General features: G+C 67.9%; 54 protein-coding genes (1 of these 54 cut by a window edge). 30 read left to right on the top strand and 24 right to left on the bottom strand.

All coding sequences use genetic code 11. The features are described from left to right. The 14 genes from nifV to GGD82_RS00205 form a co-directional block, all read left to right on the top strand. Positions 1–965, top strand: the 3' portion of a protein-coding gene (gene nifV / locus GGD82_RS00270; RefSeq protein WP_375782110.1) for a homocitrate synthase. 256 nt of this gene lie to the left of the window's left edge; 965 of the gene's 1,221 nt are visible here — the last part of the coding sequence; its start codon lies off the left edge, out of view; it ends in the stop codon at positions 963–965. Further along, the gene (gene nifW / locus GGD82_RS00265) at positions 962–1,297 is read left to right on the top strand and encodes a nitrogenase-stabilizing/protective protein NifW (protein ID WP_150060749.1); all 336 of its coding nucleotides are present in this window, start codon (positions 962–964) and stop codon (positions 1,295–1,297) included. The genes nifV and nifW overlap by 4 nt, the downstream gene beginning before the upstream one ends. Before the next feature lie 4 nt (positions 1,298–1,301). Next, positions 1,302–2,162, top strand: coding sequence for an electron transfer flavoprotein subunit beta/FixA family protein (locus GGD82_RS00260; protein ID WP_425468498.1), 861 nt, complete (start codon positions 1,302–1,304; stop codon positions 2,160–2,162). A 26-nt stretch (positions 2,163–2,188) separates the two neighbouring features. Continuing rightward, complete coding sequence (locus GGD82_RS00255; protein WP_150060750.1) at positions 2,189–3,277, top strand: electron transfer flavoprotein subunit alpha/FixB family protein; 1,089 nt, start codon at positions 2,189–2,191, stop codon at positions 3,275–3,277. 25 nt (positions 3,278–3,302) lie between these two features. Further along, positions 3,303–4,610, top strand: coding sequence for an FAD-dependent monooxygenase (locus GGD82_RS00250; protein ID WP_150060751.1), 1,308 nt, complete (start codon positions 3,303–3,305; stop codon positions 4,608–4,610). Positions 4,611–4,945: 335 nt separating this feature from the next. Continuing rightward, a complete protein-coding gene (gene nifE / locus GGD82_RS00245; protein ID WP_150060752.1) occupies positions 4,946–6,337 on the top strand; it encodes a nitrogenase iron-molybdenum cofactor biosynthesis protein NifE in 1,392 nt (463 codons plus the stop codon). Beyond that, entirely contained in the window at positions 6,334–7,737 is a 1,404-nt protein-coding gene (gene nifN / locus GGD82_RS00240) for a nitrogenase iron-molybdenum cofactor biosynthesis protein NifN (RefSeq protein WP_150060753.1), read from the top strand. The genes nifE and nifN overlap by 4 nt, the downstream gene beginning before the upstream one ends. Before the next feature lie 61 nt (positions 7,738–7,798). After that, positions 7,799–8,233: a nitrogen fixation protein NifX gene (nifX, locus tag GGD82_RS00235; protein WP_246163678.1), complete on the top strand. Its 435-nt coding sequence runs from the start codon at positions 7,799–7,801 to the stop codon at positions 8,231–8,233. A 3-nt stretch (positions 8,234–8,236) separates the two neighbouring features. After that, positions 8,237–8,791, top strand: a complete 555-nt coding sequence (locus tag GGD82_RS00230; protein ID WP_246163679.1) for a NifX-associated nitrogen fixation protein — start codon at positions 8,237–8,239, stop codon at positions 8,789–8,791. Between the two features lie 58 nt (positions 8,792–8,849). Continuing rightward, positions 8,850–9,152 (top strand): ferredoxin III, nif-specific, encoded by a 303-nt coding sequence (fdxB, locus tag GGD82_RS00225; RefSeq protein ID WP_150060755.1) that lies wholly within the window; start codon positions 8,850–8,852, stop codon positions 9,150–9,152. A 70-nt stretch (positions 9,153–9,222) separates the two neighbouring features. Next, entirely contained in the window at positions 9,223–9,774 is a 552-nt protein-coding gene (locus GGD82_RS00220; protein WP_150060756.1) for a nitrogen fixation protein NifQ, read from the top strand. Positions 9,775–9,886: 112 nt separating this feature from the next. Next, entirely contained in the window at positions 9,887–10,933 is a 1,047-nt protein-coding gene (argC, locus tag GGD82_RS00215) for an N-acetyl-gamma-glutamyl-phosphate reductase (protein WP_150060757.1), read from the top strand. Between the two features lie 119 nt (positions 10,934–11,052). Then, entirely contained in the window at positions 11,053–11,592 is a 540-nt protein-coding gene (locus GGD82_RS00210) for a gamma carbonic anhydrase family protein (RefSeq protein ID WP_150060758.1), read from the top strand. Between the two features lie 11 nt (positions 11,593–11,603). Continuing rightward, a complete protein-coding gene (locus GGD82_RS00205; RefSeq protein WP_150060759.1) occupies positions 11,604–12,383 on the top strand; it encodes a hypothetical protein in 780 nt (259 codons plus the stop codon). Between the two features lie 54 nt (positions 12,384–12,437). On the opposite strand, the gene GGD82_RS00200 is transcribed toward GGD82_RS00205, so the two are convergent. From GGD82_RS00200 to GGD82_RS00165, 8 genes are all read right to left on the bottom strand, one after another. Further along, positions 12,438–14,204 (bottom strand): methyl-accepting chemotaxis protein, encoded by a 1,767-nt coding sequence (locus GGD82_RS00200; protein WP_170284125.1) that lies wholly within the window; start codon positions 14,202–14,204, stop codon positions 12,438–12,440. Positions 14,205–14,688: 484 nt separating this feature from the next. Further along, entirely contained in the window at positions 14,689–15,357 is a 669-nt protein-coding gene (gene elbB, locus GGD82_RS00195) for an isoprenoid biosynthesis glyoxalase ElbB (RefSeq protein ID WP_150060761.1), read from the bottom strand. Between the two features lie 133 nt (positions 15,358–15,490). Continuing rightward, a complete protein-coding gene (locus tag GGD82_RS00190; RefSeq protein ID WP_150060762.1) occupies positions 15,491–16,408 on the bottom strand; it encodes a LysR family transcriptional regulator in 918 nt (305 codons plus the stop codon). 7 nt (positions 16,409–16,415) lie between these two features. Further along, entirely contained in the window at positions 16,416–17,672 is a 1,257-nt protein-coding gene (locus tag GGD82_RS00185; RefSeq protein WP_150060763.1) for a vWA domain-containing protein, read from the bottom strand. Beyond that, entirely contained in the window at positions 17,656–18,591 is a 936-nt protein-coding gene (locus GGD82_RS00180) for an AAA family ATPase (protein WP_150060764.1), read from the bottom strand. Before GGD82_RS00180 ends, GGD82_RS00185 begins: the two co-directional genes overlap by 17 nt. Positions 18,592–18,759: 168 nt before the next feature. Continuing rightward, positions 18,760–19,077, bottom strand: coding sequence for an FtsB family cell division protein (locus GGD82_RS00175; protein ID WP_150060765.1), 318 nt, complete (start codon positions 19,075–19,077; stop codon positions 18,760–18,762). Positions 19,078–19,197: 120 nt separating this feature from the next. Beyond that, positions 19,198–19,995, bottom strand: a complete 798-nt coding sequence (locus tag GGD82_RS00170) for a transglycosylase SLT domain-containing protein (protein ID WP_246163680.1) — start codon at positions 19,993–19,995, stop codon at positions 19,198–19,200. 174 nt (positions 19,996–20,169) lie between these two features. Further along, positions 20,170–21,057 (bottom strand): N-formylglutamate amidohydrolase, encoded by an 888-nt coding sequence (locus GGD82_RS00165; RefSeq protein WP_150060767.1) that lies wholly within the window; start codon positions 21,055–21,057, stop codon positions 20,170–20,172. 413 nt (positions 21,058–21,470) lie between these two features. On the opposite strand from GGD82_RS00165, the gene GGD82_RS00160 reads away from it, so the two are divergent. Further along, on the top strand, positions 21,471–23,996 hold the full coding sequence (locus GGD82_RS00160) for an AsmA family protein (protein ID WP_150060768.1): 2,526 nt from the start codon (positions 21,471–21,473) through the stop codon (positions 23,994–23,996). 142 nt (positions 23,997–24,138) lie between these two features. Then, entirely contained in the window at positions 24,139–24,927 is a 789-nt protein-coding gene (locus GGD82_RS00155) for an ATP12 family chaperone protein (protein ID WP_150060769.1), read from the top strand. A gap of 23 nt (positions 24,928–24,950) precedes the next feature. Here GGD82_RS00155 and GGD82_RS00150 read toward each other — a convergent pair whose 3' ends face one another. After that, the gene (locus tag GGD82_RS00150; protein WP_150060770.1) at positions 24,951–25,898 is read right to left on the bottom strand and encodes an ROK family protein; all 948 of its coding nucleotides are present in this window, start codon (positions 25,896–25,898) and stop codon (positions 24,951–24,953) included. A gap of 159 nt (positions 25,899–26,057) precedes the next feature. Between GGD82_RS00150 and GGD82_RS00145 the strand changes: the two genes are divergently transcribed. The 5 genes from GGD82_RS00145 (at position 26,058) to GGD82_RS00125 (ending at position 32,310) form a co-directional block, all read left to right on the top strand. After that, a complete protein-coding gene (locus GGD82_RS00145) occupies positions 26,058–27,044 on the top strand; it encodes an MBL fold metallo-hydrolase (RefSeq protein ID WP_150060771.1) in 987 nt (328 codons plus the stop codon). A gap of 76 nt (positions 27,045–27,120) precedes the next feature. Then, complete coding sequence (locus GGD82_RS00140) at positions 27,121–28,116, top strand: MerR family transcriptional regulator (protein ID WP_246163682.1); 996 nt, start codon at positions 27,121–27,123, stop codon at positions 28,114–28,116. Positions 28,117–28,192: 76 nt separating this feature from the next. After that, positions 28,193–29,482, top strand: coding sequence for an adenylosuccinate synthase (locus GGD82_RS00135; RefSeq protein ID WP_150060772.1), 1,290 nt, complete (start codon positions 28,193–28,195; stop codon positions 29,480–29,482). A 132-nt stretch (positions 29,483–29,614) separates the two neighbouring features. After that, complete coding sequence (locus GGD82_RS00130) at positions 29,615–31,693, top strand: protein kinase family protein (RefSeq protein WP_150060773.1); 2,079 nt, start codon at positions 29,615–29,617, stop codon at positions 31,691–31,693. A gap of 173 nt (positions 31,694–31,866) precedes the next feature. Beyond that, entirely contained in the window at positions 31,867–32,310 is a 444-nt protein-coding gene (locus tag GGD82_RS00125; protein ID WP_150060774.1) for a hypothetical protein, read from the top strand. Positions 32,311–32,347: 37 nt separating this feature from the next. Here GGD82_RS00125 and GGD82_RS00120 read toward each other — a convergent pair whose 3' ends face one another. The 9 genes from GGD82_RS00120 to GGD82_RS00080 form a co-directional block, all read right to left on the bottom strand. Continuing rightward, a complete protein-coding gene (locus GGD82_RS00120; RefSeq protein WP_150060775.1) occupies positions 32,348–33,037 on the bottom strand; it encodes an HAD-IA family hydrolase in 690 nt (229 codons plus the stop codon). Further along, positions 33,034–33,480 (bottom strand): DUF2059 domain-containing protein, encoded by a 447-nt coding sequence (locus tag GGD82_RS00115; protein WP_150060776.1) that lies wholly within the window; start codon positions 33,478–33,480, stop codon positions 33,034–33,036. The genes GGD82_RS00120 and GGD82_RS00115 overlap by 4 nt, the downstream gene beginning before the upstream one ends. Next, positions 33,477–34,466, bottom strand: a complete 990-nt coding sequence (locus GGD82_RS00110) for an RluA family pseudouridine synthase (protein WP_150060777.1) — start codon at positions 34,464–34,466, stop codon at positions 33,477–33,479. The genes GGD82_RS00115 and GGD82_RS00110 overlap by 4 nt, the downstream gene beginning before the upstream one ends. A gap of 15 nt (positions 34,467–34,481) precedes the next feature. After that, entirely contained in the window at positions 34,482–34,865 is a 384-nt protein-coding gene (gene crcB, locus GGD82_RS00105; RefSeq protein ID WP_150060778.1) for a fluoride efflux transporter CrcB, read from the bottom strand. A 156-nt stretch (positions 34,866–35,021) separates the two neighbouring features. Then, entirely contained in the window at positions 35,022–35,726 is a 705-nt protein-coding gene (locus GGD82_RS00100; protein ID WP_150060779.1) for an ABC transporter ATP-binding protein, read from the bottom strand. Further along, positions 35,719–36,966: a lipoprotein-releasing ABC transporter permease subunit gene (locus GGD82_RS00095; RefSeq protein WP_150060780.1), complete on the bottom strand. Its 1,248-nt coding sequence runs from the start codon at positions 36,964–36,966 to the stop codon at positions 35,719–35,721. The genes GGD82_RS00100 and GGD82_RS00095 overlap by 8 nt, the downstream gene beginning before the upstream one ends. Before the next feature lie 118 nt (positions 36,967–37,084). Further along, positions 37,085–38,389 (bottom strand): proline--tRNA ligase, encoded by a 1,305-nt coding sequence (gene proS, locus GGD82_RS00090; RefSeq protein WP_150060781.1) that lies wholly within the window; start codon positions 38,387–38,389, stop codon positions 37,085–37,087. 96 nt (positions 38,390–38,485) lie between these two features. After that, positions 38,486–38,992: a hypothetical protein gene (locus tag GGD82_RS00085; RefSeq protein WP_150060782.1), complete on the bottom strand. Its 507-nt coding sequence runs from the start codon at positions 38,990–38,992 to the stop codon at positions 38,486–38,488. Positions 38,993–40,031: 1,039 nt separating this feature from the next. Then, positions 40,032–40,517, bottom strand: a complete 486-nt coding sequence (locus GGD82_RS00080; RefSeq protein WP_170284126.1) for a gamma-glutamylcyclotransferase family protein — start codon at positions 40,515–40,517, stop codon at positions 40,032–40,034. Positions 40,518–40,596: 79 nt separating this feature from the next. On the opposite strand from GGD82_RS00080, the gene GGD82_RS00075 reads away from it, so the two are divergent. Next, on the top strand, positions 40,597–41,133 hold the full coding sequence (locus GGD82_RS00075) for a DUF192 domain-containing protein (RefSeq protein WP_211364677.1): 537 nt from the start codon (positions 40,597–40,599) through the stop codon (positions 41,131–41,133). On the opposite strand, the gene GGD82_RS00070 is transcribed toward GGD82_RS00075, so the two are convergent. From GGD82_RS00070 to GGD82_RS00060, 3 genes are all read right to left on the bottom strand, one after another. Then, complete coding sequence (locus GGD82_RS00070) at positions 41,126–41,443, bottom strand: P-II family nitrogen regulator (RefSeq protein ID WP_150060785.1); 318 nt, start codon at positions 41,441–41,443, stop codon at positions 41,126–41,128. The two genes, GGD82_RS00075 and GGD82_RS00070, sit on opposite strands and share 8 nt — an antisense overlap. Before the next feature lie 120 nt (positions 41,444–41,563). Next, on the bottom strand, positions 41,564–42,529 hold the full coding sequence (gene lhpI, locus GGD82_RS00065; RefSeq protein WP_150060786.1) for a bifunctional Delta(1)-pyrroline-2-carboxylate/Delta(1)-piperideine-2-carboxylate reductase: 966 nt from the start codon (positions 42,527–42,529) through the stop codon (positions 41,564–41,566). Positions 42,530–42,545: 16 nt separating this feature from the next. Next, positions 42,546–42,890, bottom strand: coding sequence for an accessory factor UbiK family protein (locus GGD82_RS00060; protein WP_150060787.1), 345 nt, complete (start codon positions 42,888–42,890; stop codon positions 42,546–42,548). A 179-nt stretch (positions 42,891–43,069) separates the two neighbouring features. Here GGD82_RS00060 and rfaD point away from each other — a divergent pair, with 179 nt between their 5' ends. Next, positions 43,070–44,059 (top strand): ADP-glyceromanno-heptose 6-epimerase, encoded by a 990-nt coding sequence (gene rfaD, locus GGD82_RS00055; protein WP_150060788.1) that lies wholly within the window; start codon positions 43,070–43,072, stop codon positions 44,057–44,059. Between the two features lie 37 nt (positions 44,060–44,096). On the opposite strand, the gene fghA is transcribed toward rfaD, so the two are convergent. Further along, on the bottom strand, positions 44,097–44,939 hold the full coding sequence (gene fghA / locus GGD82_RS00050; protein ID WP_150060789.1) for an S-formylglutathione hydrolase: 843 nt from the start codon (positions 44,937–44,939) through the stop codon (positions 44,097–44,099). 376 nt (positions 44,940–45,315) lie between these two features. On the opposite strand from fghA, the gene GGD82_RS00045 reads away from it, so the two are divergent. The 3 genes from GGD82_RS00045 (at position 45,316) to gshB (ending at position 48,518) form a co-directional block, all read left to right on the top strand. Beyond that, on the top strand, positions 45,316–46,851 hold the full coding sequence (locus tag GGD82_RS00045) for a DegQ family serine endoprotease (RefSeq protein ID WP_246163683.1): 1,536 nt from the start codon (positions 45,316–45,318) through the stop codon (positions 46,849–46,851). Positions 46,852–46,982: 131 nt separating this feature from the next. Continuing rightward, complete coding sequence (locus GGD82_RS00040; RefSeq protein WP_150060790.1) at positions 46,983–47,483, top strand: DNA polymerase III subunit chi; 501 nt, start codon at positions 46,983–46,985, stop codon at positions 47,481–47,483. A gap of 54 nt (positions 47,484–47,537) precedes the next feature. Beyond that, the gene (gshB, locus tag GGD82_RS00035; protein WP_150060791.1) at positions 47,538–48,518 is read left to right on the top strand and encodes a glutathione synthase; all 981 of its coding nucleotides are present in this window, start codon (positions 47,538–47,540) and stop codon (positions 48,516–48,518) included. On the opposite strand, the gene GGD82_RS00030 is transcribed toward gshB, so the two are convergent. Continuing rightward, positions 48,487–49,062: a hypothetical protein gene (locus GGD82_RS00030; protein WP_150060792.1), complete on the bottom strand. Its 576-nt coding sequence runs from the start codon at positions 49,060–49,062 to the stop codon at positions 48,487–48,489. The two genes, gshB and GGD82_RS00030, sit on opposite strands and share 32 nt — an antisense overlap. Positions 49,063–49,471: 409 nt before the next feature. On the opposite strand from GGD82_RS00030, the gene GGD82_RS00025 reads away from it, so the two are divergent. Genes GGD82_RS00025 through aguB form a run of 3 tightly spaced genes read left to right on the top strand, consistent with a single transcriptional unit; the run spans position 49,472 to position 51,838 of the window. Then, entirely contained in the window at positions 49,472–50,434 is a 963-nt protein-coding gene (locus GGD82_RS00025) for a homoserine kinase (RefSeq protein ID WP_150060840.1), read from the top strand. 4 nt (positions 50,435–50,438) lie between these two features. Then, a complete protein-coding gene (gene rnhA / locus GGD82_RS00020) occupies positions 50,439–50,927 on the top strand; it encodes a ribonuclease HI (protein ID WP_150060793.1) in 489 nt (162 codons plus the stop codon). Positions 50,928–50,956: 29 nt separating this feature from the next. Next, entirely contained in the window at positions 50,957–51,838 is an 882-nt protein-coding gene (gene aguB, locus GGD82_RS00015) for an N-carbamoylputrescine amidase (RefSeq protein ID WP_150060794.1), read from the top strand. A 9-nt stretch (positions 51,839–51,847) separates the two neighbouring features. Here aguB and GGD82_RS00010 read toward each other — a convergent pair whose 3' ends face one another. Next, positions 51,848–52,888, bottom strand: coding sequence for an NAD-dependent epimerase (locus GGD82_RS00010; protein ID WP_150060795.1), 1,041 nt, complete (start codon positions 52,886–52,888; stop codon positions 51,848–51,850). A 173-nt stretch (positions 52,889–53,061) separates the two neighbouring features. Between GGD82_RS00010 and GGD82_RS00005 the strand changes: the two genes are divergently transcribed. Then, entirely contained in the window at positions 53,062–55,137 is a 2,076-nt protein-coding gene (locus GGD82_RS00005) for a hypothetical protein (RefSeq protein WP_150060796.1), read from the top strand. Positions 55,138–55,990: the final 853 nt, after the last annotated feature.

The following is a 55,990-nucleotide window of genomic DNA, read 5'->3' as shown; positions in this document are numbered from 1 at the left end:
GGCTGGCCTGTGGCGTGTCGATGCTCCATGTCTCGACGCCGGTGTCGGACCTTCAGATCAAGGGCAAGCTGGGCCGCTCCCGCGCCTGGGTGCTAAAGACCCTGGACCGGCTCGTACGCAAGGCCCGCGATGCCGGGGTCACGGTCAGTGTGGGCGGCGAGGACTCCTCCCGCGCCGATCCCGCCTTCATCGCCCAGGTGGTCGAGACTGTCGAACGCGCCGGCGCCCGCCGGTTCCGGTTCGCCGACACGCTGGGCCTTCTCGATCCCTTCGCCGCGCGACAGGCGTTTGCCAATCTGCGCGCGACCACGGACCTGGAACTGGAGATTCATGCCCACGACGACCTCGGCCTCGCTGTCGCCAACTCGCTGGCCGCCGTACTCGGCGGGGCGACCCACGTCAGCACGACCGTCGCCGGCCTGGGCGAGCGCGCCGGCAACGCCGCGCTTGAGGATGTCGCCGTGGCCCTGAACTCCCTGTACGGGCGGCCGACGGGCGTGGTCGCGTCACGCCTGTCCGCCCTGGCCGAACTCGTGGCGGAGGCGGCCGAACGGCCCCTGCCCGTCGGCAAGAGTGTGGTCGGCGCTGGCGTGTTCCGTCATGAAAGCGGAATCCATGTGCAGGGTTTGCTGCGCGATCCGGTCACCTATACGGGACTCGACCCGGCCCAGTTGGGGCGCAGCCACCAGTTCGTCGTCGGCAAGCATTCCGGCGCGGCCAGTCTGACCCATGCCTGCAAGGCCCTCGGCCTGACACTGGCGTCCGGACAGGCCACCCGAATGGTGGCCCTGCTGCGGGCACACTACCGTCACACCAAGCGCGCACCGGACAGCACCGACCTGCATACCTGGTATGCGGTGACCCGTGCGAGTGATTCCGCTATGGTAACGAGCGATATCCTACCCCTCGCGCCCGCGCCGTGCCGGCCGGTCCACGCACCCCTGGCCACGGAGATGCTGTCATGAGCACGATTCTTGCGGGGCTGACCCAGCTTTCAGCAGCAGAAGAGTTCTTCGAGGCTCTTGACGTGCCATATGATTCCTCCGTATTGGCTTCCAGCAGATTGCACATCCTCAAACGCTTTGGGGAGTACGCGGCCGCCGACCCATCGTTGGCGGACGATTCCGAGTTCCTGCGCGCCTGTCTGGCGCGCGCCCATACCGACTTCATTGAGTCGGATGCCCGCCGTGAAAAAGTCTTCGCGGTCTTTCGTCAGCAGCACGCCGACGGGGCCGGCCGGACCTTCATTCCGCTGGAGGCCCTGACCCCGTCCCCGTCCACCGCCAGGGGAGGTTGAGCCCATGAGCCAGGGCCTGAATATGGTCGTCTGCATCAAGCAGGTGCCCGATAGCGCGCAGATCCGGGTCCACCCGGTGACCAACACGATCATGCGCCAGGGTGTGCCGACCATCATCAATCCGTACGACCTCCACGCGCTCGAAGCCGCCATGGCGCTGCGGGACCGGCTCGGAGGCACCGTCACCGTGCTGACCATGGGGCCGCCCATGGCCGCCACCGCCCTGCGCAAAGCGCTGGGTCACGGCGCCGATCGGGGCATCCTCCTGTCCGACCGCTTTTTCGCGGGCGCCGACACGCTGGCGACCTCGTACGCGCTGACCTCGGCGATCCAGAAGATCGGTGAGAGCCGGCCGGTGGACATCGTCTTCACGGGCAAGCAAACCATTGACGGCGACACCGCCCAGGTCGGCCCGGGCATCGCGCGGCGCATGGGGCTGAACCAGCTCACCTACGTCTCGGCGATTCCGACCATCGACCAGGAAGCGGGCGAGATCACCGTGCACCGCCGCGCCGAGGGTGGCGTGCAGGTGCTGAAGACCAAGCTGCCGTGCCTGATTACCATGCTGGAAGCGACCAACGTGCTGCGACGCGGCTCGCTGCCGGACATGCTCCGCGCCGAGCGGGCCGAGGTCGAGACCTGGAACGCCGAAGCGGCCGGGGTCGAGGACATCGGCAAGTGCGGCATGAAGGGCTCGCCGACCAAGGTCAGCAAGGTGTTCGCCCCATCGCCGCGCGCCGAGAAGGCGAAGATGGTCGAGGGCGACACCGCCGAGGCCAAGGCCCGCGTCGCCATCGACGCCCTCGCCGAAACGGATCCGCAATTGCTGTCCGTCATTGCCCGTCAGCCGGCGTTGGCGTCGTAAATCGGCCCTGAAAGGAGATTTCCACCATGGCACAAGCCCCCAACACTCCCGCCGCGGGCCGTGGCAAGTCCAAGGAACTGCCCGAGCATCTGAAGGCGTACAAGAACGTCTGGGTGTTCGTCGAGCTGGAGCACGGCCGCGTCCACCCGGTGTCCTGGGAACTGCTGACCGAGGGCCGCAAGCTGGCCGCCGCGCTGAACGTCGATCTGGCGGGCGTGGTGCTCGGCCCGTCCGGTGAAGGCACCGATTCCGCCGTCGCCGAGGCGTTCCATTACGGCGCCGACCGGGTCTACCTCGTCGAGGACCCGCTGCTCGAGAACTACCGCACCGATCCGTTCACCAAGGCGATGACCGATCTGGTCAACACCCACAAGCCGGAAGTGCTGCTGCTGGGCGCGAGCACGCTCGGCCGTGACCTCGCCGGCGCCGTCGCCACCACCTTGGCGACCGGCCTGACGGCGGACTGCACCGAGCTGGCGATCGATCCGAACCGCAATATGGCCGCGACCCGTCCGACGTTCGGCGGCTCCCTGCTCTGCACCATCATGACGCAGCAGGCCCGGCCGCAGATGGCCACGGTCCGGCCGCGCGTGATGGCCATGGGTGAGCCCGACCGCTCCCGCAGCGGCGAGGTGGTGCGCGAGCGCCTCGACATGGTCGAGGAAGACATCGTCACCAAGGTCCTGGACTTCATCCCGGATGCCGACAGCAACCAGGCGCAGTTGGCGTTCGCCGACATCGTCGTGGCCGGTGGCCTGGGCCTCCAGAAGCCGGAAAACATCAAGCTCGTCAAGGATCTGGCCGCCGTTCTGGGCGCCGAGTACGGCTGCTCCCGCCCGCTGATCCAGAAGGGCTGGATGACCGCCGACCGCCAGATCGGCCAGACCGGCAAGACCATCCGTCCGCGTCTGTATATCGCCGCCGGCATTTCCGGCGCGATTCAGCACCGCGTGGGCTCGGAGGGGGCCGACCAGATCCTGGCCATCAACATCGACCCGAACGCGCCGATCTTCGACTTTGCCCACCACGGCATTGTCGGCGACGCACTCGAAATCCTGCCGGCTCTGACCGAGGCGTTCCGCCAGCGCCTCGCCGTCGACCGGCTGGCCGGCTGACCGGCGTCCAGGAGGTTTTCCGAACATGACACAGCGTGAACACTTCGACGCCATCGTCGTCGGTGCCGGACCGGCCGGCAACAGCGCCGCCCTAGTGATGGCCCGGGGCGGCCTCAACGTCCTCCAGATCGAGCGCGGCGAGTATCCGGGCGCCAAGAACGTCCAGGGGGCCATCCTGTACGCCGACGCGATCGAGCGGCTGATTCCGGATTTCCGGGACAGCGCACCGCTGGAGCGCCACGTCATCGAACAGCGCATGTGGATGCTGGATGATGAGGCGTTCGTCGGGACCAGCTACCGCTCCGACCGCTTCAACGAACAGCGCCCGAACCGCTACACCATCATTCGCGCGCAGTTCGACAAGTGGTTCAGCAGCAAGGTCAAGGAAGCCGGCGCCCTCGTCGTGTGCGAGACCACCGTCACCGGCCTGCTGAAGGACAAGCGTGGCCGCGTGATCGGGGTCTCCACCGACCGCGACCAGGGTGAGGTGACGGCCGACGTTGTCGTTCTCGCTGACGGCGTGAACGCCCTCATCGGCTCCCGCGCCGGCCTGCGCAAGGAGCTGACGCCGAACGACGTCGCCCTGGGTGTGAAGGAAACGATCTTCATGCCGCGCGAGGTCATCGACGCCCGCTTCAACCTGAAGGGCAACGAGGGCGTGGTGATCGAGGCCGCCGGGTCCATCACCGCCGGCATGGCGGGGACCGCGTTCCTGTACACCAACGGGGACAGCGTCTCGATCGGAATCGGCTGCCTCATCAGCGACTTCAAGACCTCCGGTGTGCGGCCGTACTACCTGCTTGAGAAGTTCAAGCAGCACCCGTCCATCGCGCCCCTGATCGAGGGGGGCGAGGTGAAGGAATACGCGGCGCACATGCTGCCGGAAGGCGGATACAACGCCATACCGCAGCTCTACGGCGACGGCTGGGTGGTCGCGGGTGACGCGGCACAGATGCTGAACGCGGTCCACCGCGAGGGCTCCAACCTGGCGATGACCTCGGGCCGACTGGCCGCCGAGACCATCGTGGCCGCAAAGGCCAAGGGCAAGGCCATGACGGCCTCGACCCTGAAGGCGTACAAGCGGGCCCTGGACGACAGCTTCGTCATCAAGGACCTGAAGAAGTACCGCCGCCTGCCCAACGTGCTGCACAACAACAAGCATTTCTTCACCGACTATCCGCGCCTGCTGACCAACGCCGCCGAAACCATGCTCCGCGTGGATGGCGTGTCCAAGAAAGAGAAGGAGAAGTCGGTCATGGGGTCGTTCCGGGCCGAGCGCGGTCTGCGCGGTCTCGCCATCGATATCCTGAAGATGAACCGCGCGTGGCGATAAGCCCCGCGCGCTGATCCCGGGACACCGGGGCATCGGTATACGAACGGTCCGGGCGGGAGAGCCACTCCCGCCCGGCGCTGTCTCCGGGACAGGCCACCGCCCACCCTGACGAGCGAAACACGACACACGACCCGACACCACACGAGACCCGACGCAACACAAGCCCTGTCGGATCTCCGACACAACTGACACGGGGCTGTGCGACAGACGTCCGACACACGACAGGGCCTATTTCTTTAATCCATTGATAATTCAATATATTTTGTCCTGGCATTGAATCTGCATAAGGCCTTCGGACCCTGCTCCACCCGAGCGCACTGAGGGGGAGGTCCTGTATGCTCACCGATCGCCTGGCACCCGTCTTCGATGAACCGGGCTGCGCCACCAACCGCGCGAAGACCGACGCCCAGCGCAAGGCCGGCTGCAAGCCCAAGGGGCCAGCCCCGGGCGCGGCCGCCGGCGGCTGCGCCTTCGACGGCGCCAAAATCTCGCTCCAGCCCATCGTCGACGCCGCCCATATCGTCCACGGCCCCATCGCCTGCGAGGGCAACAACTGGGACAACCGGCACTCGGCCTCGTCCGGCTCCGACCTGTACCGGCGCGGCCTGACCACGGACTTGACCGAACTGGACGTGATCCAGGGCAGCGAAAAGAAGCTGTGGAAGGCGATCCGTCAGGCCATCGAAAAGTTCGATCCGCCGGCCGTGTTCGTCTACCAGACCTGCGTGCCCGCTCTGACCGGCGACGACATCCGCGCCGTCTGCGCCGCCGCGACGGAGCGCCACGGCCGCCCCGTCATCCCGGTCGAGGCCCCGGGCTTCGTCGGCACCAAGAACCTCGGCAACCGCCTCGCGGGCGAAACCCTGCTGGAGCACGTCATCGGCACCCGCGAGCCGGAAACGACCACCCCCACCGACATCTGTCTGATCGCCGAATTCAACATCGTCGGCGATCTGTGGCAGATCACACCGCTGTTCGAGGCGCTGGGCATCCGCCTGCTGTCCTGCATCAGCGGTGACGCGCGCTACAACGAGGTCACGTACGCGCACCGGGCGCGCGCCTCCATGGTGGTGTGCTCCCAGGCCATGGTGAACGTCGGTCGCAAGCTTCAGGAGCGCTGGGGCATCCCCTACTTCGAGGGCTCGTTCAACGGCGTGCGCGCCACCTCCGAAGCCCTGCGCACCTTCGCCCGCCTGCTGGTGGAGCAGGGCGCGCCGGCCGATCTGATCGACCGCACCGAGGCGTTGATCGCGGAGAAAGAGGCCGAGGTGCGCCGCCGGTTCGAACCGTTCCGCGAAACGCTCGCCGGCAAGAAGGTGCTGCTCTACACCGGCGGCAACAAGAGCTGGGCGGTGGTCTCCACCCTCCAGGACATGGGCATGGAGGTCATCGGGACCTCGGTGCGGAAGTCGACCAACCACGGCAAGGACCGGGCGCGCGACCTGCTCGGCGAGGAGCAGAAGCTGCTCGGCGCCGTGCCCAACGCCGAGATGTATCGCATCCTGCGCGAGGGCGAGGCCGACATCATGCTGTCCGGCGGCCGCAGCCAGTTCGTGGCCCTGAACGCCCGCCGGCCCTGGCTGGACACCAACCAGGAGCGCCACCACCCCTACGCCGGTTACGAGGGCTTCCTGGTCCTGGCCGAGCGACTCGCCCTGACCCTCGACGCGCCGGTGTGGGACCTGGTCAACGGCCACGCCCCCTGGGAGGAGGGATACACCCCATGATTCCGACCGACAGCCGCCGGGTCGAGACACCCCGCAAAGCCCTCACCATCGACCCGTTGAAGGTCTCGCCGCCGCTGGGCGCCGCCCTGGCGCTGCTGGGTGTGGAACGCGGCATGCCGCTGTTTCACGGCTCGCAGGGCTGCACCGCCTTCGCCCTCGTCTTGCTGGTGCGGCACTTCCGCGAGGCCATCCCCCTGCAAACCACGGCCCTTGGCGAGATCGAGACCATCCTGGGCGGCACCGACAATCTGGAAGCCGCGATCCGCACCCTGGCCACGAAGTCCAAGCCGGCGGTGCTCGGCATCTGCCCCACGGCGCTGACCGACACCCGCAGCGAGGATATGACCGCCGACCTGCGCCAGATCACCCAGCGTCTGGGCGACGACCTGGGCGAGACGCTTCTGGTTCATGCCCCCGCCCCGGACTACGTCGGCGGGCTTCAGGAAGGCTGGGCCGCCGCCGTGCGGGGCATCGTGGATGCCGCCGCCCGCCCCCGCCCGCGCCGCGCGGACCATGTAACCGTCTTGGCCGGCGCCCATCTGACCGTGGGCGACCTGGACCTGCTGCGCGACACCATTGAGGCGTTCGGGCTGACCTGCACCCTGCTGCCGGACCTGTCGGGCTCGCTCGACGGGCATGTGCCGGAGACCTGGAGCCCGGTGAGCCTGGGCGGCACACCACGCGCGGCGCTCGACGACCTGTGCGCGGCCAGCGCCGTGCTGGCCATCGGGGAGCACATGCGCCCGGCCGCGACCCTGCTGGGCGAGCGCTCCGGTCTGCCGGTGACGGTCCTGGAGACGATCAGCGGGGTGAAGGGCGCCGACCGGCTGGTCGCCGAGCTGTCCAAAATCGCCAAACGCCCGGTTCCCGCCACGCTCCGTCGCGACCGCTCCCGCCTGCTCGATTCCTTGATCGACAGCCATTTCGCCGCCATCGGCCAGCGCGTCGCCATCGCGGCGGAGCCCGACATGCTGCGCGCCCTGGTCACCCTGGCCACCGATCTCGGCTGCCGCGTACCCGTCGCGGTCACCACGACGAAGGTCCCGGGCCTGGACGCACTGCCGGCCGACCGCCTGCTCGTTGGCGACCTCGACGACCTGCAGACCGCCACCGAAGAGGCCGGCGGCTGCGATCTGGTCATCGCCCCGTCACCGGCCATCCGCGCCGCCAACGCCCTGCACGCCCCGTTGCTCCGCGTCGGCTTCCCCCAGGTGGACCGCGTCGGCAGCCAGCACGACACGTTCGCCGGCTACCAGGGATCCCGCCGCGTGGCGCTCACCATCGCCAACGCCATCACCGAAAGCCACGCGGCCCATCACCTGCGTCCGCCCGCCCATCATCACCACCACGCCCAGACGGAGGCTCACCATGACAGCGCCACGCCGGTTGCGCCTTATTGACGCGGACGGCGATTCGCCGACTGCGCCCCCTGCCCCGTCCAGCCGCCAGGAGAGTCCGTCCGTGAAGGTCGCATTGGCCACGCAAGACATGACCGCCGTCAACGCCCACTTCGCGGGGGCCCGTACGCTGGCGATTTATGAGGTTTCGACCGAGGGCTGGACCCTGGTCGAAGCGGTGCAATTCGACGACGTCACCGCCCAGGACGGCAGCGGCCACGGCCATGAGGACGATCGCGTCGGCCCGCGCCTCGCCGCGCTGGACGGCTGCACGCTGCTGTTCGTACGCGCCATCGGCGGCCCGGCCGCCGCGCGCGTGGTCAACGCCCGCATTCACCCCGTCAAGATCGCCGCCGACGAATCGCTCGACAGCGTGCTGGAGCGCGTGCGGGTCATGCTCGACGGCACGCCCCCGCCCTGGCTGCGAAAGGCCATGATGGCCCGCAATGCATCCGACACCCCGCGCACCGACTTCATGGACGACGACGAAGAGGCCTGAGCCATGACCGCTGCCGTTGTTGACACGCCGCCGGACACGTCCGGCCCGAAAAAGCTCACCAAGCTCCAGAGAATGCGCGCGGAAAAAGCGGCAACGTCCCCGCTTCCCGAGCATCCGTGGCCGGAAAATCCTGTCTTCCTGCCGCAGTTGGCCGAGCTGATCCGGGCCGGCGACTGCTGCGGCCTGTGGGACGGCAAGAGCGACGCCCGCATTCTGGGCGGTTACGTGGTCACCAAGGAGCAGCGCCGCACCATCCCGATCATCGGCGAACCCGACGCCCGCGTCCTGCGCCGCCTCGACATGTTCTACAAGGCCGTCAGCACCGCGATCGGCCGCCGCACGGACGTGATCGCCACGCCGCTGACCGAGCTGTCCGACGAGGGGTTCGGGCGGGTCGTGCTGATCGCCGGCCGACTGGTGGCAGTCTCCCGCGCCCTTCGCGATGTGCATCGGTTCGGCTTCGACAGCCTCCAGGCGGTCGACGAGGCCGGCGCCGCCCTGGTTGAAGAGGGCGTGCGCATGATCGAAGCCCATCCCGACGTCGTGAACGCCGCCTGACCCGTGCGGGTCGGACCCCTCTCGCTCCGTCAACGAACTCCAAAAAAGGACACGAACCATGGCCGCGCTTACCTTTACCACACGGGACGGCAGCCCCTGGACGCCCTCGTACCTCGACACGATCGATCCCGAAACCTGTATCGGCTGCGGACGGTGCGTGAAGGTCTGCGCCCGCGACGTGATCGAATTGAAGGGCATCAACGAGGACGACGAGATGTGCGACCCGTTCGACGATGATGAAGAGATTGTCCGGAAGATCTCGACCGTGGCCAACGGGGGCGACTGCGTGGGCTGTGGCGCTTGCGCGACCGTCTGCGGCACCAGCGCGCAGTCGCACGTCACCGTGGAGGCGGCCGCCTGACGGACGCACGGAACGGACCCGATCCCGGCCGCGCTCTGCGACGGCCTGGACGGGCTGGGGAGGCAAGACAATGGCCGAGAACCTCTACGACCGGCTGATGGCCGGCGACACGGGCGATCCATTTGATCGCCACGTCCTGGCATGCGTGATCGTTTCGGGGTTCGCGCCGCCCGAACAACTGCTGACAGACACGATGGGCTTGTCCTTGTCCGATCTCTCCCGGCTGATGGACTCTCAGTTTCCGCACGCCGCCGCGCTTCTCGACGTTCTTCCGTTGTGGGAGGGTCCGAAGGCCGATGCGCCCGAGGAACCCGACCTGCGCGCCCTGCTGTACGACAACCGCACACCCGACGGCGACCCCGCCGTGGCCCGCTGGTTCGCCCGCATCATCGCCCGCCGGTCCCTTGGCGAATCCCACCTGTGGGAAGACCTCGGCCTGCGCGACCGCGACGAACTCAGCCAGCTCATGGCGCGCCATTTCGCGCCCCTGGCCGCAAAGAACCCGGGCATGCGCTGGAAGAAATTCTTTTACCGGACCATGTGCGAGCAGGAGGGCGTTCTCCTGTGCAAGGCACCCAACTGCCAGATTTGCGAGGACTATCACCTCTGCTTCGCGGCCTGATCCTCCCGCCTCCCCCCCAGATCCCGCGCCCGGGTTGGGGGCCACCTTGAGACGGACGCGGGGATGAGGCATTGTGGCGCTTCCTCGATGCCAATCAGGAGGCGCGCAACTCATGTCAGACCCGATCCGGATCGCCATTCTCGGAGCCAGCGGCTATACCGGAGCCGAACTGATCCGCCTGCTCGGCACGCACAGCCGGGCGCAGCTTGCGATCCTGACGGCGGACCGACGCGCCGGGCAGACCCTCGGCGCCGTATTCCCGCATCTGGCCCATGTGCCCGCGCCGCCACTGGTCGCCATCGACGACGTCACCGACTGGTCCGGCGTGGACGTGGTGTTCTGCTGCCTGCCCCACGCCACGACACAAAGCGTCATCGCGGCCTTGCCGGACCACCTGAAGATCGTCGATCTGTCCGCCGACTTCCGGCTCGCCGACGTCGACGTCTACGCCCAGTGGTACGGCGGCCCGCACAAGGCACCGGAGCTTCAGAAAAGCGCCGTTTACGGCCTGACCGAACTGGCGCGGCCGGAGGTCGCCGCCGCCCGTCTGGTCGCCAACCCCGGCTGCTACCCCACCGGCCCGCATCTGGCCCTGGTGCCGCTGATCGAGTCCGGCCTGATCGATCCGGACGGCATCATCATCGACGCCAAATCCGGTGTGTCCGGCGCCGGCCGGAGCGCCAAGGAAGGCCTGCTGCATGGCGAGGTGTCCGAGGGCATCCACGCCTATGGGGTCGCCAGCCACCGCCACAGTCCGGAGATCGAACAGGCCCTGTCCCGCGCCGCCGGACGGTCCGTGATGGCCAGCTTCACGCCGCACCTGATGCCCATGAACCGGGGCATCCTGTGCACCATGTACGTCCAGGCGCACGAGAACGCCGACGCCGCCACCCTGCTGGCGAAACTGGCCGTGCGCTACAAGGGCGAGCCGTTCGTGAAGATCCTGCCGGAGGGCACCACCCCGCACACCCGCCATGTGCGCGGCTCCAACCTCTGTCTGATCGGCGCGGTGAACGACCGCGTGCCCGGCCGCGTGATCCTGGTCTCGGCCATCGACAATCTCGTGAAGGGCGCGGCCGGTCAGGCGGTGCAGAACATGAACGTCATGATGGGCCTGCCCGAGACCGACGGCCTCTCCCAGTACCCCATGTTCCCTTAAACAGGGCGCACGACCGCCCCCACCCCCGAACGGGGGTTGGGGTCCGGCGATCCGGACCCAACATGGAAGACAACCGGCGCGCCACGCCGGACGGTTCTACAAGCCTTGGAGATCCCGCCATGAGCCCGATTCTTATGCCGTACCGGGGGGTCTGGCCGACCATCGCGCCGGACGCCTTCGTCGCGCCGGGCGCCTCAGTCATCGGCGATGTCGTCATCGGCCCGGGATCGAGCGTCTGGTTCGGCTGCGCCATCCGGGGCGACGTGCACGAAATCCGCATTGGCGCCGACACCAACATTCAGGACGGCACGGTCATTCACGTCACCAAGGGTCGGTTCGGCACCTACATCGGCGACGGCATCACGATCGGCCACAAGGCGCTGATCCACGCTTGCACGTTGGAAGACGGCTGCTTCATCGGCATGGGCGCCGTGGTCATGGACGGCTGCGTGATCGAGAGCGGTGCCATGGTCGCCGCCGGCGCGCTCGTCACCCCGGGCAAGCGGGTCAAGGCCGGCGAGTTGTGGGCCGGCAGCCCAGCCAAGCTCAAACGCCCCCTGACCGACGAGGATACGGCGGGCTGGCCGGCGCAGGCGGAGCATTATGCCGCCCTGGGGCGCGAGTACCGCGAAGACCTGACCCGGCGCGCGGCCGAATAGACCGCCCTACCATGACAACACGCCTGCTTGTGGTGCAGTCGCACGGTCCGGTTGTGCGGCCCTGGGTGCCACGGTGTATCGACTCAGTGCGCGCATGGGCCGAAGAACGGGGCCACATATGGCGCTTTGAAGGCGACACCCTGTTCGACCGACTCCCATCGGGCGTCCTGCCCCGCACCGAAGGCCGGGGTGCCGTGCGGGCGGACCTCGCCCGTCTGCTGTGGATCCGCGACGAACTCGCCACGGGCGCTTGGGACCGGGTGGCGTGGCTGGACGCGGACGTCGTCGTGATCGACCCGGGCGCCCTTGATCTGGCTGTGACCACCACACACGCGCTGGGACGTGAGGTCTGGGTGGAGCCGCATCCCTCCGGGCAGGGCCATCGGCTGCGGCGCCATGTGCACAACGCCGTCTGCGTGTTCGGTCCCGATGATCCGGTATTGCCGTTCCTGATCCACGTCTCGCGCCAGCTTCTGGAGCGCGCCGCCCCTGATCGCACCCCCCCGCAGTTCATCGGACCAAAGCTGCTCACCCACCTGCACGGCGTGGCCAACTTCCCGCTGATCGAGACGGTGGGCATGGCCAGTCCCGCGGTGCTGCACGATCTGGCGGCGGGGGGAGGCCCGGCGTGGAACGCCTTGCGGAACGCGCACGCGACGCCCCTAGCGGCCCTCAATCTATGTGCATCCCTCGTCGGACGCACGGTGGACGCGGTCCCCGTGACGGACGCGCTGATCTCGGCCGCGCTGGATCGGTTGGAGACCATGCGCGGCACCCGGGCCGACACCTGATGGGCCGCGGCCGCGGCCGCGGCCAGCGCCCCGCCCCAACGGCTCAAGCGTCGGTCAAATGGACCGAATGGTGGTCAGGAAGCGGTCGGTTTCGGTGTGCATCGTGCCGGCCTCTTCCTTGAGGTCGTCCGCCGCCGACGACAGATCGACCGCCAGATCCCATGTGGCCTCGGTATCGTCGCGGACGGCCGACATGCTCTCCGTCACCACGTCGTTGGCCCCCGCGACCTCCCGCACATTGCGAGCGATCTCCTGGGTTGCCGCGTTCTGCTGCTCAACGGCGGCCGCAATAGAGCCGACCACTTCGCTCAGTTGCTCGATTTCCTTGGTCGATTGCCCAATGCTCTCGGCGACCGTGCGCGTGATACCCTGGATGCCTTCGACCTGCGCCTGGATGTCCCCCGTGGCGCGACCGGTCTGGCTGGCGAGATCCTTCACCTCGCCGGCGACCACCGCGAACCCCCGGCCGGCCTCGCCCGCGCGCGCCGCCTCGATGGTCGCGTTCAGGGCCAGCAGGTTGGTCTGCGCGGCGATGGCCTGAATCAGGGCCACCACCGTCCCGATATTGTCCGCCGTGTCCTGAAGGCGATCAACGGTCTGGCGGGCCGCGCCGATGGCGTCCACCGCCCTGCGGGACAGGCCCGATGAGTCCTGCACCCGCGCGCTGATTTCACCGGTTGTGGCCGACAGTTCGTCCGTGGCCGACGCAACGGTCTGAATGTTGGTTGCGGCCTCGGTCGCCGCGCTCGCCACCGCGGATCCACGCTCCCCGGATCGGGTCGCCGCAGCTTCCAGCTTCTGGGCGGCCCCATGGACCCGCTCCACCGTCGTCTGAACGCGCGCCATGAGGGCGCTGGCCTGGGTGTCGTACTGAGCGACGGTCTCATCGCGGCGGCGCGCGCGTTCGACATCGGCCTTTGCGGTATCCAGCGCGCTTTGCTGGAGCCGCTCCGCCTCGATCAGGCCGGCCTTAAACGTTTCCACCGCCTGGGCCATGTGGCCGAGTTCATTGCGCAGGTCCGTGAAGGGGACCGCCACATCACGCCGGCCCGCGCTCAATTGAACCATGACCTGCGTTATCGCCCGGATGGGGCCTATGGTCGCGCGGGCAATGACGAACGCGACCACGGCGGCCACGGCCAGCCCGATCAGCGCCAGCACGGCCACCGCCAGCTTCACCCGCGACCCCAGCGCCTCCCGCAACGCGCCCTGCTCCCGGGCCTTCGCGGCGCCGTACTCGCCGATCCGCCCGATGGACGGCGCGAACGCATCATACGTTTCATTGAGTCGTGCGTCCGCCTCAACCACCTCCAAGCGCGCCTGGACCATGGCACGCAGCGCCACAATATAGGTTTCCATGACATCCCGGATGCGGCCCTGCGGCGCGCCAGGATCCGCGGCAAGAGTGTCCAGGAAGGTCTGGTACTCGGTTTCGGCCCGCTCCAGATACTTCGGGTCCCCGCGCAGCAGGAAATCCTTTTCATGCCGCCGCAGCATCAGCATGGACACCACGAGGTCCCGACTGGCGTCGGTTTCCTCCAGCACATCCTCCGCCTCATGAACGGCGGCGCGGAGTGTCCCTTGCGCGCCCGCGTTCTCATCGAGGCCCGCCTCGGTCATCAGCGTCGTCAGGCGGTCGAACACCCCCGCGTACTCGGTCAATCCGACTTCAACGGCATCCACATCGTCGCGGATAGCCGCGGCTTGTGGGTGGGCCGTCAGGGTTTGCACCTCCTCGCGCGCCGCCGTCACAGCAGACCGCACCGCCTCAGCGTAAAGGGGATCCCGTCGCAGCAGGAAATCCGCCTCGGCGCGACGCATCTCTAAGGTTGTATCCGTCAGAGCCTGAGAATGCGCATTGAGCTGTCGATACTCGTCAAGTGTCTGATCCGCTGACTGAAGGGCCTGCAACGTCCAGAAGAAAAGACCACATAAAATAAGGGAAAGCCCAATTCCGACGCCCGCGAGCAGGAGAATCCTCGCCTGGATACCAAGGTTTCTCATAACCGTCTCCCTGCCCCACGCCGCGACCGATGACACACAGGGGTACAATTCTACGAGAGAAGGCCTTAATCAAGGTTAAAGATCCATCGCTTGATTCCACCGGCCCGCCCCAACCACACGCATTGCAGGTCTCGAAAACCTCCAGGACCGCATTCTCGAACCGCGGATCGGCGGCGTCCGCCCCGGTGGGCTGAATACGGGAAGGCGCCGGCTCGATTCCTATGCGGGACCGGGCCGGCGCACGATGCGGAGCACATGCAAAAGACGTGCGCCCTTTGGTGAAGGCGTTGGCCGACCGGCTCTAGCCTTTGGTGATCATGCCCATCAGGGCGCGCACCGCATTGTCGGCCCCGTCGGCGATTTGCGAGACCGTAGCGTCCAGCATGTAGCACGGACTGGTGACCAGCTTGTGCGCCTCGTCCACCACGATTTCGGTGTGCGTCGTGGTCTTGTGGGTGGCGCCCATGGCCCCGATCGCCTCGGCCACGCCGGCGTTCGACCCGATGGTCAGGGTCACATCCCCCAGCACCCGCGCGATCAGGGCCGGCGAGATGCACAGCGCCCCGATAGGCAGGCCCTTGGCGTGGGCGGATTTGATGACGGCTTCGATGTTTTCATCGACCGTGCACTCCGGCCCGTCCACCGCAAAGGTGCAGAAATTCTTCGCGGCCCCGAATCCCCCCGGCAGGATCAGCGCATCGAAGTCCGATGGGTCGAACACGGCCACATCGTCGATCTCGCCGCGCGCGATGCGGGCCGCTTCCGTCAGGGCATTGCGGGTCTCGCCCGCGACGGGATCGCCTGTCTTGTGGTCGATGACGTGCATCTGCGGGATGTCGGGGGCGAAGCACCGATAGCGGCCGCCCTGGCGGTCGATCGCCAGCAGGGTCAGCACACTTTCATGGATTTCGGCGCCGTCGTAGACGCCGCATCCGGACAACAGCACGGCGAAGCGGGGCTTCTCGCTCATGGTGGGGGCCTCCCTGGTGTGGTGAAGCGTTCGCGCGACGGAATGATCGCCCGGTCCGCGATGGCCCCGAAGCCTAAAGGGTCCCGCACAAAGCCCGCAAGTGATCGATCGGCGCCGGAACGCAACCGCGCGTTTATGCGCGGGACAGACCCCGCGCCCCTGCAGGACCCACCACGGAGCTGACCGTAGCAGCCAACGCCTGAACCAGCGACGCCGGTGGGTCGCGATCCGCATAGACCAGCCCGACCGCATGCCGAACGTCCGGTTCGACCAGGGGCACGGCCAGCAGCGCGGGGTCATCCCGCATCGCCTCCGGCAGGCGCGACGGGGCGATGCTCGCCCACGGGCCGTGACGGACCAGGGCGTAAAGATTGATGAGAGAGTTCGTTTCCACCGCCGGCGCCACCGTCACCCCGGCGGTCCGGAACGCCGCCTCCGTGATGCGCCGGTTCTGCATGTCCGGGGTCAGCAGACACAGCGGATGGGCAGCGGCATCCGCCCAGGTGATGCGACCCGGCCCGTCGGGCAGCACGGCGGTGTCGCGGCGGCACAGGAACAAAGGCGTTTCCACATACAGGGTCGCGCGACGCACATCGGGCAGCGGTTCGTTGTCCAGATACGTGAGGCCGGCATCCAGGTCGTAGGTGTTCAGGCCGCGTTCGATCTCGCGCGAGCTCATCGAGTGCACCACGAACCGGACCGCCGGATGCCGCGCCGCGAACGGCGCCAGCACATCGGGCACCGCCGGCAGCGCCGTGGGGATCACCCCCAGTCGCGCCGTGCCGCTCAGCCCGCCGCTGCGATCCCGCAGAGTCTGGGTCAGGGCCTCCTGCTCGGCAAGCATGCGCCGAGCGTGGGTCAGCACGGTCTCGCCGTCGGGCGTAAACCCGCGAAAGGCCGGCCCGCGCTCCACAATGGGTACGCCCAGCGCGGCCTCAAGCTGGCGCATGGCGTTCGACAGGGTGGGCTGGGAGACATGACACGCCGCCGCCGCGCGCCCGAAGTGCTTTTCACGGGCCAAGGCCACGAGATAGGCGTATTTCCTCAACATGCGGCCCTCACCACGCCAAGGCCTCTCGCCAGACCCGCGCGGCCTCCAACCGGCGCGGGCGGTGACCCGCTGCATGGTCGGACAGCACCGTGATGAGCTGATCGAGACTGTCGAGGGAATGCACCGGCCGGAAGTCATCCACATGGGGCAGGATCGCCCGCACCCCGGCGGCCTTGGGCTGGAACCCGTCCCAGCGCAGCAAAGGGTTCAGCCAGATCAGGCGCCGACACGACTTGTGCAGCCGTTCCATGGGCCGCGCCAGCCCCTCGGCGTCGGCCTGATCCAGCCCGTCCGTCATCAAGAGCACAAGGGCCCCCTGCCCCAGCACGCGGCGCGACCAGAGCCGGTTGAAGTCGGCCAGACAATCGCCGATCCGCGTACCGCCCGCCCAGTCCGGCATGGCGGCGGACGCGGCGGCCATGGCGATGTCCGGGTCGCGGTCGCGCAAGGGCCGGGTGATGTTGGTTAGGCGGGTGCCGAACACGAAACCGTGAAAGCGCGGCTCCCGGTTGGCAAGGCCATGCATCAGCCGCAGGAAGACGCGGGCGTAGCGGTCCATCGACCCGCTGATGTCGCACAGGGCGACGATGGTCGGCGGCCGGGGCTCCGGCGCGGTGCGCCGGAGGGGCATAATGTCGCCGCCGCTGCGCAACCCGGCCCGCAGAGACGCCCTCAGGTCCACGCGCGGCCCGTGCGGATCCGGCGCGTGGCGCCGGCTGCGCACCCGCAGGTCGGGCAGCCGCAGGGCGTCGATCAGGCGCTGAACCCGGCGGAACTCCTCCGCGCCCATCTTGTCGAAATCCATCGCGCCCAGGCGCTCCTGGTCCGACCAGTCGAGGTCGACGGTGATGCGCTGTTCCTCGGTTTTCGGCTCCGCCTCCGGCGCGGGCGGCGGTGGAGGTGACCCGAGCGCGTCGCGCAACCGCTTGGAGCCGCCGTCGTCCTCCCCCGGCGTGCGCAGCCGGGGCAGCAGCAGGCCCATCAGCCGCCCCAGAATATCCGGGTCGGACCAGAAGATGTGAAACGCCTCGTCGAACAGCGCGCGGTCCTGGCGCCGCTTGACCAGCACGGCCGCGAGGGCGGCCCGGAAGTCCTCACGGTTGCCGAGCCCAACGGCCTCAACGGCCCGCAACGCCGCCAGCGTATCCCCCGGCCCGACCCGCATCCCGGCCGCGCGCAGGGTCCGCACGAAGTGCAGAACGTTGTCCGGCAGCCGGCCCCCGGCGCCCGGCGCGTGCCCCTCGGTGTCAGGCCGCCGTGCCATGGCCCAGCTCGGCCTTGACCTGGGACAGGATGCGCGCAGCCTCCGACCCGCGCATGCGCAGGATGTCATCCTGGTACTTCAGCAGCACGCCCAGGGTGTCGTCGATCACCGCCGGATCCAGCTCCACGACGTCGAGCTGCATCAGGGCGTTGGCCCAGTCCAGCGTCTCCGCCACCCCGGGCAGCTTGAACAGGTCCTGGTCGCGCAGGCCCTGCACGAAGGCCACCACCTGCGCCGCCAGCCGCTCCCCGACGCCGGGCGCCTTGGCTTGGAGGATGGCGCGTTCCCGCGCTGCGTCCGGATAATCGACCCAGTGATACAGACAGCGCCGCTTGAGCGCGTCATGAATCTCGCGGGTCCGGTTGGAGGTCACCACCACGATGGGCGCCGCCCCGCCGCCGCGCACACCGAGTTCCGGAATGGTGATCGTGAAGTCGGACAGCACCTCCAGCAGAAAGGCCTCGAATGGCTCATCGGCGCGGTCGAGTTCATCGACCAGCAGCACCGGCACCTGCCCGTCCACGCCCTCCACCGCGCGCAGAAGCGGCCGGCGGATCAGGAAGGCGTCGGTGAAGATGTCGCGGCCCAGCCGCTCCCGGTCGGCGGCGCCGGCGGCCTCCGCCAACCGGATCTCGATCATTTGGCGGGCGTAGTTCCATTCATAGGCCGCGCTCGCCAGATCCAGGCCCTCGTAGCATTGCAACCGCTCCAGCGGCCGGCCGAGCGCCCGCGCCAGGACCTTGGCGATCTCGGTCTTGCCGACCCCGGCCTCGCCTTCCAGGAACAGCGGCCGACCGAGCCGGAGGGCCAGAAACACGCAGGTCGACAGGGCGCGATCGGCCACATAGTCGTGCGCGGACAGCAGGTCGAGCACAGTATCAACACTGTCGGGGATGGGTTGTGCGGACGACGACGCCAAGACTCACCTCCTCCGGAAACACACCAAGACCGCAATGGGCGACGGACCGCGCCGCACCGCTCGAGTGTGCGATCCGAACGCAACCGAACCATTGTTGTCATGACAGGGGGGAGCACGCCAAGGGTCCAGCGCCCACCGCGCCTCCTCATCCGGCGCGTTTTCGTCGGGCTACTTGTCCGGCGTGAGGATCAGAACTTCGTCCGGCCCGATCAGATTGAGCATCTCGCGCGCCCGCTCGTCGAGCATGTCCGGGTGCGGATGGCCCGGCTTCAGCAGGGCAACGCGGCGTTCGAGAATGGCCCGTTCCGCCGCTACGGCGGCCCGCTCGGACTCAGCCACACGGATATCCTGTCGAAGCTGCCACCAGGCAATCAGACCGCGCTCCCCATGGATCGCGTGATACCCAAAATAACTGAGGACCGCGACACCCAGCAGGGGGACGACGATGGGACGAAGGCGGCGGCGGGGGAGCGAATCGACGGACATACGGGCAGTGAGTCAGGCCCGAGTCGCGAAGTCAAGCGCCCGAGGCCGGACGCGCCGGTTCGTTCCGATGTGTGGCAGGAAGAACGCGCCGGGATACGGCGTCCGCGCGATCACACGCCGCTAAGATCGGTTGCCGTCCTCGCCTCCGGGGACCGCACTCTCCGCTCGGGCCTCGCGACGAGCCAGCCATGCCTTCAGCTTCTCGGCCCGCCACGCATCGGCAACCCGACGGGCTTCTTCTTGGTCCTGGGCGCGCTGGGCTTCCATCTGTTGCCGCTCCAGCTCGCGCGTCGCCTCCATCAACCTGGCCTCGCCCACGATGTCGCGCACCGGGGGCAGGCCCGCCACCTGGGCGTACTCCTGCGCCTCCCGCCACGCGATGCGGAACTTGCCGATGTAGCGCTCGGCGTGGACCGGCGTCGCCGAATGGTACCGCTGCACCGCGCGGGTCCACGACCCGGTCTCTTTGTAAAGCGCGGTCAGGAACTTCGCCGCGTAGGCCACGTTCGCCTTCGGTTCGAACGCCTTGTCCAGCGAGCTGAACTCATCGCCGTGATAATGCAGATTGATCTGCATGCAGCCGACGTCGATGTTCCACTCCCCTCGGGCCTGGAGCATCTTCACGTGGGCAATGGCCTCGGCCTTGGTGCGGAAGAACTTGCCGGACCCGCCGTTCGTGACCGTCCACGGCCAGGCAATTCTTGCCTGACGCTCGCCATCCCAGCGACCGGATTCCACCATCGAAATGGCGGTCAGGACATGCGCCGGGATGCCGGACACCTGCTCTTGCAGAGCGGTCTGGTTGCGACAGAGTTCGTCCGCGTAATTGTAGTAATCTGCCCGGGCCGGGGTGGCGAAGGCCGCCAACATCAGCCCCATCAGAAGCATGGCCGCCAGGGCAGAACGCGCGCGAAGCATGCGCCCGGGGACGGCTTGCGAACGACGGCTGAGCACAGCTGTGGAACGAGGAAACGGCATGGCGGACGATCCGGCGACAAGCCCCGCCGAGAGTGGGGGACCCGAACATCTAGATCTTAAGCAACCACCATGCCAGCGGGGCGCCATGCCAGCGGGGCTGATACCCCGGACAGGCTACTCCGCCGCCAGGGGCATTCCCGACAGGGTGCCGAGCACCGCGACCAGCGCCGGCACGACCGCGCGCAACCGGTCCGCACCAGGGGTCAGATCCCGGGTGCGCTCGTTAATATAGAGGGCGCGGTTGATCTCAAGCTGGAGCACATGGACCCCCAGGCCGGGCCGTCCGTAGTGGCTTGTGGTGAAGCCACCGGCATAGGGCTGATTGCGCCGCACCCGGAACCCGGCGTCCGTCAGCACCGCCTCGGCCGAGTCCGTCACGGTGCTGTCGCAGGATCCGCCATGGCGATCCCCGAGAACCATATCCGGCGCCCCCCCGCGCCCCCCCATGCCGTCCACCGCCGAACTCGGCATGGAATGGCAATCCAACACCACACAGTAGCCGAACCGCGCCCGAGTCTCGCCGATGAGGCCAGCCAACGCGGCGTGGTACGGATCGTAGCACTGGCGCAACCGGGACTCCGCGTCCGCAAACGCCAGCTTGCGGCGGTAGATGTGGTTGCCTTCCCCGGCCACCCGCGAGAGCGTGCCCAGCCCCGCCCGCACCCGCGGTGTCTCGGTCCGCGCGTTCGCCGGCAGAGGGTCGAAGAACATGGACGGGTCGAGTTCCAGCCGTTCCCGGTTCACATCGACATAGACACGGGGGAACAGCGCGCACAGCAACGGCACACCCAGATCCGGCCCCGCCTCGAAAAGCGTGTCGACATGAGTGTCCTCGCTGGCCCGCAGGTCCACGAGAGGCAGGCGGGACAGGGCCAGAAACGACTCTGGGTACCGCCGACCGGAATGCGGCGAAGCCAGGACGAGGGGGCGCGTCTGGCGGAGCGGCCGGACGAGCCGGATGGGACCGCCCAGGGGTGCGTCGGTTTCCGCTCTCCGGGTCATGCGAACCTGTCCATCGGAGTGGCGCGACGAGCCGGCCATCGCGACTCGCAGATGCCGGATCAGGATCGATCCGATTCGATCCGCATCATCGAAGCAGTCTACGCCGACGGACGCGCTTTGGGAAAAGGTTCATTCCTAAAGGTTCATTCCCTCCGTAAAATCCTTAGCCTGTCGAACGAGACCGGCCGGTCCGATGGGAGCAGCCGTCCGGCCTGTGCGTCGCCCGCTTGGCCCGCCCTCATAGCGATTTAAATGATTTGGGCGCTATCGATCAGATTGCCGGGCTCGGTGACGCCGATGCCAAAGGAAGGCCATATTTCCGGCGTTTTGTGTGCGCTGCGGTCGTGCGTGCCGCGCCATCATGCGGGTCTGCACCCGCCGCTTTTGCTCCGAACGCGCGGGAGTCCGCTGCCATGAAGATTTCGACCCTCGTAAAGGTGCTGCTCGGCCTGATCGTGTTGGCCATTGGTGCCCTCGGCGTGTTCATCGCCACCCTCGACGTCAGCCAGTACAAGGGGCGAATCGTGGCCTTGCTGGAGCAAAAGACGGGGCGCACCGTCACCATCGACGGCGACCTGGATTTGGCGATCGGCCTATCTCCGGCCCTGGTGGTCGAGGATGTCACCATCGGCAACGCCGACTGGGCGTCGGACCCGGAGATGCTGTCCGTGGGTCGCCTGGAAGCCCAGGTGGAGATGCTGCCGCTGCTCTCGGGCGACATCAACATTGTGCGGGTGATCCTGGACGACCCGATCGTCCACCTGGAAACCGACAAGGACGGCAACGGCAACTGGGCGCTCTCTCTGCCCACCGATGCGGCCGACGCAACGGAGCCGCCGCTGGACACCGCCTCGACCGAGGCGCCGGCCGACGGCGCAGAGGGTCCGGGCGGCCTGCCCGCCCTTCAGATCCAGGAGGTCCGGCTGGAAAACGGCATGCTGACCTATCGGGACGGCGTGACCGGTCAAACCATGGCGGTCGCCTTGGACACCGTCTCGTTGACGGGCGGCGGATTGGCCGATCCGCTGAATATTGAAATCGAAGGGGCCTACAACGATGCGGAGTTCACGCTGGACGGCAGCGTGGGCGCCCCGGCGGCCCTGACCAATCCCAATGGCACGGCCTGGCCGCTCGACCTGACCGCAACGGCCGGAGGGGCGACCGTGACAGCCAAGGGGACGATCGCGCACCCAGCCGAGGCCACGGGCATCGACCTCGCCATCACCGCGCGCGGCGAACAGATCGCCGACCTCGCGACCCTGGCGCAGGCGTTCGGCCAGAGCGTGGCGATCCCGGCCCTGGGGCCCTACACCGCGACGCTCAATCTTGCCGGCGACGCCGATGCGCTGGCGGTGCGAGACCTGGACGCGAAGCTGGGCACGCCGGGTGAATTCCTCGTGGCGGCCACGGGGTCCATTGCCAACGCCCTGGCCGCGTCGGGCCTGGACCTGACCGTGTCTGTCGCGGCACCGGACCCCGATGTTCTCGCGGACTTCGGCGCCGCTCTGCCCGCAGCGGCCTCGGCCCGCGCCGTGGTGCGGGATATCGACGGCGGCTATGGGCTGCGTGATCTCGAAGCGACGCTGGGGCGCAGCGCGCTGTCCGGCACCCTGGATGCCCGAATGGACGGGCCGCGCCCGGCGGTGTCGGGCAGCCTGTCGTCGTCGCTCCTTGACCTGGACGAATTGGCCAGCACGCCCGACGGCGACTCGGACGGCACCGTTACGGTCCCGGCGGCTCCGGCCGCGCCCACTGACTCCGGCGGTCCGATGATCCCGGACACCCCCCTGCCGCTTGATGCCCTGCGTCTGGCGGACGCGAATCTGTCCCTGGCGGTCGAGCGGGCCATCCTGCCGGGCGGCGGCGAGGTGAGCGACCTGTCCCTGAACGTCACGCTCGACGGGGGGGCGCTGTCCATCAGCCCGATGCAGGCCAACGTGGCCGGCGGCGCGATGGACGGGTCCGTGACCCTGCGGCCCACCGGCAACGGGGCGGCCCGACTGGCCGTGGACATGAACGGGGATGGCGTCCGGGTCGGTGATCTGGCCAAGGCGTTTGCGGGATCCGAGGCCGTGCTGGACGGTCCCACCACGCTGCGCGTGAAGCTGGAGGGTCAGGGCGCCACCCCGCACCAGATCGCCAGCACGCTCGACGGGTCGATCCTGGTGCACACGGTCGATGCCCGCATGAACAACGGCGCCGTCAACTGGGCCGGCGGCGACGTCATGACCCAGCTTGGTGAACTCATCAATCCCTTCGCCGCGAAGGAGAGCACCACGCCGATCCAGTGCCTCGTCTTCAACATGACCGCCACTCAGGGCGTGCTGTCGAACGACAACGGGGTCGCCATGGAAACCGACAAAATGGTGGTCGGCGGCGGCGGCGCCTTCGACCTGGGGGCGGAGCGGCTGAACGTGAAGATCGCGCCGCGCCCCCGTCCGGGCATCGGCATTGAAACCGGCTTCGGAAAGATCGTCGAGCTGTTCGCGGTGACCGGCCCGTTCGCCAGCCCGTCGCTGGAGTTGGACGCGGAGAAGGCCATCCAGACCGGCCTGCGCACCGCCGCCAGCGCGGCCGGCGCCGTGGCCACCGGCGGCCTGTCCATGCTGGGCGAAAGCTTGGTTGGCGGCATGCTGGGCAGCGAGGGCGGCGAACTGGAACCCTGCCTTGTCGCGCTGGGTGAAAAGGACCCCGGCCAGGGTGGTTCGGCGGCGGGTGCGGAGTCTGGCTCCCCGACCGACGGTGTCGGCCAAGCCCTTGAAGGCCTGACCGGCGGCGAGTCGGGCGATGTCGGCCGCGCCATCGAGAACATTCTGGGTGGCGGACAGCGCAACGCCCCCGCCGAAGACGGCGGCACCGGCGGCGAGACGGGCGAGTCCGGCGACGGCGACGTCGGTGAGGCGATCCGCGAGGGCCTGGGCGGCCTTCTCGGCGACTGACCGAACGGGCCGGGGTGCGGCCGGCCGTCGCCAGCCCCCGGCCCCCTCTTCCACAGCCCCGCCGTCCATGGTAGGCGACACGCGCCCCCGGCTAGCGTTGGCCGGGTGCCGTCTTTTCCTGGACCCGGAGCGTTCCGCCGCCATGCCGCACACGCCGCCCCCATCACCCCCTCCAGCCGGGGTGCCGAGCGATCCCGTGACCGCCGCGCGCGCCCATCAGGCGGTCCGTCGCACGCGCCGGTTCTATACCGACGTGACCACGCACGCGGTGACCGAGGGCGGCCACGGCGTGTGTCTGGATGGTCGACCGGTCCGGACCCCGTCCCAGGGCCCGCTGGCGGTACCGACCGCAGCCCTGGCCGAGGCCATCGCTGCGGAGTGGGCCGCGCAGGGCGAAGAGATCGACCCGGCCGCGATGCCCCTCAGCCAGCTTGCCAACACGGCGCTGGAACGCACCCTTCCGGGCCGGTCGGCCCTGGTGGCCGAGTTGATCCACTACGTCGACGCGGACCTGCTGTGCTACCGGGCGGCCCACCCCACGGACCTGGTGGCGCGCCAGCACCATGCGTGGCAGCCCCTGGTGGACTGGGCGGCGGAGGCTCTGTCCGCGCGCCTCGCAGTCACCGATGGCGTCATGCCACTGCGCCAGCCGACCGAAACGGCCGAGGCGCTGCGGGCGGCCCTTGATGCACTTGACCCCTGGGCACTGACGGCGGCGCAATGCGTGGCTGGCGCCACCGGCTCACTTGTGCTGGCGCTGGCCCTCACCCACGGCCGCGTGGACGGCGAGACCTGCTTCACGCTGTCGCGTCTGGATGAGACATTTCAGATGGAGCAATGGGGCGAGGACCGCGAGGCGATGCTCCTGCGCGAGGCCGTGCGGCGCGACATCCTCGCATCGGAAACGCTCTGGCGCCTGACGCGGGCCTGAGACCCGGACCCGGGACGCGAATCTTACGCCGGCACCGCCGCCGGCCAGAGCCACGCCGCCCCGCGCACGCCGCTGGAATCCCCGTGTACCGGCGGGCGCAGCGCCGTGGCGACGGAATCCGAAAATACCCAGCGCGGCCATAGGGCGGGCACGGCCTGGTACAGCATGGCGATGTTGGACAGGCCGCCCCCCAGCACCACCACGTCTGGGTCAAGCATGTTGATCAGCGTGGCGGTTGCCCGCGCGAGCCGATCCGCGTAGCGGGCCAGCGTGGCGCCGGCTGTGGGATCACCGTCTGCCGCGCGGGCGGCCACCGTTGCGGCGTCGACGTGCTCCCCTGTCGCCCGCGCGTGATCGTCCGCCAGCGCCGGACCACACAGAAACGTCTCAATACAGCCACGGCGGCCGCAAAAGCACGCCGGCCCCGGCCGTTCCGCGTTCGTCGGCCACGGCAAGGGATTGTGGCCCCACTCGCCGCCGATCGCGTTCGGCCCCGAAACCGTTCGACCGTCGACCACCAGACCGCCGCCAACCCCGGTCCCCAGAATGATCCCGAACACGACGCGGACCCCGGCTCCGGCACCGTCCGTCGCCTCAGACAGCGCGAAACAGTCGGCGTCGTTGGCCAGCCGGACCGGGCGACACAGGGCGTCCGACAGGTCCCGCCCCATGGGATGCCCGATCAGCCACGTGGAGTTGGCGTTCTTCACCAACCCGGTGGCGGGCGACACGGCGCCGGGAATACCGACCCCCACGGTGCCCGCCGCCCCCGCGGCCTGCTCCAGCCACCCCACGAGGTCCGTGATCGCCGCCACCGTCCCGGCGTAATCGCCCCGGATCGCGGGCACGCGCCGACGCGCCCGCTCCCGCCCCGCCCGGTCGAGCGCCAATCCTTCGATCTTTGTGCCGCCCACATCGATGCCGATGCGCAGCGGGAGCGGGCCGTCATACAGAGGTGCCGTGTCCGTCATGACGCTAGAATAAACGGGGCGCGGCGCGGCAAGAAGGGTCACCTTGCACGACGTGTGAAAGCGCGCTACCACGCAACCATGACCACTCAGCCACACGACGGGCCGGGCATTGCCGACGGGCTCCTGTTTCCGCATGCCGCATCGCCTCCGCCGGGGACGATGACGCCCGTCGCCCCCGGCGTGTTCTGGCTGTGCATGCCGCTGCCGTTCGCGCTCGACCACATCAATCTGTGGGTGCTGGAGGACGGAGACGGCTGGACCCTGGTCGATACCGGCATCGCCAACGACCACACCCGCGACCTGTGGCGCGCGCTGATCGAGGGGCCGCTGGCCGGGCGGCCGGTACGGCGCCTGATCTGCACGCACTTTCATCCCGACCACATGGGGCTGTCCGGCTGGCTGACAGAGTGGCTGGGCGTACCCCTCTGGGCCCCCTTGGGCGAGTGGGCGTTCGGCTGTCAGCTTCAGGCGATGTCCGACACCGCGTTCACGGCCACGTCCCGGGCCCTGTATGCGCGGGCTGGATGCACCCCGGACGTGCTGGACCTTTCAGACCGGCGCGGCAATCCCTACCGCACCCGGACGGTGCCCCATCCCACAACCTTGCGCCGCCTGATGGACGGCCAGAGCGTCCAGATCGGCGGCCGGGATTGGACGGTGGTGGTCGGATACGGGCACGCTCCGGAGCATGCTGGCCTGTGGTGCCCGGAAGCCGGGGTCCTGATCTCGGGCGATCAGATCCTGCCCCGCATCAGTCCTAACGTGAGCGTCTGGCCTACGGAGCCGGACGGCGACCCCCTGGCCCAGTTCCTCGACAGCCTGCGCCGCTGGTCCCGCGTGATCGACGATCCTCAGGTGCTTGTGCTGCCGTCGCACGGGCTGCCGTTCGTCGGCGTGCACACCCGGGTGCGGGAGCTGCTGGAGCTGCACGATGCGCGTCTGACCGTAACGCAGACCCTGTGCGCGGATACGCCCCGGAGCGCGGCGGACCTGCTGCCCCTTCTGTTCCGGCGTCGCCTGGACGATCACCAGTTGTTTTTCGCTCTGGGCGAAACCCTGGCCCATCTCCATCACCTGGAAACACGCCAAGCGGTGCGGCGCGAACCGGGGGCCGACGGCGTCGACCGCTTTGTGGTTCCAGATTGACCACCTCGCATGACACGCCCCGTTGGCCGAAGGCGTCGGCGCGGGTATTGTCCAGGAGAGACGAGACTCGCGCCCGGTGACCGAGACGGTCACGGACAACGACACGAGGGACGGCATGGAAACCGGGGAAGTCGAGCCGATCGCGGGGCTGGGACCGTATCGGCTGATCACACGGGCGGACTTCGACGGCATCGTGTCCGCTGTCCTGCTGCGGGAACGGGGCCTGATCGGCGACGTCACCTTCGCCACGCCCAACGACATGCAGGGCGGCCGCATTCCCGTGTCGAACACGGTCATCACATCCAATCTGCCCTACGTGCCCGGCGTGCACCTGGCGTTCGACCACCATACGTCCGAGGTCACGCGAGTGGGGCCACAGAACAACCTCATCATCGACTCGGGCGCGCCGTCCGCCGCGCGGGTGATCTTCAAGCACTACGGCGGCGCCGAGGCGTTTCCGGAGATCAGCGCCGAGATGATGGATGCGGTGGATCAGGCCGACTCCGCCGCTTACGACGAGATGGACATTCTGGCGCCCGACCGCTGGACGATGCTGAACTTCGTCGTCGATCCGCGCACCGGCCTGCACCGCTTCCGCGATTTCGAAATTTCGAACGACCAGCTCATGCTGGACCTGACCCGGTACTGCCGCCGCCACAGCATCGAGGAGATCCTGCACCTCCCCGATATCGAGGAGCGGGTGCATCTCTACTTGGAGCACAAGGAAAAGGCCGAGCATCAGGCGCGCCGCAACGCGACGCTGCGCCCTCCCCTTCTGATCATCGATTATCGCGGTGAGGTCGTGCACTACGCCTGCAACCGGTTCATGATCTATGCTCTGTATCCGGAGGCCAACATCTCCCTGGCCCTGTCGCGCGCCCCGCGTCAGGGCTTTACCGAGATCGCGCTTGGCCGTTCCATCATCAACCGGACCTCCACCATCGACGTCGGGCATTTGCTACTGCCCTACGATGGCGGGGGTCATGCCACGGCGGGGACCTGTCAGGTCGCGGACGACTGTGTCGACGACGTTGTCGCGGCGCTAGTCGCGCACATCCGGGCCGCAGGCTGACCCCGCCGACGGGCGGCCGCCCCGGCGGACCGTCCCCAGTCTCGTTTTTTTGATCGTTGAACAATCGGAGTCGGGAATGACCAATGTGGCCGTAGTCGGCGCCCAGTGGGGCGACGAAGGCAAGGGCAAGGTGGTGGACTGGTTGTCGGAACGCGCCGATGTGGTGGTGCGCTTCCAGGGTGGTCACAACGCCGGCCATACGCTGGTCGTCAACGACGCCGTCTACAAACTCAGCCTGCTGCCGTCGGGCGTCGTGCGCGGCAAGCTGTCCATCATCGGCAACGGCGTGGTCGTCGACCCATGGGCGCTGTTCGACGAGATCGAGCGGATCCAGAAGCAGGGCGTGACCATCAGCCCCGAGGTGCTGCGAATCGCGGACAACGCCTGCCTGATCCTGCCGATCCACGGTGAACTCGACCGCGCGCGGGAAGAGGCCGCCGGCGGCGGCAAGATCGGCACGACGGGCCGCGGGATCGGCCCGGCCTACGAGGACAAGGTCGCGCGACGCGCCGTGCGGGTGTGCGATCTGGCCGAGCCGGAGACCCTGCGCTTCAAGATCGACCGCCTGATGACGCACCACAACGCGCTGCGGCGCGGTCTGGGCGCGGAGCCGCTGGATGGCGAGCAGTTGTTCGAGCAGCTGCAGGCGCTGGCGCCGCGTCTCGCGCCCTACGCCACGCCGGTCTGGAAAGTGCTCGACGAGGCCCGCCGGGCCGGCCGGCGCATCCTGTTCGAAGGCGCGCAGGGCGCCATGCTGGACGTGGAGCACGGCACCTACCCCTTCGTGACGTCCTCCAACACCGTTTCCGGGCAGGCCGCCGCCGGGTCGGGCATGGGACCGGGCGCCGTGGCCTATGTGCTCGGCATCACCAAGGCCTACACGACCCGCGTCGGCAGTGGGCCGTTCCCGACCGAGCTGTTCGACGACGTGGGCGAAGGGCTGGGCGAGCGCGGCCGCGAGTTCGGCACGGTCACCGGACGGCGGCGGCGCTGCGGCTGGTTCGATGCCGTCATGGTGCGCCAGGCGATCAAGGTCGGCGGCGTGGACGGGATCGTCTTGACCAAACTGGACGTGCTCGACGGTATGGCGGACCTCAAGGTCTGCGTCGGCTACGAACTGGACGGCGTGGTGCTCGACCACTTCCCGGCCGGCATGGCGGCGCAAGCCAACGTCAAGCCCGTGTACGAAACCCTTGAGGGCTGGTCCGAGAGCACCCGGGGCGCGCGCACCTGGGCCGACCTTCCCGCCACCGCGATCAAGTACATCCGCCGGATCGAGGAGTTGATCGAGGCGCCGGTGGCCATCCTCTCCACCGGTCCGGATCGCGAGGAGACCATTCTGGTTCATGATCCCTTCGCGGACTGATCGGGACCGGTCCTTGCGGGGCCGGGACATCAAGGCGCCCATAAACAAGAGCGATTGTCGGCCGGCCTCGCAATTCGTATGGTCGCTCTGTACAGTGAAGCGGATCCCGACGGCCAGGATGGCGGCGGACCCATGGCAGTGACAGCTCGGACCAACGGTGGCGCGGCCGGACGCGCAAACAGCCCCGGCGGCGCGGATCCCGCAGCAGCAACCGGCCCAGCCGTGATGCTGCGGGACCGGTTCGCCATCTATTACCAGTCCCCGATGCCGGACCTGGACATGCCCAACGCCAAGGCGTTCGCGGCCGAGGACCGGCGCCAGCGCGGGCGCCCTATGTTCGCGCTCGTGGTGACCGGGATCCTGCCGCCGCGCCTGCACGTCATGAAGCACCTGAAGGGCGTGCGCTCGGCCGGCGTCATCCCGCTGGTCGAGTGGGGGCCGGTGGACTGGCCGCCGATGGAGGCGGTGCGGCTCGCCCTCATTTACGAGCAGCCTTTGGGCGGGCGGGTCATGGAAAGCATGACCGACGTGATCACGGCGAACCAGGATCACCAGTTCGCCAAGACGGTGCTGCGCCCCCTTTCCGTGGCGCTCGGGGAACTGAACAACCACGGCGTCAACCACCGCGCCATTCGGCCCACCAACCTGTTCTACGCCGACGCGGCCGGCACGCGAATCGTGATGGGCGATTGCGCCACCAGCCCGGTCGGTCTCGACCAGCCGGTGGTGTGCGAGACCATCGAGTCCGGCATGTGCCAGCCGGAGGGCCGGGGCGCCGGCAACTTCAGCGACGACTACTACGCGCTCGGGGTATGCGCGGTCATGCTGCTGATCGGGCGCGATCCGACCGCGGGCCTGGACGACGCTGAGATCGTCAAGCGCAAGCTCAACCAAGGCACCTACGCCACGCTTGTCAGCGACCAGCGCGTGCCGCTGAACATGATCGAGGTCCTGCGCGGTCTGCTGGCCGACGACACCAGCCAGCGCTGGGACTTCGAACAGTTGGATCTGTGGTTCAACGGCCGGCGCATGTCGCCGGTGCAGGCGCGCCCCCTGCGCCGGGCGCAGCGCGCCTTCGTGTTCATGAATCAGGAGTTCCTGAGCACGCGCCATCTGGCGCATGAAATGGCGACGCACTGGGACAAGGCAGCGCCGATCGTGCTTGAAGGCAAGCTGGAAATCTGGCTGCGGCGCGGCCTGGACGACAACCAGCTCGCCGACCAGGTCGCGATGGCCATCCGCAACGCCACCGCCGCCAGCGAGCGCAGCCGGCGCAGCCTCAATGATCTGGCGCTGGCCAACGTGCTGATCGTCATGGACCCCGACGCGCCGATCCGGTTCCGCGAGGTGCGCGCCCATATGGACGGCTTCGGCGGCGTGCTCTCCGCCCAGCTCGCGCGCGGTCAGGACACGCGGTCCATCACGGACGTCATCCTGGCCGAGATTCCCAAGATGTGGTTGGGGGTGCGCGAAAGCTTTTCGCCGGAGTACGTGCAGCTTGACGGCACGTTCAAGGAACTGCGCGAATTCCTTCTGGATGGCGCCAACAAGGGCGCCGGCCTGGAGCGCTGCCTGTACGAGATGAACGACAGCCAGCCCTGCCTGAGCCCCTTGTTCGAAAAGGAACTGGTCCTCACCATCCGCGATGTTCTGCCCGCCCTGGACCGCATCGGCACCCGGATGGACGGCAAGACCAACCCGCTGGACCGGCACCTCGTGGCGTTCGTCGCCGCCCGCTTCCCTAAGGAGATCGGCCCGCAGCTCCTCGCCCTGAACGAATCCGACCCCAAGCGATCGACTCTGGGCATGCTCAGCCTGCTCGCCGTGCTGCAATGGCGCCTTGGGCCGGAAGTGGTGCACGGCCTGTGCAGTTGGGTCGGCGGCCTGATGGGGCCCATCATCAACAGCTATCAGAGCCGGGAACGCCGACGGGCGCTGGAACAGGAGATTCCGCGCCTCGTCCGCAAGGGCAGCCTGCCCGAACTCTACAACTTCGTGGACAACGCCGATGAGCGTAAGGCCGACTTCGATGAGTTCCAACGCGCCCGAGCCGACTGGGCCATGGCCCAGCAACAGATCCATAACCTGGAATCCGGTCAGGTCGGCGCAGACGAAACGGCCGAACGCATGGGTCAGAAGGCGGCCGCAACCGGCGCGGTCGGCGTGGCCATTCTCTCCGTGGGCTTGGTCCTGGTCAGCTATCTGATGTAGCGGCCCCCCACCGGCCGGGCCGCCACCGAACCGGCCCACCGCTCGCGCAAATCCCGAGCGTTCCAAAACAGACCGCAACGACGATTTACTTAAATATCAATATGATAGAGCCTTTTTCGTGATCCCGATGTCGCGTAAAGTGCTTTAGGATCCCGCCGCAAGGAGAACACACGATGGGACAAGGCATGGCCCTCAAGGTGGGCGTCGTTCTGATGCTGGCCGTTGGCCTGTTCCTGTTCCTGCCGACGGTGCTGGTGCTTGTGGTGGCCATGCTGCCGACCGGAGCCGCCTTGGTCGTCGACCGGTCGGCCAGCCGGAGCGGCTGGTTGTGCGTCGGCGGGCTGAACTTCGCCGCCCTGGCGCCCAGCCTGTTCGAACTCTGGTTCGAGAACAACACGCTGGAATTCGCCACCGGGATCATCAGCAACGTGTTCACGCTCATGCTGATTTATGGCGCGGCGGCGGTGGGCTGGATCATCTACATGACCATGCCGCAGGTCATCGCCAGCGTCATGGACATGACGTCGTCCCACCGCATTGAGCGACTGAAGGCCCACCAGCAGGATCTGGCGGAGGAATGGGGCCCGGAAGTCGCACGCGAGGACACTCGGGAGTAGGGCCCGGACACGGTCGTTCTGGCGCCGATCCGTGGTGTTAGGGCGCCAGCACGCGCCCAACGCCCGGCCCCTCAGCCACCAGCGCCGGCACATCAGCGCAGACCGCCGCAACCACGCGCGCGCCGGCCTCCGTCAGCGCAGCGGCGGGATGATACCCCCAGGCAACCCCTATCGCGTCCACCCGGGCGGCGCGCGCCATCGTCATGTCGAAACTGGTGTCGCCGATCATGCTGGTATCGGAAGGTTCGGCCCCGACCTCCACCATGGCCCGCATCAGCATCGCGGGGTGCGGCTTGCCCGGTCCCTCGTCGGCAGTCTGCACGGTCAGGAAGCGCCCCTCAAGGCCATGCCGTTCAAGGGCCGCCGCCACGCCGCGCCGGGACTTGCCGGTGGCGATGCCGAGCAAGGCGCCGCCCGCCTCCACGGCGTCAATCATTTCCAGCGCCCCGGGAAACAGCGGCTCCTCGTGGTCCGGGCGGGAGCGCAGGGTAAAGAACGCCTCTTTGTAGAGGGTCTCGACGCGCGCCCGCTGGGCCGGGTCCGCCGCCGGGGTCACGGCCGCGATGGCCTCGCCCAGCGACAGGCCGATAATGCCCCGGGTCGCCGACGCGGGCGGCACCGCGACCCCCGCCCCCTCGCACGCCATGGCCATGGCGGCGATGATGTTGTGCTGGCTGTCTACCAACGTGCCGTCCACATCGAACACGACAAGACGCAACGGGGTCATTCGGTCGCTCCTTGCTGTTCGGCGTAGGCAATGGCCGCGTCCTGAACCGTCATCATCATCAGCGGCACGACGCGGTCCTTAAAACGCCCCATCTTGCCGGCCACCGACTGGCCGACCGACGAGCCGAAGAAGTCAGCCATGGCCTGCAATTCGTCGGCCGTAAACGTCTCCGTCAACACGACCATCACCGTGTCCCGGAGTTGCGTCTCGTCCAGGCGCGCCCGGGCGAAGGCGATGAACCCCGGACGATGCTCCGGCGGCATCATGTGGGCCACCCGCTGGAGGCTGTTTTCGAGGGATACGCTCACCGGCATGGCCGCCTCGTAGCGTTGCGCCTGCGCCCGGCGATTGGCGGCCGTGTCCTCCAGGGCAACGGCACCCGCGAGCGGCGCGAAGCACAGGCCCGCCGCCAGGGCCAGCGCGGGTCGCCCTCCCCCGATCATGGGTGCATATCCTCAAGCCCGGGCGCCTCGCCGGGTTGGAATCCGAAGTACTTGAACGCGTCGGTCATATGGCGGGGCAACGGCGCCTCCACCGTCAGGACCCCGCCGGCCGGGTGCGGAAGGGCGATCAGGCGGGCGTGCAGGTGCATCTGGCGCGCCACCTCGGCGCCGCCGACGAAGGCCGCCGCCGCGCCGTATTTTCCGTCCCCCAGGATCGGCGTTCCAAGCACCAGGGCGTGGGCGCGAAGCTGATGCGTCCGCCCCGTGCGCGGCTCCATACACACCCAACTGACGGTACCGGCGGCGTCATCGACCACCTGATACTCCGTGAGGGCCGGCTTACCCTCGACATCGTCGTGAACCATACGCTCGCCCTTGGCCCCGCCCTCCTTGGCAAGCGCGGCCCGGATCGTCCCGGCGCGCGGCTTCGGGGTGCCCACCACCAGCGCCCAATAGAGCTTCCGGGTTTCGCGGATCCGGAACGCCTCGGTCAGGGCCTTCGCCGCCCGCGCGGTGCGCGCCAGCACCAGCACGCCCGACGTGTCCTTGTCCAGGCGATGGACCAGCCGGGGACGCTCGTCGTCGGGATGGCGCTTCAGCCCGTCCAGCATGGCGTCGAGGTGACGGGTCAGGCCGGTGCCGCCCTGCGTCGCCAGCCCGGCGGGTTTGTTGAGCACGATCAACCAGTCGTCCTGGTGCAGGATGGCCTTGCGCAGATCCTTCGCGTCGTTCTCGGTGACGGACGCGCGCGGTTTCGCGGGCCGAGACCCGCCCTCGGGCGCATCGAGCGGCGGCACCCGCACCGCCTGCCCGGCCGCGAGGCGCGTGTTCGCCTTGACCCGGCCGCCGTCCACGCGCACCTGTCCGGTCCGCAACAGCTTTTCCAGCCGGCCGTGCGTCAGATCCGGGAATTGCTTGCGAAACCAGCGGTCCAGGCGCTGGTCGGCGTCTTCCGCCGCCACTTCGATGGTCTGTACGCCGCTCATACGCGGGTCCTTTCGCTACACCAGCGCCCGACCCAGCCACATGCCCAGGAACAAGGCGAGAATTCCGACCACCACGGACCCCGTCACGTAGGCCGCCGACGCCATCAGCGCCCCGCGTTCATACAGCGTGGCCGCGTCCAACGAAAAGGTCGAGAACGTCGTAAACGCACCGAGCACCCCGGTCACCAGGAACACCCGGGCCTCCGGCGGCGCCGACCAGCGGCGCGCCAGAATGTCGATCAGGAATCCCATGATCAGTGACCCAACGACGTTCACCACCACCGTCCCCCAGGGGAATCCGTGGCCGAGAACGCGCGGCACCACCGAGGTGACCGTATAGCGGGCAACGGCGCCCACGGCGCCGCCGGCGGCTACAGCGATCAACAGCGATGGAGTCACGGGACACACTCCGACACGAGGGACCGGATCACAGGTCTGGGATTTCCGAATGTGATGGCGACATAGCACCGCGCCCCCGGCCGAGCAAGGATACCCCAGCCCGCGAACCGGATCGGCGGGGCCCCTCGCCAGGCCCTCGCGTCCGACTCAGAGGGATCAGGCTCGGACGACCTTCCCCTCCCGCAGCGTCACGACGCGGTCCATGCGCGCGGCAAGCTCCGGATTGTGGGTCGCGATCAGGGCCGCGAGCCCCTCCTCCCGCACCAGCCGCAGGAACTCGTTGAACACCGCGTCGGCGGTGTTCGGATCCAGGTTGCCGGTTGGCTCGTCGGCCAGCAGAACCCGGGGCGCGTTCGCCAGCGCACGGGCGATGGCCACGCGCTGCTGTTCGCCGCCCGAGAGCTGGCCGGGGCGGTGGTGCCCCCGCGTGGCCAACCCCATGCGGTCCAGCAGGGCACGCGCCCGTTCCCGCGCCGCCTTACGGCCAACCCCCGCCACCATCTGGGGGACGATCACATTTTCCTCGGCGGAGAACTCGGGCAGCAGGTGGTGGTACTGGTACACGAAGCCGAGATAGCGCCGCCGCATCCGCGTACGGCCGCCGTCGCCCAACCCGGAGGCCGCCTGGCCGGCCAGCACCACCTCGCCGTCGTCCGGGCGCTCCAAAAGACCCGCGATCTGCAACAGGGTGGACTTGCCGGAGCCGGACGGCCCGACCAGGGCCACGATCTCGCCGGCGTCGATGGTCAGGTCGGCCCCATCCAGAACGCTCAGGTCCGGCGCCCCGGCCTGCTGGAACGCCCGCCGCACCCCGCGCAGGGCCAGGGCCGGGCCGTTGGTCTCCACGACGGCCTCACTCATAGCGCAGGGCCTCCACCGGATCGGTGCGTGCCGCCCGCCATGAGGGATACAGCGTGGCGGCAAGGCTGAGCCCCAGGGACATCAACGCCACCGAAATCACCTCGGTCGGGTCCATCTCCGCCGGCATTTGCGACAGGAAGTAGATTTCCGGCGAGAACAACTCCGTCCCCGTCAGAGCCTGGAGGAACTGGCGGATGCTCTCAATGTTCCAGCAGAACAGGACGCCGAGAAACAGCCCCACCGTGGTGCCGGTGATGCCCACACTGGCACCGGCCAGGAAGAACACCCGCATGACCGCGCCCCGGGTCGCCCCCATGGTGCGCAGAATGGCGATGTCCCGCCCTTTGTCCTTCACCAGCATGATGAGGCCGGAGATGATGTTGAACGCGGCCACCACGATGATGAGGGTCAGGATGAGGAACATAACATTGCGCTCGACCTGAAGGGCGTTGAAGAAGGTCGAGTTCGTCTGACGCCAATCGCGCAACCGCACCCCTTGGTTCAGCGGCGCGATGGCAAGGTCGCCGGTCACAGTGCGCACGTTGTCCGGATCGTTGACGACGACGTCGAGGTAGCTCACCGCGTTCGGCATCTGGAAATAGATCTGAGCGGCCTCCAGCGGCAGGAACACGAAGTTCGAATCGAACTCGTACATCCCGACCTCGTAGATCGCCACGATCGAGTAGGTCTTGATGCGCGGCACCGATCCGAACGCGGTCACTTTGCCCTTCGGCGAGATCAAGGTGATGCCGTCACCCAAACGCAGGCCCAGCCGTTCCGCCAGCCGCGAGCCGATCATGGCCGCATCGCGCCCGGTCAGGTCCGCGATCGATCCCGAGATGACGTTGCGCGCGATCATCGGGCGATCCATCAGCCCTTCGGCCGGCACCCCCCGCACCATGGCGCCCCGGCTTTCGTTGCCAGCGGAGACCATCACCTGCCCTTCGATCGTGGGCATGACCGTGACCACCCCGTTGACCTCATGAACCTGACCGGCGAGCGCATCGTAGTCGGACAGGGTGTCCGTCGCGCCATAGACGTACAGGTGCCCGTTGAAGCCCAAGATCCGGCCCATCAGGTCCTGACGGAACCCGTTCATGACGGCCATGACGATGATCAGGGTGGCCACCCCCAGCGCGATTCCGGCCAGGGAGAACCCGGCAATCACCGAGACGAAGCCCTCCTTGCGGCGGGCGCGCAGGTAGCGCAGGGCCATCATGCGCTCAAAGGCATTGAACATGCGCGACGGGTCCTCCATTGCGGGCTTTAGGGGCGGTGGGCACGGTACAGGCGCGAAAGCGGGCGGACCGAGGATCCGGCCCGCCCGCTGGCACGCCATCACATCACCGTGGCAGGCATCAACCCGCCAGACGGGCCAACGCGCTTTCGGTCGAGATGTCCTCCCGCTCGCCGGTGGCGCGGTTTTTGAGTTCGACCATGCCCTTGGCCACGCCCTTCGGCCCCACGATCAGCTGCCAGGGCAGGCCGATCAGGTCCATGTCGGCGAACTTCGCACCGGCGCGTTCATCGCGGTCGTCGTACAGGACACGCTCCCGGCCGAGCCCCTCGTACAGGGACTCGCAGGCGGCGCTGGTGGCCGCGTCGCTGACCTTGAGGTTCACCAGCCCGACATGGAACGGCGCCACCGACTCCGGCCAGATGATGCCATTGTCATCATGGCTCGCCTCGATGATGGCGCCCACCAGACGCGACACCCCGATGCCGTAGCTGCCCATGACCACAGTCACCGGCTCGCCATCCGGCCCCGCGACGGCGGCGCCCATGGGCGCCGAGTACTTGGTGCCGAAATGGAAGATGTGCCCCACCTCAATGCCGCGCGCCGTGACGAGAGCGTCGCCCAGCGTCGCCTCCTGCGCCGCGTCGTGCATCTCGTCGGCGGCCGCGTACAGGCCGGTCCAGGCATCGACGACCGGCTGAAGGTCCCCTTCGTAGTCCACGCCCTCCGGCACCGACATCTCCAGCAGGGACCGATGGCAGTGCACCTCGCTCTCGCCGGTGTCGGCCAACACGATGAACTCGTGGCTCAGATCACCGCCGATGGGGCCGGTGTCGGCACGCAGCGGGATGGCCTTCAGCCCCAGGCGGTCGAAAGTGCGCAGGTAGGACACGAACATCTGATTGTAGGAGCGCCGCGCCGCCGCCGTATCCAGATCGAAGGAATAGGCATCCTTCATCAGGAACTCCCGGCCGCGCATAATTCCAAAGCGCGGCCGCACCTCGTCGCGGAACTTCCACTGGATATGATAGAGAATCTTCGGCAGATCCTTGTAGCTGCGCACATTGGACCGAAAGACGTCGGTGATGACCTCCTCCGCCGTCGGTCCGTACAGCAGGTCGCGCTCATGGCGGTCCGTGATGCGCAGCATCTCCTTGCCGTAGTCGTCGTAGCGGCCGCTTTCACGCCACAGGTCGGCCGACTGGATGGTCGGCATCAGCAGTTCCTGGGCGCCGGCCCGGTTCTGCTCCTCGCGCACGATCTGTTCGATCCGCTTGAGCACCGCGAACCCGAGCGGCAACCACGTATAAATGCCCGCTGCGTGCTGGCGGACCAGACCGGCCCGCAGCATCAGGCGGTGGGACACGATCTGCGCCTCGGCGGGCGTTTCCTTCAAGGTCGGCAGAAAATAGCGGGACAGCCGCATGGGGAGGCCTCGGTTGGTGAAGAGCGGAACCGGCGCGGACTTTAGGGGACGTTTCGGCCCTCTGGCAACCGGCGTCCGCGTCACAGGTATCCGCCTTCACTCCGGCGGTCGCTCCGGACCGCCGCCCGGGGCCACCCCCGAGAGCCGCGTTACGCAGGCCCGCGCGAGGGTGTCCTGCTCCCCCGTGGTCAGCGGACGACCGTTGACGGTGAAGGTCCCCCGGTTGAGATCGTAGCCGACCGTGCCCAGCACCGTTCCAGGGCTTTCGATGCCCTGCGGCGGCACCACCCCGGTGCGCTCGAACGGATCGAGCACAATATGGAAGGTGACCGTATCGGGTATCATGGCATCGAACCCCGAATAGTCCTGAAGGTCCGCGGGCGCCACGGTCCGGCCCCGGACATCCACGCCCGGCTGGTAGGTTACATCCGGATCGGGCACATGGCGCACAAGCTGGCGACACGTCGCGGCATCGACCGCCACGACCGGCGGCGGCTCCTCCGGCCACGGTTCCGGCGCCTGGGCGGCCGCGTCTCGGCCCGATGCCACGAGGGGTGGGGCCAGACCCAGAACGAAGACGAAGCCGGCGAGCGCGACACCCACGGCGCGGACGAATCGCCCGACCCCGACTCCGAACCGAATCCGCCGTGCACGCGCTCGACCTGATGCCATCATCCCAATCCGCCCAAGCCTTTCCTCAACCTTTGTAACCCCTACCAACCCATCCAAGCACCCGCCCCGGGGCTCGGCAAGTGTGCCAACCATATCCTGATAGTCGGTAAACGACGACCGCGTGACACAACCGGAGTTTGATTGTTACAGTCCCATGACACGCCACGATCAATACACGACAAACACGATCGGCACCGACCGAATGCTGGCGTCGTCCGCGTCGCCTATACTTTGGGCGTAATTGCGATTTCTCTGCTTCTGCCTAATAACATAGCATAACATGGGCAAAAAAATGGCGTGACTCCCGCAGCCAATTTCCGTACGGTCACCCGTGACAAAAAGGGGACACGGGCGATGCGGCCTTTGTCAGCCCAAGTTTAGGGAGGGAACCCCAATCGGGTTGTGCGGAATGGATGAGAAACGTTACGGCGCTCTCATCCCATCGACAACACGAGGGGCTCGCTGGATCCGACGGTTCGAGCGAGATAAACGTGACGGCCGAGTTCATCTCGGCCCGTCATGTTCTCAGTATCTCCCCTGATACTTTTCATCCTTTTGATCGCCTTCATCGTCACGGTTCTCATCGTGGCGCCCCGACCCGCACGGCGTTGTCCGTGCACCGTCGATGGGCCCCGGCGGGCCACCATGATCGCACATCCCGAAGACCCGAAGAAAAACCCCGGCCAGAACGGCCGGGGTACTGAACAACAGGGCAGTATTACATCAGGGATATCAGGGACGGCCGGGCCACGGCCCCGCCTTCATCACAACCATACAACTCTCAGTCGATCAATACTGACCCGCCAATCGGCAACGCACCGGTCCACCGTCGTTTGCCTAATAACGAGGTTGAGTGTACGGAAGTGGAGCTGCTCTCGCCAGCGCACGAATGACAGGGTTGTCGTGCAGCCGTCGCATAGCTCCCTCGCGGCTGGGGTGACCGACCGGCCGGCCGGGCCATCGCACCGTGTTACGACACAGGACCACGGACCCCAGCCGCCAGCTCCGGCCGGGCCTCCCGCGTCGCCGCCCAGAGCGCAGCCGATTCAAAGCCCCAATCGCGGTACCCGGCCTCCAGATGCGCCAGATAGGCGGGCGTGGGCGGTCCGCTCCGTGCATCGATCTTGATGTACGTGAGCGCCTCAACCAGACCATGCAGGAACGGCACCAGACGAAGCCTGTGGCGGCGGTAGCGCCCCTCCGCCACGCCCTCGATCCGATCCAGCATCGCCACACAGGCCGGCGTCAGAACATAAATCCCGCCGCACAGCCATGCCCCGGGCACCGGCACCATGGTGGCCACGCGCTCAAAGCGCAGCTGCCACCCCGGAATGCGGATGCCCCACATGGGTCGAGCGGCCGGACACCGCAGCGCCATGCGGTCCAGGCTGAGGTTCGATCCGTACGCGAAGTAGAACAGCCGCGTCGGGTCCGCACCGTCTGTGCCTTGGCCCATTCCATCCCACCCTTGTGCCGTATCCCAAGATGGACAGTATAAAAGAGGTCGCCCCGTCCTGTCGAAACCGGAGGTTCCTATGTCCGTCGCCCCGCCACCCATGCCCGCCCTGCTGTCCCGCCGCGCCCTGCTCACGGGGGCGGGCGTCGGCATTGTCGGACTGGCGGTTGCGGCCCAACCCTGGCCGGCCCAGGCACAGGAGCCGGTGGCGTTCGAGACCGATCGCCTCGCCATTGTGACCCACGACGGGCGCCGCTATCCGTTCACGGTCGAGGTGGCGCGCACCCCAAAACAGCGCGCACGCGGACTCATGTACCGGCGGGACATGGCGGCCGATCACGGCATGCTGTTCGACTATCGCGGCGTGGGATCGCGCGCGATGTGGATGAAGAACACCTACATCCCGCTCGATATCCTGTTCCTGGAGCGGGACGGGCGCGTTTGGTCGATCGCCGCCGACACCACCCCGCTTTCAGAGCGCACTATCATGGCCGATGGCCCGATCCGCGCGGCCCTGGAGGTGAAGGCGGGCACCTGCCGCCTGCTCGGGATCGAGGTGGGCGACGACGTGCGCCACCCTCTCTTCGGCGACCCGCCGCTGGACGGGCCTAGCTAAAGCGTTCAGGCCGCATCACCTGAATGTCCGAAACGCACACCACGCCGGGCCAAGTCTGCAGGAGGGTCTCCATACCCTCCAGAATCGCGTCAGCCTTGGCCTCGTTGGTCAGAACGACGACCTGCACCATGTGCTGGCCATCCACGGGCAGGCCTTCATTCCACGCCCCGTCCAGGCCGCGCCCCTCCAGCGCTGGAACGACGGTGTAGCGCCGCGCGCCGCTGGTCTTGACGACCTCCAGCACCCGCTTGAGCAGCGGGCGCTCGACAAACATCTCGACCTTTTTCCGGGTGTGTGTCGGAACGGCCATGCCAAAGCCCCCTTTTCCACAAGATTAACAGGGGCATCATGAGACATCCGAGCACGACGAGCCAGACCAAACGCATCCAGGGAGGCCTGGACAACCCGGACAGGATGGCACGTGCGGTCGTCAGGCGATTCCGGTAGCCCGTTCGTAGGCGAACGCCGCCGCGGCGAGATCTTCCAGCGCCGTTCCGACGGACTTGAACACGGTGATCTCCTCCGGACCGCCCCGCCCCGGGCGTTCCCCCCGGCAGAGCTGGAACAGATCCCCCTGAATGTCGGCGCGGGTGATGGCCCCCGCCTTCAGGGGATCGACGAGATCGCCACACTCGACCAGGGCACCGTCGGTGTCCACGAACACCCGCCCGCGCCGCATGGCCTCGTCGTCGGTCTCGCGCATCAACGGCGTGAAGCCGCCTGCCATGTCGAGATGCTGACCGGGCCGCAACAGCGCACCCGGTACCACCGGTGCGCTGGACGAGGTCGCGCAGGAAATCACATCGGCGACGGCGATACCCTCGGCCAGATCGGCGACCGGCTCCACCACCGTGCCATCCGGCAGATCCGGACTCACCGCCGTGGCGACCGCCCGGGCCTTGGCCGGATCGCGCCCCCACACGAGCACGCGGGTGTAGGGACGCACCGCCGCATGGTGGCGGATGAAGTGCGGCGCCAGGGCCCCCGTGCCCACCATCAGCAGCGTGCGGGCGTCGGGCCGCGCCAGAAGATCCGCACCCAGCGCCGACGCCGCGGCCGTGCGCAACCGGGTCAGGAGGGTGCCGTCCAGCAGGGCCAGCGGGCGTCCGCTGCCCCCCTCCGCGAGGTAATACACCCCCGTGACCGCCGACAGGTCGCGTTGGGCCGGATTGTCGGGGAAGACGGTCGCGACCTTCACGCCGACATACCCCTGCCCCGCCGCCTGCCAGGCCGGCATCAGCAACAGCGTCCCGGGACGTTCATCATCCCGCGAGGGCAGCGTGTGGTGATGGCGGAGCGGAGCCTCGGCGCCCTCGCGGAACATGGTACGCAAGGCGTCCACCAGGGCGCGCGGCGACAGGGCGCGCTCGACGGCGTCGGCGTCCAGATGCAGCATGATATCTACCTGCCGGTCAGTCGGCGGTGTCGGTATCGTCGTCGGACCCGGCGGCCTTGCGCCGGGCGCTCTTGGCTCCGCCCGACTTTGCGGAGCTTCCGCTTTTCGACACCTGGGCCACCTGCTCTTCCAGCGCCGTCACGCGAGCCACCAGTTCCTCGTTCTCGGCTCGGGCCTCGGCGGCCATCTCGCGCGCGATCTCGAAATCCTCGCGCGTCACGAGGTCCAGTTCATTTGCCATGCGCTCCACCCGCTGGCGCACCATCTCCTCGATTTCGCTGCGCAGCCCGCCCAACGCGCCGAGGGCACCACCCGCAAGGCGGCTCAGATCGTCAAAAACCTTCGGACCACCGCCGGACATCGTGACCTCTCCTTTTCCAACCGCGAATCTGTGCGCGACGCACGTCCGCATCGCGAACACGTTGATATGACATATTACTATGGTCCCCGCCACCCACGCAGCGGCGACAAGACACCGTTCTGACTATGGGGACCGGACGGGCTCTTGACAACAGCGCGTCCCACCGGCCTTGTAACCGGATGTATATCGTCACCGGCGGTGCCGGATTCATCGGGTCGAACATCGTTGCGGGCATGGAGGCCCGGGGCCTTGGTCCCATCGTGGTCTCCGACCGGCTGCGTGACGGCAACAAGTGGCGCAACATCGCCGGCCGGGCGGTGCACGATATCGTGCAGCCAGAGGATCTGCCCGACTATCTGGATCACCATCGTGGCGCCATCGAGGCGATCATCCACATGGGGGCGATCTCGGCCACGACCGAGACCGATGTCGACCGAATCCTCGCCAACAACTTCCGCCTGTCGGTCGACCTTTGGCGCTGGTGCGCCCGGCATCAGACACGCCTGCTGTACGCGAGTTCGGCCGCGACCTACGGCGACGGAACGGCCGGGTTCGAGGATGACTTTTCCCTCGACGCCATGTCACGGCTGCGGCCGTTGAACCCCTACGGCTGGTCGAAGCATCTGTTCGACCTGCGCATCCGCAACGACATCAACGCCGGGCGCGCGGCGCCACCACAATGGGTCGGCCTGAAGTTCTTCAATGTCTACGGCCCAAACGAATACCACAAGACCGGTCAGATGAGCGTGGTCGCGCAGGTCCACCCTGTGGCCCGCCAGGGCGAGGCTTTCCCCTTGTTCCGGTCGCATCGGCCGGACGTGCCGGACGGCGGCCAGTCGCGCGACTTTATCTGGGTTGGGGACGTGGTGGACGTGGTGTTGTGGCTGCTGGCCTCGCGCAAGGTCAGTGGGCTGTTCAACCTGGGCACGGGTCAGGCACGCAGCTTCCTGGACCTCGCCTCCGCGGTCTACCGCACGCTCGGTCGAGAGCCGGCCATCGCATGGCGCGATACGCCGGAGGCCATACGCGACAAGTACCAGTACTTCACCCAGGCGGACATGACCCGCTTGCGTGCCGCCGGCTACAATCAACCCTTTACATCGCTCGAAGATGGCGTGGATCGTTACGTCCAGGGATATCTGGAACACACTGACAATCCCTATCGGTAACGCCCCACACCCCCTCAACCGGCAAGAACGCCCGCCCTCAGATCGCCAGAAGACGGGCGTGGTGCGCGATGTGTTCACCCATGAACGTCGCCATGAAATAGTAGCTGTGGTCGTAGCCCGGCTGCATACGCAGCGTCACCGGCACACCGGCGGTCTGGGCGGCCTCGACGAACAGCTCAGGCGTGAGCTGGGTCCCCAGAAAGGTATCGGCGTCGCCCTGATCGATAAGGATGGGGGTCCGCCAATCCGAATCGGCGACCAGCGCCGTGGCGTCGTAATTGGCCCAGGCCGCGCGGTCCTCACCAAGGTAGCCCGTGAACGCCTTCTCGCCCCAGGGCACGCGGGACGGCGCGACGATGGGCGCGAACGCCGACACCGACCGATACCGGGCCGGATGGCGCAGCGCCAGCACCAGCGCGCCATGCCCACCCATCGAGTGGCCAAAAATACCCTGTCGCGTCATATCGACCGAAAAGTGTTCCCCGATCACCACGGGCAGTTCCTCGGTGATATAGCTGTGCATGCGGTAATGGCGCGACCATGGCTCCTGCGTGGCATCCACATAGAATCCAGCGCCACTGCCGAAGTCGTAGGTGTCGTGCTCGCCCGGCAGATCCAGCCCGCGCGGGCTCGTATCGGGCGCAACCACCACCAAACCGTGTTGAGCCGCATAACGCTGCGCGCCCGCCTTGGTCGTGAAGTTCTCCTCGGTGCAGGTCAGGCCAGAGAGCCACCACAGCACGGGCACGGGCCCCGCCCCCGTGGCGGCCTGAGGCGGGCGATACACCGAGAACTGCATGGGGGTCCCCGTCACCGTGGACTCATGGCGATACACGCCCTGCACGCCGCCGCAGCACCGGTTTTCAGAGAGAGTTTCCATGGTCGCGTTCCCTTCGATCCGTCAAGGGGTTGCCGCCAAGCCCGACGGGCTGCTTGATACGAGAGCCTGCGCGAGACCAGCCAAGGTTTCCAGACCCTGACGGAGATTTCATGCAAACTCCCTGAATTTGCCGCATTTCTCCCCCGAATTAGTAGCCGGTTCATGGTCGGGCCGGTCGCCGGGCGACGCGCGACGCACCACCCTCTGCACCAGAGTGGTTTCCCGCATTCGCTTGATCGGGCCCACTGTGCGGCCTACATCAGCGGCGGGCGACGTCTCGTGCCCGGCTCCGGCCGACCACCGACATGGACCAGGGATCCGAGGCCGGTACGCCGTCCCGGGTGCCCGGCCTCAAAGCATACCGGGAGGTATCCTCGTGTCTCGCTTCATACAGAAGTCAACCCCCGCCCGGGCCGCCGCCGCGCCCCACACACAACGTGCGGTGGCGGTCTGGACGGTCAGTGTCCTTGTGGCGCTGGCAGTCCTGCTGTCGTCGATCGCCGCGCCGGTTGCAGCCCAGGCCCGCCCGGCGCCGGACAGCTTCGCCGACATGGCTGCGCGTCTGCTGCCGGCGGTCGTCAATATTTCCACCACACAGACGGTCGACGCCGAGCATGCACCGTCCGTCCCGAATTTTCCGGAGGGCTCGCCCTTCCGCGATTTCTTTGACGAGTTCTTCGATCGCCACGGCGGCCGCCCGACCCCAGGTCCCCGTCAGGCCACCTCGCTGGGCTCCGGATTCATCGTCGACCAATCCGGTTACATTGTAACGAACAACCACGTCATCGCCGACGCCGACGAGGTCACGGTCACGCTCAGCGACGACACCGCCCTGAAGGCCGAGATCGTCGGGCGCGACACCAAGACCGATATCGCCTTGCTTAAGGTCGACTCCGACACGCCACTGCCGGCCGTGGGCTGGGGTGACTCCGACGCCTCGCGTGTCGGCGACTGGGTGATGGCGATCGGCAACCCGTTCGGCCTTGGAGGATCGGTCACCGCCGGCATCATTTCGGCGCGAGCCCGGGACATCCAGGCCGGCCCGTACGACAACTTCATTCAGACCGATGCCGCGATCAACCGGGGCAACTCGGGCGGCCCGCTGTTCGACATGGACGGCGACGTGATCGGCATCAACACCGCGATCTTCAGCCCCTCCGGCGGCAGCATCGGCATCGGCTTCGCCGTTCCGGCCAACTTGGCAAAGCAGGTCATCCACGATCTGAAGGAATACGGCCGGACCCGGCGCGGCTGGCTGGGCGTGCGCATCCAGAGCGTGACGCCAGAAATCGCCGAAAGCCTCGGCCTGGACAGCGCGCATGGCGCCCTGGTGGCCTCGGTGACCGAGGGCGGCCCGGCGCGGGACGCCGGCGTGATCGCGGGTGACGTCATCCTGTCGTTCAACGACCGCGCCATCGATGAAATGCGCCAACTGCCGCGCATCGTCGCCGAGACCGAGGTTGGGTCGACGGTGCCGGTCGAGGTTTGGCGCGACGGCTCCAAGCAGACGGTCGAGGTGAAGCTCGGCGAACTGGAAGAAGCCGAGGAGTCGGGCCTGCTGGCCTCCGACCCGTCGCAGCCCGGCGGGCCCGGCGGCGCGGCGCCCGAAAGCACCGGCGTGCAGGTGCTGGGTCTAACCATCCGCTCGGTCACGGCAGAGCTCGCCAGTGAGTTCGACCTGCCCGAGGACACCACCGGCGTGGTCATTACCGACGTCAACGCCGACACCGACGCCGCCCGCAAGGGGTTGCGCCCCGGCCATGTCATCGTCGAGGTCAACCAGCGGCCGGTGAGCACACCGGACGAGGTGCGCGACGCCCTGGACGCGGCGCGTGACAGCGGCCGGAGTTCGGTGCTTGTGATGGTGCAGCGGGACGGCTCCATGTCGTTCCTGGCTCTCAAGCTCGACTAAGAGCCGATCGTGATCGATCTGAGTCCTTCGTGTGATCCAGATCGATCACGTGACCCGGCACTGGTGCGGAGGCAGCCCTCCCGAGCGGCCCCGATCCCTCGCGGATCGGGGCGTTTGGAGTCCGAGACAGCATGACGCGGGTGGACTTTTATCATCTCCTCCAGTGGCCCCTGGAACGGGCCCTGCCCCGGCTTCTGACGCGCGCCTACCAGACGGAGGCGCGCGTGCTCGTGCTTGCGGGGTCGATGGACCGGGTCCGGGCGCTGAACTCCCTGCTATGGACGTTTGACGCCAACGCCTGGCTGCCGCACGGCTGCCGCGACGAGGGCTATGCCGAGCATCAGCCGATCTGGATCAGCGACCGGGAGGAGCGCCCCAACGGCGCCACCCTGGCCGTTCTGACCGAAGGCATGACGGTCACCGATGCCAGCGCCTGGGACCGCGTGCTGGACCTGTTCGACGGCCAGGATTCCGAGGCCGTGCAGGCGGCCCGCGACCGCTGGCGCACCGGCCGCGACGCCGGCCACGAATTGCATTACTGGCAGCAGAGCGACTCCGGCGGCTGGGTCGAGAAGGCCAGCGCCAAGCCGACACCCACGGCAACGTCCACGCCCGCCGGCGAGTCGGGATGACAGCCGCGCCCGGCCCCGCTACGATCCCGCCCCCACCTCCGGAGATCCCCGCCCATGTCCCTGTCCGTCGCCATCCAGATGGACCCGATCGACACCATCAACATCGAGGCCGACAGCACCTTCGTGCTCGCCCTGGAAGCCCAGGCGCGCGGCCATCGCCTGTGGCACTACGGCCCTCGTGACCTGAGTTTCCGCGACGGCCGGGTGATGGCGCGGGCACGCCCGCTCACCGTGCGCAGGGTGGCGGGGGATCATTTCACGCTCGGCCCGGACGAGGGTCTCGACCTGTCGACGGTGGACGTGGTGCTGATGCGTCAGGACCCGCCGTTCGACATGAGCTACATCACGGCGACGCACCTTCTGGATCACATTCATCCGGACACGCTGGTGGTCAACACCCCGAGCGAGGTGCGCAACGCCCCGGAAAAGCTGTTCGTCTGCCGTTGGCCGGAGTTGATGCCGCCGACGCTCATCAGCGCGGACGTCGACGCGATCAAGGCGTTCCGGGAGGATCACAAGGACATCATCGTCAAGCCGCTGTTCGGCAACGGCGGCGCCGGCGTATTCCACCTCAAGCCCGGGGACGAGAACCTGGGCGCCCTACTGGAGATGTTCGGATCCATCTCGCGCGAGCCCCTGATGGTGCAGCGGTACCTGCCCGAGATCCGGGAGGGCGACAAGCGCATCATCCTGGTGGACGGCGAGGCCATGGGCGCCATCAACCGCATCCCCGCGGACGGCGAGGCGCGCTCCAACATGCACGTCGGCGGACGGCCCGTAGTCACCGATCTCAGCCCGCGCGACCGAGAGATCTGCGCCGCGATCGGGCCGGAGTTGCGGGACCGGGGCCTGATCTTCGTGGGCATCGACGTGATCGGCGGCTACCTGACGGAAATCAACGTGACCTCGCCCACCGGCCTTCAGGAGGTCGCACGCCTGGGCGGCCCGCGCCTGGAGGGGCCGCTGTGGGACGCGATCGAGCGACGCTGGACCGCCACCAGGGTTACGGCCGGGTCTGGCGCTGCGACCGGTTGAATTCCACCTGCTCCGGCGTGAGCTGGAAGCCGATGTAGATCGGGTAGTCTAGGGCGCTGTCGTCCGGATCCATGGGCACCTCGATGCTCAGTTCCTCGCCGACATAGCGCACCCGGTCCATGTTCGCCGGAAAGGCCAGGGTGCTCTCGAACACCTGCTTGCCACGCTCGTTGGGATAGAACCGGGGCAACGCGACGAAGTAGCGCAGCGTCTGTGTGCGCTCTGTCGCGGCCGGGCCCAGCGACGCCGTGATGTCCAGCGCCAGATCGACCGTGACCGTACCGTCATCGTCGTCGTACTGGCACTCGCCCCTATAGCCCGCCAGTTCGGCCTCAAGCTCCACATCCGTCAGGTCGCGCCCCGGACCGGGCCGGAACGCCGTCAGCGTCGCCGTCGTCGCCTCCAGGCGCACGGGCGGACACGGTCGTTGCTCGGCCTGCTCGAACGCACCGGAGCACCCCGCCAGAAGACCGGGAAGAAGACCGAGGACGAGAGGCGTCAGCCGGAACGGCACACGCGGTGAGACGGAGCGAGCAACAGCCATGGGGGCGATATCCGGAACCAGGGTCATAAGACGGAAACGGTGGGAACGGCCACGGGATGACACCCGTGGCGACGCGGTCGAGCCCGCACCCGGAACGGCGCCCGCCGACGGCCCCCACCGAGTGCCCCGACCAACGGCCCGGGGCACATCGAACGGGTGGCCTGGCGACGTCGGTTCGGTCTCGCGCATGGTGGCGGCCTCCCGGTCTGCGCGGGCTCGGGAACGGGATGGCCCGGGAGTGGCGTCCGGGCCGCGGATCGGCTACAACGCGCGGACACGATCGCCGAACTCGGTGCCCACCATAGCCGCCCCGTACGGCATCGTCTGCCCCGAAAATGCGGCGCCTGCGTGCCCTACGGCATGCCCAGTCATGCCCCCGTTTCCTCGCACCGGAGCCTGTGCCCGTCCCATGGCCGTTTACACGGAAGTCACCGACGGCGACCTCGACCGCTTCCTTGAGCAATACGACGTCGGCCGCGCGCTGTCCTGCAAGGGCATCGCCGAAGGCGTCGAGAACTCCAACTTTCTGGTGACGACCGACACGGGCCCGTTGATCCTCACCCTGTACGAAAAGCGCGTGGCGCGGGGCGATCTTCCGTTCTTCCTGGGCCTGATGGATCACCTCGCCAGCCGGGACATCCCCTGCCCCACCCCCATCCGGGGCCGCGACGGGGAAAGCCTGCGTGAACTCGCCGGCCGTCCCGCCGCGCTGATCGCCTTCCTGCCCGGCATGTGGCCGCGTCGGATCACGGCGCATCACTGCGACCGGTTGGGCACCGCGCTGGCGCACCTGCACGACGCCGGACGCGACTTCGCCATGACGCGGCGGAACACACTCGGCCTTGCAGACTGGCGGCCGCTGTTCGCCCAATGCGCCGACCACGCGGACCGTGTGCATCCGGGGCTCGCCGAGGAACTGGACACGGCCCTGCGCGATCTGGAGGCCCGGTTCCCGGACACGCTGCCGACCGGGGTGATCCACGCCGACCTCTTCCCCGACAACGTGTTCTTCCTGCGCGACGAGATCTCCGGGTTGATCGACTTCTATTTCGCCTGCACGGACTTCCTGACCTACGATCTGGCCGTCTGCGTGAACGCCTGGTGCTTCGAGTCGCGGGGGGAGTTCAACCTGACCAAGGCCCGCCGCCTGATGAGCGGCTACCGGGCCGCGCGCGACCTCAGCCCGGCCGAGATGGCGGCCCTGCCCGTGCTCGCGCAGGGCGCGGCGATCCGCTTCCTGCTGACACGCCTGTACGACTGGGTGAACACGCCCGAGGGCGCGCTGGTCCGACCCAAGGACCCACTCGAATACCTGCACAAGCTCCGGTTCCATCGCAGCGTCGAGGACCCGCGCGCCTATGGGCTGGAGTGATCGCATGGCCGAGGATACCCCCCCGACGACCGCGACACACGCGACGAATGAGGTCACCCTTGTCACCGATGGTGCTTGCTCGGGCAACCCGGGGCCGGGCGGCTGGGGCGCGTTGCTGATCTATCGCGGACAGGAGCGTGAACTGTCCGGTGGCGAACGCCGGACGACCAACAACCGCATGGAACTGATGGCCGTGATCGCGGGCCTGGAGAGCTTGAAACGGCCCTGTCCCGTGCGCATCGTCACCGACAGCCAGTATGTGATGAAGGGCATCACGGAATGGATCGCCGGGTGGAAGCGCAAGGGCTGGAAGACGGCTGCCAAGACCCCGGTCAAGAACGAGGACCTGTGGCGCCGGCTCGACGCCGCGCTGGCACCGCATCAGGTGCGATGGGAATGGGTGCGCGGCCACGCCGGCCATCCCGAGAACGAGCGCGTCGATGCCCTGGCCCGCGCCGCCGCCAAGGCGGCGGTGACCGCCGGGTCGTCCTGACCATCCAACCCTGAACGCGGGGAGGTCCCATGCGCAGCCTGACCGTCGCCGCCACGCAGATGGCCTGCTCCGAGGACCCGGCCGCCAACCTGGACCGCGCCGAGGCGTTGGTCCGTGACGCGGCGGCACGCGGCGCGAGGCTGATCCTGCTCCAGGAGCTGTTCGAAACGCCCTATTTCTGCAAGGACCAGGATATGGGCTGGTTCAGCCGGGCGCGTCCGGTAACCGACAACCCTGTGATTGCGCGTTTTGCCGCCCTGGCCGCCGAGTTGGGTGTCGTGCTGCCCCTGTCCTTTTTCGAGCGGGCCAACAGCACCTACTACAACAGCCTCGTGATGATCGACGCCGACGGCACCGTCGGCGCGACCTACCGCAAGAGCCACATCCCCCAAGGTCCCGGCTACGAGGAGAAGTTCTACTTCAGCCCCGGCGACACCGGGTTCCGGGTCTGGGACACCGCCGTGGGGCGCATCGGCGCTGCCATCTGCTGGGACCAGTGGTTCCCGGAAGCCGCGCGTGCCTGCGCCCTGATGGGAGCGGAGGTCATGCTCTACCCCACCGCCATCGGCAGCGAACCGACCGCGCCGGACCTGGACACGCTGCCGCACTGGCGCCGCGCGATGCAGGGCCACGCCGCCAGCAATATCCTGCCCGTGGTGGCCTCCAACCGCATCGGCGCGGAAGCCGGCCCGACCTGTTCGGTCACGTTCTACGGCGGATCGTTCATCACCGACCACACCGGCGCCCTGCTGGCGGAGGCCGATCGGGTGAGCGAAACCGTCCTGACCGCAACGCTCGACCTGGAGGCGATCGCACCGTTCCGCGCCGGCTGGGGCCTGTTGCGCGACCGCCGGCCGGAGCTGTACGGCCCGCTCTTGACCCTGGACGGCCGCACACGGGCCCCGGGCTGAGCGGGCGCGCTATCCGGCGGCCCGGGGGTCGCCGTAGAAGCTCAGATACCACTCCACGAACCGGCGCACACCGACCGCGACCGGCGTCGAGGGCGCGTACCCAATGGCGTCGCTCAGGTCGCTGACGTCGGCCCAGGTGCCTGGCACGTCGCCCGGCTGCATCGGCAGCATCTCCTTGATGGCCTCCACGCCAAGCGCCGCCTCCAGCTCCGCAATGTAGTCCATCAGCGGCACGGGCTGCCCGTTGCCGATGTTGTGGACCGCGAACGGCGCCACCGGACTGCACGCCGGATCCAGCGGCTGCGGCACCTCCGTGCTCCCGGCCGTCTCCGGGCGCGGCGCGGGCGGATGCGCCGCCACGCCCAGGATCCCCGTAACGATGTCGTCGATGTAGGTAAAGTCCCGGGCCATCTGCCCGTTGTTGAACACCGTGATCGGCTCCCCCGCCAGCATGGCGCGGGTGAACTTGAACAGGGCCATGTCGGGCCGGCCCCACGGGCCGTACACGGTGAAGAACCGAAGGCCCGTCATCGGCACGCCGTAGAGATGCGCATAAGAGTGCGCCATGGCCTCGTTGGCGCGCTTTGTCGCGGCATACAGGGTCATGGGATGATCGGCGCCGTGGTGCGGACTGAACGGCTGGACGGTGTTGGCCCCGTAGACCGAACTGGTCGACGCGAAGACCACATGCTCCGGCCGATGGAGGCGCGCGGCCTCCAGGATAGTGAAAAACCCGAGCAGATTGCTGTCCACGTACGCCCGGGGATTCTCCAGGCTGTAGCGCACGCCGGCCTGGGCGGCGAGATGGACCACCAGCCGGGGCCGGTGTTCGGCCATCACCGCAAGCACCCGATCGGTCTCCGTCAGGTCCATCCGGACCTCGGTGAAGCCGGCGTGCTCCCGCAACCGGGCCGCCCGCGCCTCCTTCAAGCCGACGTCGTAGTAGGCGTTGAAGTTGTCGAGTCCCACCACCGCCTCACCTTGGGCGAGCAGCGCGCCGGCCACATGATATCCGATAAATCCGGCCGCGCCGGTTACCAGAACCGTCATATTGGTGTCCGCCTTCCTGTCGTGCTTGTGGGGTCCAGGCGCACCCTAACGCCTCGCCGCGCCGCGCGCCATGCCGGACCCGCGCAGACGTCCGATAAGCCTCTGGGCGGGCGGCCCCACCAGCCCCATGTGAAACGGGTGCCGCGCTCGCGCCGAAAAGGATCCGACCGCCAATGACCGAGTTGACCGACATTGTCCTGTCGCCGCTGGTCCCGCCCGCCCTGCTCTGGATCCTGTCGGGCGGCCTGCTCGCCCTGACCATCGTGTCGGTGGCACGGCGGGCACGCGGCGCCTGGGTGCGCCTGCTGCCCGGGGCTATCCTGCTCGCCGCGCTGGCGAATCCGCAGTGGATGGTCGAGCGCCGCGAACCGCTGAACGACGTCGCGGTGATCGCCGTGGACGAGAGCTTTTCCAACGGCCTCAGCGATCGGCCGGAGCGCACACACGCGGCGCTGGAACACCTCCAGGCCGTTCTGGAGACACAACCTCGGCTCGACGTGCGGGTGGTGCCGGTGCCGGACGGCGGCGCCAACCAGGGCACCCGGCTGATGGGCGCGGTCACGCGGGCGCTGGCCGACGTGCCGCCCGGCCGGCGCGCGGGCGTCATCGCGTTGACGGACGGGCGCGTGCACGACGCCGGGGTGGCCTCGGCCGCCAACCTGGACGCTCCGTTTCACGTCCTCCTGACCGGCGCGCGCGACGAACGCGATCGCCGCCTGGTGGTGGACGCCGCGCCCGGCTACGGGCTCGTCGGGCGCAGCGTTAAGACGACGGTCCGCCTGGAGGATCCCGCGCTTCCCGGCGGCACCCCCGTTCCTGTCGCCGTCACGCGCGATGGCCAGCCGGACGGCACCATCACCCTGCCCGCCAATCGGCGCGAAACCGTCGCCCTGCCGCTGGAGCACGCGGGCGACAACGTCTTCGAACTGTCGGCCGAAGCCGCCCCCGACGAGTTGACTCCCGTCAACAACGGTGCGGCGCTGACGGTCAACGGCGTGCGCGACCGCCTGCGCGTGCTGCTGATCTCGGGCGAGCCGCACGCCGGGGAGCGTGTCTGGCGCAACCTGTTGAAGGCCGACCCAAACGTTGATCTGGTCCACTTCACCATCCTGCGGCCACCGCACAAGGACGACGCCACGCCGTTGCGGGAACTCGCCCTAATCGCCTTCCCCATCCGGGAGCTGTTCGAGGAGCAGCTTCAGAACTTCGACCTCATCATCTTCGACCGCTACAGCCGGCGCGGTCTGGTGCCGCTGCACTACCTGACCAACGTGGCCGACTATGTCCGCGAAGGTGGCGCGCTGCTGCTGGCCGCAGGCCCCGAGTTCAACGACCCGATCAGCCTGTACGACAGCGCGCTGGCCGACGTCTTGCCGGTCTCCCTGCCCCGCACCGCCATCGAGCGCCCGTTCATTCCGCATCCAACGGCGGACGGCCGCCGCCACCCCGTCACCGCCGCGTTGCCCGGCCTGACCGATGGGCCGGGCGGCGCCCCCTCGTGGGGACCCTGGGCACGCCTGATCGAGGTGCAGCCCACCGGCGGGCGGACCTTGCTGGCGGGCGCGGCGGACCGGCCGCTGCTGCTGCTGTCGCGCAGCGGTGAAGGCCGCGTGGGTCTGCTGTTGAGCGATTCGGCGTGGCTGTGGGCGAAGGGCTTCGAGGGCGGCGGGCCGCAGGCCGAACTGCTCCGCCGCACCGCGCATTGGCTTATGAAGGAGCCGGAACTGGAGGAGGACGCCCTGCGCGGCCGCATGGTCGGTGACCGGTTGGAGATCACCCGCCGGGGCATGGACCCCGCCGCCATGCCCGACAGCGTGACCGTGACCGGCCCGCGTGGGGCGGAGACGACGCTGCCGCTGCTCGACCAGGGCGACGGCCGGGCGCTGGCGACGCTCACCGCCGACGCGCCGGGCGTCTACACCATCACCGACGGCACCCTGACCACGGTCGCGGTCGCCGGCACGCCGAACCCGCTGGAAACCGCCGCCGTCACGGCGACGGACGAGCCGCTGCGCGCCCTCGCGGAGGGCACCGGCGGCGGCGTCACGTGGCTGTCGGAGGACGGGATGCCGGCCGTGCGCCGCGTGCTGGAAAGCCAGAGCGCCAGCGGCTCCGGCTGGATCGGCCTGCGCGACAACCGGGCATTCCGGGTGCAGGGCGTGGACCAGACCAGCCTGATGCCGGTGTGGCTGGCCCTCCTGACCATCCTGGGCGGCCTCGGCTGGGCCTGGTGGCGCGAGGGGCGGTAGAGTGAAGCAACAACACTCCCGACAATTGCCAGACCATCACCCAATATGATAGCCCTACTCTCAGAAAATAATCCTGTCTGCGAGGAAGACATGAAAGAGTACGAGGAGTTTTACGTTTACTGGAGTGGCCCACATGAACTTCAGTACGATGAAGAAGCGGAGGCCTACAGCATAAAATCGACACCCATTGACTTAGACGGCTCGTTAATTGTTTACGCAATTTATGGTCAACACCCAGTATTTGGTCGAGACTCGTTACTGTACATAGGCCAAACCAAGAACCTAAATTTGCGGAGCGTGGATCATTTCAAAAAACGTGGACGTTTTTGGTATCAAATCTCACCAAGCATTCACATTGGGAGCGTATGCGACGAAAATGAAAACCCTATAACGAACCAATCAATCCTAAGTGATGTCGAGGAAATACTAATAGCGAGCCATGTTCCGCCAATGAACGCAAGAACAATTAATTGCCCGAACATAAAATGCAAGGATAAATTAGTATACAATTTTTGGAACAGGGGCCAGCTTCTTCCTATTTGTTCCGGATACTGGTTCGACTACACCGATACCGGCAAATAATAGCATCCATTCCGCCGCCCTCCGGCTGAACCGAAAGCAGTACGCGCAATTCGCCCCTTCATGAGTGCGCCACCGTACATTTTCCGGCCGGTCCAGCCCGCCCTACGGCGCAACACACTCTCCCTCTTCCTCCCCCCAAATCTGGGGGGAGGAAGAGGGACGGCCGTTAGACGCCCTGAGCAACCGGAAACATTGGTAACGTTTTGGACCGATGACATAGGTAACACTTTTTGCCTCTGATCACCGCCTGGACCCGGGTCTGGATCGCGGT

This window comes from Roseospira marina (genome assembly GCF_014197855.1).
Taxonomy (GTDB): Bacteria; Pseudomonadota; Alphaproteobacteria; order Rhodospirillales; family Rhodospirillaceae; genus Rhodospira; species Rhodospira marina.
This window is presented reverse-complemented; position numbering and strand designations above follow the sequence as displayed.

What these genes read in the sequence shown, in the direction of transcription:
- nifW (WP_150060749.1), top strand. Translation starts at nt 962, where the DNA reads ATGAGCACGATTCTTGCGGGGCTGACCCAGCTTTCAGCAGCAGAAGAG.
- GGD82_RS00260 (WP_425468498.1), top strand. Translation starts at nt 1,302, where the DNA reads ATGAGCCAGGGCCTGAATATGGTCGTCTGCATCAAGCAGGTGCCCGAT.
- GGD82_RS00255 (WP_150060750.1), top strand. Translation starts at nt 2,189, where the DNA reads ATGGCACAAGCCCCCAACACTCCCGCCGCGGGCCGTGGCAAGTCCAAG.
- GGD82_RS00250 (WP_150060751.1), top strand. Translation starts at nt 3,303, where the DNA reads ATGACACAGCGTGAACACTTCGACGCCATCGTCGTCGGTGCCGGACCG.
- nifE (WP_150060752.1), top strand. Translation starts at nt 4,946, where the DNA reads ATGCTCACCGATCGCCTGGCACCCGTCTTCGATGAACCGGGCTGCGCC.
- nifN (WP_150060753.1), top strand. Translation starts at nt 6,334, where the DNA reads ATGATTCCGACCGACAGCCGCCGGGTCGAGACACCCCGCAAAGCCCTC.
- GGD82_RS00230 (WP_246163679.1), top strand. Translation starts at nt 8,237, where the DNA reads ATGACCGCTGCCGTTGTTGACACGCCGCCGGACACGTCCGGCCCGAAA.
- fdxB (WP_150060755.1), top strand. Translation starts at nt 8,850, where the DNA reads ATGGCCGCGCTTACCTTTACCACACGGGACGGCAGCCCCTGGACGCCC.
- GGD82_RS00220 (WP_150060756.1), top strand. Translation starts at nt 9,223, where the DNA reads ATGGCCGAGAACCTCTACGACCGGCTGATGGCCGGCGACACGGGCGAT.
- argC (WP_150060757.1), top strand. Translation starts at nt 9,887, where the DNA reads ATGTCAGACCCGATCCGGATCGCCATTCTCGGAGCCAGCGGCTATACC.
- GGD82_RS00210 (WP_150060758.1), top strand. Translation starts at nt 11,053, where the DNA reads ATGAGCCCGATTCTTATGCCGTACCGGGGGGTCTGGCCGACCATCGCG.
- GGD82_RS00205 (WP_150060759.1), top strand. Translation starts at nt 11,604, where the DNA reads ATGACAACACGCCTGCTTGTGGTGCAGTCGCACGGTCCGGTTGTGCGG.
- GGD82_RS00200 (WP_170284125.1), bottom strand. Translation starts at nt 14,204, where the DNA reads ATGCGTCGCGCCGAGGCGGATTTCCTGCTGCGACGGGATCCCCTTTAC.
- elbB (WP_150060761.1), bottom strand. Translation starts at nt 15,357, where the DNA reads ATGAGCGAGAAGCCCCGCTTCGCCGTGCTGTTGTCCGGATGCGGCGTC.
- GGD82_RS00190 (WP_150060762.1), bottom strand. Translation starts at nt 16,408, where the DNA reads ATGTTGAGGAAATACGCCTATCTCGTGGCCTTGGCCCGTGAAAAGCAC.
- GGD82_RS00185 (WP_150060763.1), bottom strand. Translation starts at nt 17,672, where the DNA reads ATGGCACGGCGGCCTGACACCGAGGGGCACGCGCCGGGCGCCGGGGGC.
- GGD82_RS00175 (WP_150060765.1), bottom strand. Translation starts at nt 19,077, where the DNA reads ATGTCCGTCGATTCGCTCCCCCGCCGCCGCCTTCGTCCCATCGTCGTC.
- GGD82_RS00170 (WP_246163680.1), bottom strand. Translation starts at nt 19,995, where the DNA reads ATGCTTCGCGCGCGTTCTGCCCTGGCGGCCATGCTTCTGATGGGGCTG.
- GGD82_RS00165 (WP_150060767.1), bottom strand. Translation starts at nt 21,057, where the DNA reads ATGACCCGGAGAGCGGAAACCGACGCACCCCTGGGCGGTCCCATCCGG.
- GGD82_RS00160 (WP_150060768.1), top strand. Translation starts at nt 21,471, where the DNA reads ATGAAGATTTCGACCCTCGTAAAGGTGCTGCTCGGCCTGATCGTGTTG.
- GGD82_RS00155 (WP_150060769.1), top strand. Translation starts at nt 24,139, where the DNA reads ATGCCGCACACGCCGCCCCCATCACCCCCTCCAGCCGGGGTGCCGAGC.
- GGD82_RS00150 (WP_150060770.1), bottom strand. Translation starts at nt 25,898, where the DNA reads ATGACGGACACGGCACCTCTGTATGACGGCCCGCTCCCGCTGCGCATC.
- GGD82_RS00145 (WP_150060771.1), top strand. Translation starts at nt 26,058, where the DNA reads ATGACGCCCGTCGCCCCCGGCGTGTTCTGGCTGTGCATGCCGCTGCCG.
- GGD82_RS00135 (WP_150060772.1), top strand. Translation starts at nt 28,193, where the DNA reads ATGACCAATGTGGCCGTAGTCGGCGCCCAGTGGGGCGACGAAGGCAAG.
- GGD82_RS00130 (WP_150060773.1), top strand. Translation starts at nt 29,615, where the DNA reads ATGGCAGTGACAGCTCGGACCAACGGTGGCGCGGCCGGACGCGCAAAC.
- GGD82_RS00125 (WP_150060774.1), top strand. Translation starts at nt 31,867, where the DNA reads ATGGGACAAGGCATGGCCCTCAAGGTGGGCGTCGTTCTGATGCTGGCC.
- GGD82_RS00120 (WP_150060775.1), bottom strand. Translation starts at nt 33,037, where the DNA reads ATGACCCCGTTGCGTCTTGTCGTGTTCGATGTGGACGGCACGTTGGTA.
- GGD82_RS00115 (WP_150060776.1), bottom strand. Translation starts at nt 33,480, where the DNA reads ATGATCGGGGGAGGGCGACCCGCGCTGGCCCTGGCGGCGGGCCTGTGC.
- GGD82_RS00110 (WP_150060777.1), bottom strand. Translation starts at nt 34,466, where the DNA reads ATGAGCGGCGTACAGACCATCGAAGTGGCGGCGGAAGACGCCGACCAG.
- GGD82_RS00100 (WP_150060779.1), bottom strand. Translation starts at nt 35,726, where the DNA reads ATGAGTGAGGCCGTCGTGGAGACCAACGGCCCGGCCCTGGCCCTGCGC.
- GGD82_RS00095 (WP_150060780.1), bottom strand. Translation starts at nt 36,966, where the DNA reads ATGTTCAATGCCTTTGAGCGCATGATGGCCCTGCGCTACCTGCGCGCC.
- proS (WP_150060781.1), bottom strand. Translation starts at nt 38,389, where the DNA reads ATGCGGCTGTCCCGCTATTTTCTGCCGACCTTGAAGGAAACGCCCGCC.
- GGD82_RS00080 (WP_170284126.1), bottom strand. Translation starts at nt 40,517, where the DNA reads ATGGGCCAAGGCACAGACGGTGCGGACCCGACGCGGCTGTTCTACTTC.
- GGD82_RS00075 (WP_211364677.1), top strand. Translation starts at nt 40,597, where the DNA reads ATGTCCGTCGCCCCGCCACCCATGCCCGCCCTGCTGTCCCGCCGCGCC.
- GGD82_RS00070 (WP_150060785.1), bottom strand. Translation starts at nt 41,443, where the DNA reads ATGGCCGTTCCGACACACACCCGGAAAAAGGTCGAGATGTTTGTCGAG.
- lhpI (WP_150060786.1), bottom strand. Translation starts at nt 42,529, where the DNA reads ATGCTGCATCTGGACGCCGACGCCGTCGAGCGCGCCCTGTCGCCGCGC.
- GGD82_RS00060 (WP_150060787.1), bottom strand. Translation starts at nt 42,890, where the DNA reads ATGTCCGGCGGTGGTCCGAAGGTTTTTGACGATCTGAGCCGCCTTGCG.
- rfaD (WP_150060788.1), top strand. Translation starts at nt 43,070, where the DNA reads ATGTATATCGTCACCGGCGGTGCCGGATTCATCGGGTCGAACATCGTT.
- fghA (WP_150060789.1), bottom strand. Translation starts at nt 44,939, where the DNA reads ATGGAAACTCTCTCTGAAAACCGGTGCTGCGGCGGCGTGCAGGGCGTG.
- GGD82_RS00040 (WP_150060790.1), top strand. Translation starts at nt 46,983, where the DNA reads ATGACGCGGGTGGACTTTTATCATCTCCTCCAGTGGCCCCTGGAACGG.
- gshB (WP_150060791.1), top strand. Translation starts at nt 47,538, where the DNA reads ATGTCCCTGTCCGTCGCCATCCAGATGGACCCGATCGACACCATCAAC.
- GGD82_RS00030 (WP_150060792.1), bottom strand. Translation starts at nt 49,062, where the DNA reads ATGGCTGTTGCTCGCTCCGTCTCACCGCGTGTGCCGTTCCGGCTGACG.
- GGD82_RS00025 (WP_150060840.1), top strand. Translation starts at nt 49,472, where the DNA reads ATGGCCGTTTACACGGAAGTCACCGACGGCGACCTCGACCGCTTCCTT.
- rnhA (WP_150060793.1), top strand. Translation starts at nt 50,439, where the DNA reads ATGGCCGAGGATACCCCCCCGACGACCGCGACACACGCGACGAATGAG.
- aguB (WP_150060794.1), top strand. Translation starts at nt 50,957, where the DNA reads ATGCGCAGCCTGACCGTCGCCGCCACGCAGATGGCCTGCTCCGAGGAC.
- GGD82_RS00010 (WP_150060795.1), bottom strand. Translation starts at nt 52,888, where the DNA reads ATGACGGTTCTGGTAACCGGCGCGGCCGGATTTATCGGATATCATGTG.
- GGD82_RS00005 (WP_150060796.1), top strand. Translation starts at nt 53,062, where the DNA reads ATGACCGAGTTGACCGACATTGTCCTGTCGCCGCTGGTCCCGCCCGCC.